Source organism: Pseudomonas sp. TE6288, assembly GCF_054062095.1.
Window position 1 is genome coordinate 1 of the sequence record NZ_JBSSEW010000004.1, and the last position, 53,556, is coordinate 53,556.

Genomic DNA, 53,556 nt, shown 5'->3' on the forward strand with positions numbered 1-53,556 from the left:
GGAGGTGACGGGCATGGATGCCCGTCAAGCGCTGCGCCCCAGGATGGGGCGTTCAGCGCGGTCCTCCCGGGAGCAAGGCCGGAGTGAGGGAACCCCGGAGCGAAGCGTAGGGGCCGTATGAATGGAGCGAGCGGCTTTGCCTACTTTGGCCAAGACCAAAGTAGGCCGCCGTAAGGGCGGAAAGGTGAATAAGCGTCGCCATCACAAATGAATGCGCATACAACTTTCAAAACCAACCACCAACTAAAACCAGAAACCAGAAACCAGAAACCAGAAACCAGAAACCAGAAATCAGGCAGGCAAAACCGGTTCTGGCATCCCCAACCGCCGCGCCACATACAAATCAATCAAATACCGCGCAATCGACCGCCCCGCCGGCAAAGGCGGCAACGCATGCACATTGAACCACTGCGCATCCTCGATCTCATCCGCCTGCATGACAATCTCCCCCCCAGCGTACTCAGCATGAAACCCGAGCATCATCGAATGCGGAAACGGCCAGCACTGGCTGCCAACGTACTGGATGTTCTTCACCTCGACCGCCACCTCCTCCCTCACCTCGCGCACCAGGCAATCCTCGGCCGACTCCCCCGGCTCGGCGAACCCGGCCAGGGTGCTGTAGACCCCGGTGACAAAGCGTGGCGAACGGGCCAGCAGCACCTCGTCGCCGCGAGTAATCAACACGATCATGCTCGGTGAAATCCGCGGATAGCTGCGCAAATCGCACGGCTGGCAATACATCGCCCGCTCCCAGTGAATCTGCGTCATCGGCTGGCCACAGCTGCCACAGAACCGGTGCTCGCGAGCCCAGGTACCGATCTGCGCGGCGTAACCGAGCACCTTGTACGTATCGAAGTCGCCTTCGAGCATGAACCGCCGCAGCCCCTGCCAGCCGCAACCCGACACTTCGCTGGCACTGCGCAGCTCCAGCAGGAACACCGGCTCGCCGTCCAGGTGTCCGATGCCATGCTCGCACAACACGTCCAGGTCCTGGCGCTTGAGCCAGTCGCGAGGGAACAACGCGCCGTTGGCGTCCATCAGGAACCCGTCCGGGCTGCGGGCGACGGCCAGTCCGCCGGAGATCTGCGGGTCGAGTACTGCGGTTGTCCAGCGTGCTGACATGGTTTCGGGTCCCTAGATGGCGCCCGCCACTGTCAGTCAGTCGGCGAACGTCGGTTGCTGTTTGCTCATGTGGGCGGCCATGGCCACGCGCAGGTCTTCGGACTGCAGCATGGCGGCGTTCCAGGTGGCGATGTACTCCAGGCCATCGTCGATGCGATGGTCGCGCATGTAGCTGATCATCTCCTTGGTGCCGGCCACGGCGATCGGAGATTTTGCGGCGATCTCGCGGGCGATGGCAAAGACCCCGTCGAGCAGCGCCGCCTGGTCATCATAGACGCGGTTGACCAGGCCGATGCGCAACGCTTCCTGGGCGTCGACCATACGGCCGGTGTAGGCCAGCTCACGCATGATGCCGTCACCGATGATCCGCGGCAAACGTTGCAGGGTGCCGACATCGGCGGCCATGCCCATGTCGATCTCCTTGATCGAGAACTGCGCATCACCGGCGCAGTAGCGCATGTCGCAAGCCGAGACCAGGTCGATGGCGCCACCGATGCAGTAGCCCTGGATCGCCGCCAGCACCGGCTTGCGGCAGTTGTCCACGGCGTTGAACGAGCCCTGCAGGCGCAGGATGGTGCGACGCATCATCCGAGCGTTGCGGCCGACGTCCTTGCCCAGTTGCTGGGCCAGCGCGGCCAGCATCATCAGGTCGATACCGGAGGAGAAATGCTTGCCGGCGCCGCTGAGTACCACCACCCTCACCGCGTCGGTGTCGTCGATCCACTGGAAGATCTGGACCAGCTCCTCCCAGAAGGCGGCGTTCATCGCGTTGATCTTTTCCGGGCGGTTGATCTGCACGTGGGCGATGTGGTCGGTCAGTTCGACCTTGAACGCGGTGTATTCGGTCACGGACGGCACTCCTGTGGGGAAAGGATTCACAACGGCGGATCTTAGCGCACCCGCAAGGCGGTGCATGTGCCAAAAGCCGGACTGGACAACTTGCACCCTGACGCACGATCCGGCACCGTGCGCCACTGCTGAATCAAAAGGATACAAATTCATGTCCCGTTCCCTGACCGGCGCCCTCGCCCACAGCTTCCTGGGCCAGTCGCCGCGTTGGTACAAGGCCGTCATCTGCCTGTTCCTGCTGCTCAATCCCTTGCTACTGGCAACCCTCGGTCCGGTGGTCACCGGCTGGGTGCTGGTGATCCAGTTCATCTTCACCCTGGGCATGGCACTCAAATGCTACCCGTTGATGCCCGGTGGCCTGCTGCTGGTCGAGGCGCTGCTGCTGCGCTTGACCACGCCCGAAGCCCTGTACGAGGAGTTGCAGCACAACTTCCCGGTGATCCTGCTGCTGATGTTCATGGTCGCCGGCATCCATTTCATGAAGGAACTGCTGCTGTACCTGTTTTCGCGGATCCTGCTCGGCGTGCGCTCCAAGGCCGTGCTGAGCCTGCTGTTCTGCGTGTTGTCGGCGTTCCTCTCGGCGTTCCTCGATGCCCTGACCGTGACCGCGGTGATCATCAGCGCCGCTGTAGGCTTCTATGCCGTCTACCACCGGGTCGCCTCGGGTGCCAATCCTCGTGAGGAATCGGCGCTGGACAGCGACCATCAGGTCGAGCAGTTGCACCGCGAAGACCTCGAGCAGTTCCGCGCCTTCCTGCGCAGCCTGCTGATGCATGGCGCGGTGGGCACGGCGCTGGGTGGCGTGTGCACCTTGGTGGGCGAACCGCAGAACCTGCTGATCGGCCATGAAATGGGCTGGCATTTCGCCGACTTCTTCCTCAAGGTCGCGCCGGTGTCGATGCCGGTGCTGGCGGCGGGCCTGGTGACCTGCGTGCTGCTGGAGAAGCTGCGGCTGTTCGGCTACGGCACGCTGATGCCCGAGCGCGTGCGCCAGGTGCTGGCCAGCTACGCCGCCGAGGACGATGCCGCCCGCACCCAGGCGCAACGGGTGGCGCTGGTGGTCCAGGGCCTGGCCGCGCTGATCCTGATCGTCTGCCTTGGCCTGCACATCGCCGAGGTGGGCCTGATCGGCCTGCTGGTCATCGTGCTGATCACCGCCTTCACCGGCATCACCGACGAGCATCGCCTGGGCCGTGCGTTCCAGGACGCCATGCCGTTCACCTCGCTGCTGGTGGTGTTCTTCGCCGTGGTCGCGGTGATCCACCAGCAGCAACTGTTCAGCCCGCTGATCGCCTGGGTGCTGGCGCTGCCCAGCGAGCAGCAGCCGGGCATGCTGTACCTGGCCAACGGCCTGCTCTCGGCAATCAGCGACAACGTGTTCGTCGCCACCATCTACATCACCGAGGTCAAGCAGGCGTTCGTCAATGGCGCGATGAGCCGCGAGCATTTCGAGACCCTGGCGGTGGCGATCAACACCGGCACCAACCTGCCCAGCGTGGCCACGCCCAATGGCCAGGCGGCTTTCCTGTTCCTGCTGACCTCGGCAATCGCACCGCTGATTCGCCTGTCGTATGGGCGCATGGTGTGGATGGCGCTGCCCTATACCGTGGTCATGGGCGGCCTGGGCTGGTGGGCGGTGACCTACTGGCTGTAACCGGACCATCTGTAGGAGCGGCTTCAGCCGCGATCACCCGCAAAGCGGGTGCCAGATACAGCGGTGCCTGCATCGCGGCTGAAGCCGCTCCTACAGATGACCGCGTATCCCGCACCTGCTTTCTCTCCTCCCGTGCCCCCATCCGTCGAACCTGACTATCGTTCAGCACTGCTGTCGATTCTCGCCAACCCCGTTCGACTATCCAGCACACACCCGAGGAGGTTCACCCCATGCGCAAGCTCATCGTCGCCGCCTTCGTCACCCTCGACGGCGTCATGCAGGCCCCCGGCGGGCCGGAGGAAGACACCAGCGGCGGCTTCACCTTTGGTGGCTGGATCCCGCCCCTGGCCGACGAGGCCTTCGGCCAAGCCATGCAGACCTTGTTCAGCCAACCGTTCGAACTGCTGCTGGGGCGACGCACCTACGATATCTTCGCCGGGTTCTGGCCAAAGGTCGGGCCCGAGGCGCCGGACCGGCCCTTGGCCGACCTGTTCAATGGCGTGGCCAAGCATGTCGCCACGCACCATCCCGAATCCATCGACTGGCAAAACAGTCACCCGTTGGGCGCTGACGTGCCGGGCGCTGTCCGCGCCCTCAAACAAAAGGATGGCCCGACGCTGCTGACCCAAGGCAGCGGCGAACTGGTACGCCAACTGCTGGCGGCCGGCCTGGTGGATGAGCTGCGGTTGCTGATCCACCCCTTGCTGCTTGGGCGTGGCAAGCGCCTGTTCGGTGACGATGCCCAGGCCGCGGCCTTCACACTGGTGGAGTCGAGCAGCACGCCCAAGGGCGTATTGCTCGCTCACTACGTGCGCAGCGGCGAGGTGCAAACGGGATCGTTCTGACCAGTCAGTCGAGCAGGCGCTTGAAGGCGCTGGCGAGGCCTGCGTCCGTTTTCCCCGGCGCCTTGTTATCATCCAGACTCAATCGGGAGGGAACCCATGCTCGCCATACGCCGCGCCAGCCGTCACGACGCGCTGGACACGTACGCCATCCGCCGCCAGGCGATCCTGTGGCAGTGCACCGAAGCCTACGATGCCACCCTGGCCCAGGCCTGGGCCGACGTACCGTTCACAGAAGGCTACGCGGCCCTGGTCGCCGAGCATTTCCACCTTGCCTGCATCGACGACACGATCGTCGCCACTGGCATGCTCGACCGGCACAGCGGTGAACTGGGTGCCCTGTTCGTACTGCCGGCATTCATGGGCCGTGGCATCGCCCGGGCGATGGTCGAACACCTCGAAGGCATCGCCAGGGCCGAAGGTCTGGAAGATGTCCACCTGGACTCGACCTTGAACGCAGCGGCGTTCTATCGCCGCTGCGGCTACATCGGCGATGCGCTGTCGATCTACCAGTCACCATTCGGCCTCGAACTGTCCTGCATCCCCATGCGCAAGGTGCTGGCCGGGGTATAAGATCAAAGCCCCTGCGCCCCGGAGACTCGCCCCATGCTACCCACCGCCACCTCCCAGCACAGTGCCCGTCGGGTCCGCTTGCAGGCCCTGCGCGGCCGGGTCGGCCTGGGGCTGGTGGCCGGATTGTCGGTGCTGGCCGGCATGACCGACGCCATCGGCCTGCTGGCGTTGGGCGACTTCGTATCATTCATGAGCGGCAACACCACGCGCCTGGCGGTGGCCATCAGCCAGGCGGACCTGGCGCTGATGCTGCGCCTGGCCCTGGCGATCCTCAGTTTCGTGCTGGGCAACACCCTGGGTGTATTGCTGGCCCGCCGCTTGCGCCGCCGCGCCGCACCCTTGCTGCTGATTACCGCCAGCCTGCTGGCGTTTGCCGCAGCGTGGCCTGCGCCCACCACATTGCCCGCGTTGATCGCGGCCACCTTGGCCATGGGCATGCTCAACGCCGTGGTCGAACAGGTGAACGGCCTGCCGATCGGCCTGACCTACGTCACAGGCGCGCTGTCGCGCTTCGGCCGTGGCCTGGGGCGTTGGTTGCTGGGTGAGCGGCGCCATGGCTGGCGGGTACAGCTGGTGCCCTGGAGCGGCATGCTGCTGGGTGCCGCGCTCGGGGCCTGGCTGCAGCAACGGCTGGGCTTGCAGGCGCTGGCGGCCAGTTGCGCCCTGGCCTGCTTGCTGGCGCTGGTGACGGTGTTCATCCCGCGTGCCTGGCAACTGGGCTACATGCCGCGCTGAGGGCCACGAGCATTACTTGAACGGCAGGCGCGCAGACGTCGATAGTCACTATCGAGCACAGCGATTTCCATCGTGCCACTGTGGCCAATAACCTGGGTTCATCGATCCGACAGCCCACGGTATCATCCCGATGAACACCACCGCCCGCCTCCTCCTCGCCACCCTGGCCATCGCCGTGCTGGGCGGTTGCGCCATCCATCCTGAGCTACGCCCCTACAGCGCCGAGGAAGCCCGTCAGCTGCAACTCGAGGCATTGCAACGCCAGGGTCTGAGCCAGGAAGAGTACGAGCGCCGCAAACTGGCCGTGTTGCGCGCCGATCACCAGCAAGCCGTGACCGACGCCGCCAGGGCCACGACCGCGATCAGCGGTTGACCTCGACCTCTTCCAGGAACGCCAGCAGGTGCTCGTTGAACGACACCGGCGCTTCCTCCATGACGAAGTGCCCGCAACCCGGCAGGATCACCCCGCGCACCGAGTCGGCATGCCCCTGCAGCGTACGCAGCGGCGCATCGCCCGTGGCGTGCTCGGCACCGATCGCCAGCACCGGCATGGGCAGCGGATGCCTGGCCCGTTCGCGGTTCTGCCTGATGGTCTCGGGAATCGCCCGGTAATAGGCGAAGCCCGCCCGCATCCCGCCCGGCGAGGCGTAGGCACGGATATAGACATCCGCCGCCACCGCATGCCGATGGATCGCCCATCGGTCGAACATGAAGTTGAGGTAGCCCTCCTCACGTCCGGCGATCAGGAACTCCGGCAGATCGCGTACCTGGTTGAACAGGAAGTGCCAAAGGAAGATGTTGTCCTGCGGCGCCACGAAGATCGACGGCGCCTCGGCAAGCCCCGGGATCACCGCCTCGGCCACCGTCAGCGAGCGCACCGCCTGTGGCCAATCACTGGCCAGGGCATAGGCCACCCACATCCCCACATCGTGACCGACCAGGTGATAGCGCTCATGCCCCAGCTGGGTCATCGCGGCATGCAGCACAGCGGCGACGTTGCCGGTGTCGTAGCCCTGCTCGGGGCGGTCCGAATCCCCCAGGCCCGGCGGATCGATGGCAATGGCACGGAACCCGCGCGCGGCCAGGATCGGCAGCACATGGCGCCAGGCGTACCAGGTCTGTGGCCAGCCCGGCACCAGCAGCACCGGTTCGCCCGCGCCGGCCACTACACAGTGGATGCGCTGTCCCTGCACTTGCACATAGACATGCTCGAAGGCATCAGCCAAAGACTCGACGGTCAGGCTCATACCCGTGCTCCTGCATCGATGCCCAGCATGCGCTGGATCTGATGGGTGTCGATCGGTGCGCCGGCGAAATCGTCGAACACCTGGTCCGTGACCCGGATGATGTGGCGGTTGATGAACTCGACGCCTTCACGGGCGCCGTCCTCCTGATGCTTCAGGCAGCATTCCCATTCCAGGGTTGCCCACCCCGCGAAGTCGTACTGCGCCAGCCGCGAGAAGATGGCCTTGAAGTCCACTTGCCCGTCACCCAGCGATCGGAAGCGCCCGGCACGTTCGGTCCAGTCGCTGTAGCCGCCATACACGCCCTGCCGACCGCTCGGATTGAACTCGGCGTCCTTGACGTGAAACATGCGGATCAATGGGTGATAGAGATCCAGATAGGCCAGGTAGTCGAGTTGCTGCAGCACGAAATGGCTGGGGTCGAAGAGGATGCGGCAACGCACGTGCTCACCCACCAGGGCATGGAAACGCTCGAAGCTGGTGCCGTCGTGCAGGTCCTCGGCCGGGTGGATCTCGAAGCACAGGTTGACGCCCTGTTCGTCACAGCAGTCGAGTATCGGCCGCCAGCGCCGCGCCAGCTCCTCGAAGGCAGCCTCCACCAGGCCCTGGGGACGCTGCGGGAACGGGAACAGGTAGGGCCAGGCCAGCGCGCCGGAAAAGGTCCCCATGTCCTCCAGGCCCAGGTTGCGGCTGGCCCGAGCCGCCAGTTTCATCTGCTCGGTCGCCCAGGCGGTGCGTTCTGCTGGCCGCCCGGCCAGCGCGGCCGGGGCGAAGGCGTCGCACATTGGATCGTAGGCCGGATGGACCGCGACCAACTGGCCGATCATGTGGGTGGTCAGCTCGCTGACCTGCAAGCCGTGCTCGGCCAGCCGCCCCTTGACCTCATCGCAGTAGCCGGTGCTCTGCGCGGCCAGTTCCAGGTCGAACAACCGGGCGTCCCAGGCCGGGACCTGCAACCCCTTGAACCCCAACTCTCCCGCCCACTCGGCGATCCTGTCGAGGCTGTCGAACGGTGGCTTGTCGGCGCTGAACTGCGCGAGGTGCAGACTGGGGCCTTTGAGTGTTCGCATGATGTCATCCAATTGTTTGTTGATCGACAAACAATAGGGTCGAATGGCGCTGCCCGTCAATCGCAAATTGGCTAGAATGCGCCTTTCACGTAATCAGGCAGGCGAGCGATGGCAGGGCGACCTCGGGAATTCGACAAGCAACAGGCGCTGCGCAAGGCGATGCGGCTGTTCTGGGAACATGGCTACGAGGGCACCTCGATGTCGGCCCTGGTGTCTGCGCTGGGCATCGCCTCCGCGCGCATCTACGCGGCCTTCGGCAGCAAGCAGCAACTGTTCGAGGAAGCCGTGGCCCTGTACGAGTCGACCGAAGGCGGCTTCGCCGACCGCGCCCTGGCCCTGCCGGATATTTACCAGGCCCTGGCACGGATGCTCGAGGACGCCATCAGCACCTACACCCGCGCCAACGAGCCCAGGGGCTGCCTGGTGGTCAGCGCCGCCAGCGGCGTGGCACCGGACAACCTGGCCGTCCAGCAGTGGTTATCCGGGCACCGCCGGCAGCGTACCGAGTCGATCATCGAGCGCCTGCGCCAAGCCCGTGACCAGGGGCAGTTGCCGGCCGACACGCAGGTCGAGGCCCTCGGCCACTTCTATGCCACCTTCCTCCACGGTATCTCCGTGCAGGCCCGCGACGGCGTGCCCGGAGAGGACCTGCGCAGCGCCAGCCGCCAGGCACTGACGCTGTTGCCGAGCCGGCAACCTTGACCTTATCGCCGCCCCGGCAAAGCTGTTAGCCTTGCCCTGTTCAGGTCACCACGGACAGCCCATGGCCAACCACAAGATCGAAATCCGCCGGCGCAACGTCGAAAAGATCCTGCAAGCCGCCGAGCAGGTGTTCGCCGACAAGGGCTTCGCCGCCACCTCCATGGGCGATATCGCCGAACGGGCGCAGTTGCCGCGCTCCAACCTGCACTACTACTTCAGTACCAAGGACGACCTGTACCGCGCCGTGCTGCAGGACCTGCTGGATGTCTGGAAGCAGGATGCCCTGTGCTTCGAGCACTTCGACGACCCGCGGGTGGTACTGACCAGCTACATCCGCGCCAAGATGGGCCATTCACGCTCGCGGCCGCTGGGCTCGAAGATCTGGGCCGAGGAGATTCTCCACGGTGCCCCGCTGCTGAGCCCCAGCCTGGACGAAATCCTGGTGCCCTGGGCGCAGCTCAAGCAGGCGAAGATCCGCAGCTGGGTCGAGGACGGACGCATCCTGCCGGTGGAGCCGTCGGCGCTGCTGTACATGATCTGGGCGGCGACCCAGCACTACGCCGACTTCGGTTTCCAGGTCACCCTGCTCAATGACGGTGAACCTCTGTCGGACATGGCGTTCGAGCAAGCGGTGCAGACGGTGACCGGCGTCATCCTGCGCGGCATCGGCCTGGAGCCCTGAGCGGCGCCCTCAGCGCCCGAGGTGCTCGCACAAAAAATCGATGAACACCCGGGTCTTGTGCGGCACATAGCTGCTGTTCGGGTACACCACGCTGATCGGCTGCCTCGGCAGGCTGAAGTCCGGCAGTACCCGCCGCAGGGTGCCGTCGGCCAGGTCCTGCTCGACCAGCCAAGCCGGCAGCACCGCTACGCCCAGGGCGGCGCAGGCCATCGCCCGGATGGCGTGGGACGCATTGGACTGGTAGGCCGCCCGGCCGACAACGCTTGCACTCCCCGCCTGCGCGCTGTGCAAGGTCCAGGCGGTCGGGCTCTGCAGGTTGCTGTTGGCAATCCAGGGTGTATCCGCCAGTTCCTCGGGCCGTTCAATGGCATGGCGAGCAAGAAAGGCCGGAGCAGCCACCAGCACAATGTCGTACTCGGCCAGCTGGCGACTGCGCAGGTTCGAGTCCGGCAACGCGCCAAGGCGCACCACCAGGTCGAGCCGCTCGGCAATCAGGTCGCTCAGCGACGAGTCGGTATCGTAGCTGAGCGACAACGCCGGGTAGCGCTCGGCGAACAGCGGGATCAGCGGCAGGATGAAACGCTCGCCGTACTCCCCGGTGGTGCTGATGCGCAGCTTGCCCGATAGGCCGTTGTGCCGGCGCAGTACATTGGCGAAGGCGCCTTCGACATCGCTGACGATCACCTTGAAATCTTCATAGAAACTTTGGCCGGTTTCGGTCGGGGCGATAGCACGGGTGCTGCGCGCCAGCAGCGTCACCCCCAGGGCCTGCTCCAGCGCCTTGACGTGCTGGCTGGCCATGGCTTTGCTGATGCCGAGAAATTCCGCCGCCTTGGTGAAGGAGCCGAAGTCGACCACCGCCAGAAACGTCTGCACCCGGTTGAGCTGGGTGTGGAGAGCCGTGCGCGGCATTGTTCACTTCCATCAAACAGAGTTTCAAGGGTAGCGACATCGACAGGGGCAGTCCACGACACCTACTCTGCGCGTCGAAAAGGAGTGGCAATGACGTACCGGTATCGCGTGGCAACGATCTTCCTGATGGGGTTCTTCATCGACTGCATCAACCTGTTCATGCCGACCGTGGCGTTGCCACGGATCGCCGCCGAGTTCGCCATCGGCAACGCCAGCAGCGCGTGGGTTGGCAATGCCTACATGCTCGGGCTGACCCTGGCCGTGCCGGTGAGCACCTGGCTGGCCAATCGCTGGGGCGCGCGGCGGCTGTTGAGCGCCGCCATGCTGGCGTTCAGCGTGGCGGTGTGGGGCTGCGGCGAGGCGCAGAGCTTTGCCGCGTTGATTGCCTGGCGCCTGGTTCAGGGCATGGCCGGTGGCTTGCTGATCCCCGTGGGGCAGGCGCTGACCTTCGAACGCTTCCAGGGCCCGGAGCGCGCCCGTGTGTCCACCCTGGTGATGGCCGTTGCGCTGCTGGCGCCGGCGCTGTCACCCACCCTTGGCGGGTTGATCGTCGACCATGGCCGCTGGCCGTGGGTCTTCCACAGCAACATTCCGCTGGCCCTGCTGACGGCGGCGCTGGCCTGGGCTTGGCTTGACCAGGCACCGGGTCCGACAGCGCCACGCCCGGACTTCAAGGGATTGCTGCTGGTCAGCGCCGCCCTCGCCTGCCTGCTGCTGGGCCTGTCGCTGTATGGTGCCGGCCATGGCGCCCTACTGGCCATCGCCTGCCTGCTGGCGGGTGTGTCCTGCGCCTTGCTGTACCGCGCCCATTACCAACGCGCTGCGGCAGGCATCGTCGAGCTGAAGCTGCTCGCCAGCCCCCGCCTGCGGGTCTCGATGCAGGTCTACCATGCGATCCCCGGGGTGTTCACCGGGGTCAACCTGTTGAACATCTTCTATCTGCAGGATGTGCTGCAGCTGAGCGCCCAGGCCACCGGCCTGTTCATGCTGCTCTACGCCGCCGGGGCCTTCGCCGCCATGTTGCTGGCCGGCCGCCTGTACAACCGCGTCGGTGCCGCCCGCCTGTTGCTGCTCGGCATGCTCCTGCACAGCCAGGGTATCTGCCTGCTGGTCATGGTCGATACCCCGACGGACAACGCCGTACTGATGGCGGCCTACGGCCTCATGGGCATCGGCGGCGGCATCGGTGCCAACACCGCCCAGACCACCGCGCTGCTCGACTTCAGCGGCGAGCGGATGCAGCAGGCCAGCGTGCTGTGGAACCTCAATCGACAGATGGCCTTCAGCGTCGGCGCCGCCTTGCTGCTGATGATCTTCAACCTGTTGCTGGTGGGCCTGAGTACGCCGGACGCCTATCACCTGACCTTCACTCTGGCCGCGCTGCTCGGGCTGGCGCCACTGATGACACTGCACACACTACCCCCGGAGACCCCTCGCCATGCCTGACCACGCGATTGCCCGCGCCGAGCGCAGCATTCATCACGTTCATGAGCTGATCCACAGCATCTTCACCCGCCCAGCGGCCGAGACCCAGGCAGTGCTCGGCGGACTGATGGCGGTGTTCGCCGATGATTTCAGCATGGTCGGCACGGCGGGCACGGTGGTGACCCGCGCACAGGTGGAGCAACTGTTCAGCCGGGCGGCCGGCGCACGGCCAGGGCTGGAGATCGTCGTCAGCGACGTCCAGGTGGTATGGCAGGCCGGGGTGAACGTAGCAGTGCGCTACAAGGAAACCCATCGGTTGCAGGGTGTGGTGCAGGCACGCTGGTCACTGGCACTGCTGGAGTGCAGCAACCGCGGCGTGGTGTGGCGCTGCCTGCACGAGACCGCAATCAGCTAGCGCGGAGCTCGAGCAGGCATCACCGCTGCCGAGGCGTGTTTATCGACCGCCTCCTCAACCCGCCTCACGATAGGGATTGCGCGGATCCTGCGTCCAGTTCATGTACGGCTTGCCGGTGTCCTGCGCCTGCATGTCGATGCAACCTTCCACCGGGCAGGTGATCTGGCACAGGTTGCAACCCACGCACTCGGCCTCGATCACACTGTAGGCGTGAGTGCCGTCAGCCTTCAGGGTGCTGGCGATGGCCTGGTGCGAGGTGTCCTCGCAGGCGATGTGGCAGCGCCCGCAGCCGATGCAGGCGTCCGGGTCGATCTGCGCCACCGACTTGTAGTTGATGTCCAGGTACTTCCAGTCGGTGGTGTGCCCAACGGCCTGGCCACGAAACGCCTCGAGGTTGCGGTGGCCATGTTGGTCCATCCAGCGCGACAGGCCGTCCTGCATGTCGTCGACAATGCGAAAGCCGTGCAGCATCGCCGCCGTGCACACCTGTACCGCGCCGCTACCCAGGGCGATGAACTCGGCGGCGTCGCGCCAGGTGCCGATACCGCCGATGCCGCAGATCGGCAGCCCGCGGGTCTCGGGGTCACGGGCGATCTCGGCGACCATGTTCAGGGCGATCGGCTTGACCGCCGACCCGCAGTAGCCGCCATGGGTGCTCTGGTCGCCGACGATGGGGTGGGCGACCATGCGGTCCAGGTCGACACTGGTGATCGAGTTGATGGTGTTGATCAACGACACCGCGTCCGCCCCGCCCCGGTGTGCAGCGCGCGCCGACTGGCGGATGTCGGTGATATTGGGGGTGAGCTTGACGATCACCGGCAGCGTGCAATGGGTCTTGCACCAGCGGGTGACCATTTCCACATACTCGGGCACCTGGCCGACGGCGGCGCCCATGCCGCGCTCGGGCATGCCGTGGGGGCAGCCGAAGTTGAGTTCGATGCCGTCGGCGCCGGTGGCTTCCACCAGCGGCAGGATGAACTTCCAGGATTCTTCGACGCACGGCACCATCAGCGACACGATCAGCGCACGGTCGGGCCAGTCCTTCTTCACCTGGGTGATCTCGCGCAGGTTGATCTCCAGCGAGCGGTCGGTGATCAGCTCGATGTTGTTGATGCCCTGCACCTGGCGGTTGGCGCCGTAGTGCGCCGAGTAGCGCGACGACACGTTGACCGCCGCCGGGTCCTCGCCCAGGGTCTTCCACACCACCCCGCCCCAGCCGGCCTCGAAGGCGCGGATTACGTTGTAGGCCTTGTCGGTGGGGGGCGCGGAAGCCAACCAGAATGGATTGGGTGCCTTGATGCCGGCGAATACGATGGACAGGTCGGCCATTTACGCAGCCTCCACGTTGAGCATGAGTTGGGCATGGATGGCTTCGGCGGCCAGCTTGCCATGTTGCACGGCCTGGACGGTGAGGTCCTGGCCCAGCGCGGTACAGTCGCCGCCGGCGTAGATGCCGGGGATGGAGGTACGCATGTGCGCGTCCACCTGTATGCGCTCGCCGTCGCGGGCCAGTTGCGCCGCCAGCGGATCGCCGAGGCTTTGCTCATCGAAGCGCTGGCCGATGGCCTTGAAGATCGCGTCGGCAGCCAGCTCGAAGGTTTCGCCGGTATCGCCCAGGCGTCCGTCGATCAATTGCGTGCGCGCGAAGCGCATGCCACGCACGCGCCCGGCATCATCCAGCAGCACGGCATCGGGCCGGGCCCAGGTGTGCAGGCGCACCTGATTGTGCTTGGCAATTTCCTGCTCATGGCCGGTGGCGCCCATGTCGGCTTCGCCGCGGCGGTACACCAGGTTGACGTCGCGGGCGCCCAGCCGGCTCATCTGCACGGCCATGTCGATGGCGGTGTTGCCGGCGCCTAGCACCAGGCAGCGGTCAGCCAACGGCAGCTGGGTGAGGTCGTCAGCCTGGCGCAGCTCACGGATATAGTCGGTGGCGGCAAGCAGGCCCGGCGCGTCTTCGTCCGCCAGGCCCAGCTGGCGCACGGCCCCCAGGCCCAGGCCGAGGAACACCGCGTCGTACTGGCCATGCAGCTCGGCCAACGACAGGTTGCCGCCCAGGCGCTGGCCATGGCGGATCTCGATTCCGCCGATGCCCAGCAGGAATTCCACTTCGCGCTGGGCGTAGTCGTCCACCAGCTTGTAGCGGGCGATGCCGTATTCGTTGAGACCACCGGCCTTCTCCCGCGCCTCGAAGATCACCACGTCGTGGCCGTGCATGGCCAGCCGGTGCGCGCACGACAATCCGGCGGGGCCGGCGCCGACCACGGCGATGCGTTTGCCACTAGCCGGTGAGCGCTGGAACGGATGCTCGGTGAAGTCGGCGTGGTCCAGGGCGTAGCGCTGCAATTGGCCGATCAGTACCGGGGCGCACTCCTGGGCGTTGTTGCGCACGCAGGCTTGCTGGCAAAGGATCTCCGTGGGGCAAACCCGGGCGCAGCTGCCGCCAAGGATGTTGGCCGAGAGAATGCGTTCGGCGGCGCCCTGCAGGTTCTCGTCGCTGATGCGGTGGATGAACGAGGGGATGTCGATCTCGCTGGGGCACGCATTGACGCACGGCGCGTCGTAGCAGTACAGGCAGCGCGCGCTCTCGACAGCGGCCTGCCGGGCGGTGAGCGGGGGCGCGAGGTCGCTGAAGGCCTCGGCCAGCTGGTCGGCGCCGGCGCGGGGGCGCGGCAAGTGGTTCAGGGCATCGATCACGGTTGTAGCCTCTCGCTTTTTTATGGGTTCAGGCGGCGGTCACTCGCCTGTCCGTTCTGGGGGATGGCAGTCAACAGGAGCATGTGTGTTGTAATCAGGGTGCGCTTTGCGCCCCTATCGCCGGCAAGCCGGCGATAGGGCTGCGCAGCAGCCCCAGCTGCTTCAGCGCTGAACCGGCGTCGGTTTCTGCCGTTCGGCACGCCGTTCCAGCACCTCGTACACCGAGGGATAGGCCGGGCGCTCCACATAACGCCCCGCGCCCGGCTCGGCACGCAGGTCGCCATCGGCCCAGAGCACCTTGCCCTGGCTGACGGTGTGGCTGGGGACGCCGCGCACTGTGCGGCCTTCGAAGATGTTGAAATCGACCCGCTGGTGGTGGGTCTGGGCGCTGATGGTACGGGTGCCCTGCGGGTCCCACAGCACCAGGTCGGCATCGGCGCCGACGCGGATCGCGCCCTTGCGCGGGAACAGGTTGAAGATCTTCGCGGTGTTGGTGGAGGTCAGCGCGACGAACTCGTGCATCGACAGGCGCCCGCTGTTCACCCCGGCGTCCCACAGCACCGCCATGCGGTCTTCGATGCCGGCGGTGCCGTTGGGGATCCGGCTGAAGTCGTTGCGGCCCATGGCCTTCTGCTCGGCGCAGAAGCAGCAATGATCAGTGGCCGTGGTGTGCAGGTTGCCCGACTGCAGGCCACCCCACAGCGCCTCCTGGTGCTCGCGCGGGCGGAACGGCGGGCTCATCACGTAGCCGGCGGCGGTGGCCCAGTCCGGATCACGGTAAACGCTGTCGTCGAGCAGCAGATGCCCCGGCAGCACCTCACCGTAAACCGGCTGGCCCTTGGCCCGGGCATAGGTGATCTCATCCAGCGCCTCGCGGCTGGAGACATGCACCAGATACAGCGGCGTGCCCAGGGTTTCGGCGATACGGATGGCGCGGCTGGCGGCCTCCCCTTCGACCTGGGACGGACGCGACAGCGGGTGTGCCTCGGGGCCGGTCAGGCCCTGGGCGAGCAATTTTTGCTGCAGGTGATAGACCAGCTCGCCGTTTTCGGCGTGCACCGTGGGTACCGCGCCCAGTTGCAGGCAGCGTTCGAAGCTGGCTACCAGGGTGTCGTCGGCGGCCATGATCGCATTCTTGTAGGCCATGAAGTGCTTGAAGCTGTTCACTCCATGCTGGGCGACCAGTTCACCCATCTCCTCGGCGACCTGCTCGCTCCACCAGGTGATGGCGACGTGGAAGCCATAGTCGCTGGCACTCTTATGCGCCCAGCCGCGCCAGGTATGGAAGGCCTCGAGCAGCGACTGCTGCGGGTTGGGGATGACGAAGTCGATGATCGAGGTGGTGCCCCCGGCCAGACCCGCGGCAGTGCCGCTGAAGAAGTCCTCGCTGGCCACCGTGCCCATGAACGGCAGCTGCATGTGGGTGTGCGGGTCGATGCCGCCGGGCATCAGGTACTGGCCACTGCCGTCGAGGATCTCACAGTCGGTGGGGGCTTCGAGGTCTTTGCCGATGGCGCGGATCAGGCCATCGGCACACAGGACATCGGCGGGGTAGCTCTCTTCATGGGTAACCACGGTGGCGCCACGGATCAACAGGGACATGCCGTTTTCCTCGCAGGCTGACCGGTCTTCTGGCCGGTTCTTGGAATTGTGTTGGCCGGGCGCTGGAGGTGATTTCATCAATCCTGTCAGGCCTGACAAGAATCGAGGCTAGTATCTGATCGGATATTCATCAAGAAAAAATATATGCAACCATCAAAAACAATAACTAATTGATTTTTAAATATTTATTCACCAGCTCACCAAAAAGTGACACCCCTTCACCATTTTGACGCACTTGACAGGAAGCCAAATTGGTCAAGATTTTCTACGCAAAATCAGGTGTTTGTTTACTGGCTGGATGGCGCAGGCCGCGCCGGTGTTTTTCCAGGTTGCACCCGTTTGAACCACGCGGGTCCTGGACCGGCCAGACAGACGGCATGCCCAGGAGCTCCCGCTTCGCCTGCCGCCTTGATGAATGCCTTTGCAGGTCAGTGAGTTACCTCCGGTCGGCGGCGGCCCGCCGGGAAGGCGCGGGCTTTCCCGGCACGTTTGTTGAAAACGCAGGCCACAACCGCCTGGCCGGGCCGGAGGTGCAGTACTGGTGGTGTGTGTACTCCGGCCATCGCGTCAGCCCGATGAGCGACAACTACAAGAAAAAAGACCTGGAGAACCCCATGCAACAGAGCAGATCGCAAGTGGTCGAGCAGCATGGCCTGTACGAGCTCGACGCCGGCAGCGACGTCCTCGACAGCCCCCGCTACAACCACGACATCGCACCGACCAAGGTGCACCAGCGCACCTGGAACAAGTGGCACATCACTGCGTTATGGGTGGGCATGTCCATCTGCGTGCCTACCTACACCCTTGGCGGCGTGCTCACCGCCTACTTCGGCCTGAGCGTGGGCGAGGCGCTGCTGGCGATCCTGCTGGCCAACCTCATCGTGCTTATCCCGCTGACCCTCAACGCCTTCCCCGGGACCAAATACGGCATCCCGTTCCCGGTGCTGCTGCGCGCCTCGTTCGGTATCTTTGGTTCCAACGTGCCGTGCCTGATCCGCGCCGTGGTGGCCTGCGGCTGGTTCGGTATCCAGACGATGTTCGGCGGTCTGGCCATCCACCTGTTCCTGGGTTCGTTGTTCCCCGAGTGGAAGGCACTGGGTGGATCCGGCGAGGTGATCGGCTTCATGCTGTTCTGGTCGCTGAACCTGTGGGTGGTGCTGCGCGGCGCCGAGTCGATCAAATGGCTGGAGACGCTGTCGGCGCCGTTGCTGGTGGCGGTCGGTGTCGGCCTGTTGTTCTGGGCGCTGCCGCACATGTCGATGAGCGAGTTGCTGGCGCAGCCGCCCAAACGCCCCGAGGGCGCCAGCGTGGTCGGCTACTTTTGCGCCGGGCTCACCGCCATGGTCGGTTTCTGGGCCACGCTGTCGCTGAACATCCCCGATTTCAGCCGTTACGCGAAAAGCCAGAAGGACCAGATTCTCGGGCAGATCTTCGGCCTGCCGCTGACCATGTTCCTGTTCGCTTCGCTGGGCGTGATCATGACCGCTGCCTCCGCCTCGCTGGTGGGTCAGACGGTGTCTGACCCGGTGAGCCTGATCGGCCATATCCAGAGCCCCGGCTGGGTGGCCCTGGCCATGGCGCTGATCATCGTCGCAACGCTGTCGACCAACACCGCGGCCAACATCGTCTCGCCCACCAACGACTTCCAGAACATCGCCCCGCGCCTGATCGGGCGCAGCCGTGCCGTCTGGCTGACCGGCTTCATCGGCCTGGCGCTGATGGGCCACGAGCTGCTCAAGAAGCTCGGCTGGATCGTCTCCGACCTGAGCCTGGAGAGCCTGTACTCCAACTGGCTGCTGGGCTATTCCAGCCTGCTAGGGCCAATCGCCGGGATCATGGTGGTGGACTACTTCCTGGTCCGCCGCCAGCAGCTGGACCTCGCCGGGCTGTACCGCGACGACGTGTACCCGGCGTGGAACTGGGCCGGGTTCATTGCCTTCGGCGTGCCGGTGGCGCTGACCGTGATGGCGATTGGCAACAGCAGTTTCAGCTGGTTCTACGACTACGGCTGGTTCACCGGTTCGCTGCTCGGCGGCGGGCTCTACTACGCCCTCGGCGGCATCGCGGTGCGCGGCCCGGCGCGGCTGGCCAAGCCGATGCCCTGATGCGCCGCATCGCGGGGCAAGCCCGCTCCCACGTGATGGTAAAAATAACAGCCTGAGGAGACACCCCATGACCACCCCCGCCAAGGAAATCCTGCAATCCAGCCAACACCACATAGACAGTAACCGCCTGTGGCAATCGCTGATGGACCTGGCCCGCCTCGGCGCCACGCCAAAGGGCGGCGTATGCCGCCTGGCGCTGACCGATCTCGATCGCCAGGCTCGCGATCTGTTCGTGCAGTGGTGCGAAGCAGCCGGTTGCACGGTGAGCATCGACGCCGTAGGCAACATCTTCGCCCGCCGCCCAGGGCGCAACGCCAAGCTGCCACCCGTGATGACCGGCAGCCATATCGACACCCAGCCCACCGGCGGCAAGTTCGACGGCTGCTTCGGCGTGATGGCCGGGCTGGAGGTGATCCGCACCCTCAATGATCTCGGCGTGGAAACCGAAGCGCCGCTGGAGGTGGTGGTGTGGACCAACGAGGAAGGCTCACGCTTCGCCCCGTGCATGATGGGTTCTGGGGTGTTCGCCAACAAGTTCACCCTCGAGCACACCCTGGCCAAGCGCGATGCCCAGGGCGTGAGCGTCGGCGAGGCATTGAACGCAATCGGCTACGCCGGCAGCCGCACCGTGTCCGGCCACCCGGTCGGCGCCTACTTCGAGGCGCATATCGAACAGGGCCCGATCCTCGAGGACCAGCACAAGACCATCGGCGTGGTGCTCGGCGCCCTCGGCCAGAAGTGGTTCGACCTGACCCTGCGCGGCGTCGAGGCCCACGCAGGCCCCACGCCGATGCACCTGCGCAAGGACGCCCTGGTCGGTGCCGCCGCCGTGGTCGAGGCGGTCAACCGCACCGCCCTCGCCCACCAGCCACATGCCTGCGGCACGGTCGGTTGCCTGCAGGCCTACCCCGGCTCGCGCAACGTGATCCCCGGCGAAGTGCGCATGACCCTGGATTTTCGCCACCTGGAAGGCCAGCAACTGGAGTCGATGATCGCCGAGGTGCGCCAGGTGATCGAGGCCACCACGGCCAAGCACGGGCTGGACTACGAGCTGGTGCCCACCGCTGACTTCCCGGCCCTGTATTTCGACAAAGGTTGCGTCGAGGCGGTACGTGATTCGGCACGCAACCTGGGCCTGGCGCACATGGACATCGTCAGCGGCGCCGGGCACGACGCGATTTTCCTTGCCGAACTGGGCCCGGCGGGGATGATCTTCGTGCCGTGCGAGGGCGGGATCAGCCACAACGAAATCGAGAACGCCGCCCCCGAGGACCTCGCCGCCGGCTGCGCGGTGCTGCTGCGGGCGATGCTGGCCGCGTCGGAGGCGATTGCCAGCGGACGATTGGCGGCGTAGCGATGATCTTCTGGAGATCGCCCACCCCTTGGGCTGCGCTGTCGCGCAGGGAATAGCGTTCAAGCATCACCTGCGTGGGAGCGGCCGTGCGCCGCTGCCACGCAGCTCCACAACAAGGCCACCAACGACGGCAAATCACACCAACCTCTTCCCGACAGACGGCTTATCGCTATATATTCCGCACCATAACGATAATCCCTCAGGAGCCGTCTTCATGCGTATTCGCTTGTCCTATCTGGCCGCCAGTACCCTCGCCAGCCTGATCTTCCTCAACAGTGCCTGGGCCGATGAAGTCCAGGTCGCTGTCGCGGCCAACTTCACAGCGCCCATCCAGGCCATCGCCAAGGATTTCGAGAAGGATACCGGCCACAAGCTGGTCGCTGCCTACGGCGCCACCGGCCAGTTCTACGCACAGATCAAGAACGGCGCGCCATTCGAAGTGTTTCTCGCCGCCGACGACAGCACTCCGGCCAAGCTGGAACAGGAAAAGGAAATTGTTGCAGGCTCGCGCTTCACCTACGCCATCGGCACCCTGGCGCTGTGGTCGGCCAAGCCAGGCTATGTCGACGCCAAGGGTGATGTGCTGAAGAAGAACGAGTACAAGCACCTGTCCATCGCCAACCCCAAGGCCGCGCCCTATGGCCTGGCCGCCACCCAGGTACTGGACAAGCTGAAGCTGACCGAAGCCACCAAGGCGAAGATCGTCGAGGGCCAGAACATCACCCAAGCCTTCCAGTTCGTTTCCACCGGCAACGCCGAGCTGGGCTTCGTCGCGCTGTCGCAGATCTACAAGGATGGCAAGGTCAGCGAAGGCTCCGCCTGGATCGTGCCCGCCGAGCTGCATGACCCGATCCGCCAGGATGCGGTGATCCTCAACAAAGGCAAGGACAACCCGGCCGCCAAGGCCCTGGTCGATTACCTCAAGGGCCCGAAAGCCGCCGCGGTGATCAAGTCCTACGGCTATGAGCTCTGATGCCTCTCGACGCCAGTGACCTGGGCGCCATCTGGCTGACCATCAAGCTGGCCAGCCTGACCACCGCCATCCTCCTGGTGCTGGGCACGCCCATCGCCTGGTGGCTGGCGCGCACCCGTTCCTGGTTGCGCGGGCCGATCGGCGCGGTAGTGGCCCTGCCCCTGGTGCTGCCGCCAACGGTAATCGGCTTCTACCTGCTGCTGGCCCTCGGCCCCCATGGCTGGATCGGCCAGGCCACACAGGCTCTGGGCCTGGGCAGCGTGGTGTTCAGCTTCACCGGGCTGGTGATCGGCTCGGTGGTGTACTCGATGCCCTTCGTGGTGCAGCCATTACAGAACGCCTTCGGCGCTATCGGCCAGCGCCCGCTGGAGGTGGCAGCGACACTGCGCGCCAGCCCCTGGGACACCTTCGTCCACGTGGTGCTGCCCCTGGCTCGCCCCGGTTTCATTACCGCCAGCATCCTCGGCTTCGCCCATACCGTCGGCGAGTTCGGCGTGGTGCTGATGATCGGTGGCAACATTCCCGACAAGACCCGTGTGGTCTCGGTGCAGATCTTCGATCACGTCGAGGCCATGGAATATAGCCAGGCCCACTGGCTGGCCGGGGCCATGCTGGTGTTCTCGTTCCTGGTGCTGCTGATGCTCTATGCCGGCCGCCGTGGCAAGGCAGGCTGGAGCTGAAATGAGCGCATCGATACAGGCGCGCCTGAAACTGGCGCGTGACGATTTCACCTTGGACGTCGACCTTGACCTGCCCGGTCGCGGCATCAGCGCCCTGTTCGGTCACTCCGGCTCAGGCAAGACCTCGTGCCTGCGCTGCCTGGCCGGCCTGGAACGGGCCGCCAGCGCCTACATCGAAATCAATGGCGAGGTGTGGGAAGACAGCGCCCGCGGGCACTTCATCCCCCCGCACCGGCGCCCGGTCGGCTACGTGTTCCAGGAGGCCAGCCTGTTCCCGCACCTGTCGGTGCAAGGCAACCTTGAGTTCGGCTGGCGCCGTATCGCACCGCAGGCCCGCAAGATCAGCCAGGAACAGGCCTGCCAGCTGCTGGGCATCGGCCACCTGCTGGCGCGCAAGCCGGCGACACTGTCCGGCGGCGAGGCACAACGCGTCGGCATCGCCCGAGCCTTGCTCAGCAGCCCGCGACTGTTGCTGATGGACGAGCCACTGGCTGCCCTCGACAGCGCGCGCAAGCGTGAAATCCTCCCGTACCTGGAGCGCCTGCACGACGAACTGGATATCCCGCTGATCTATGTCAGCCATGCCCAGGACGAAGTGGCGCGCCTGGCCGACCACCTGGTGTTGCTCGAACAGGGCAAGGCAGTGGCCAGCGGGTCGATCGGCCAGACCCTGGCCCGCCTCGACCTGTCATTGGCCCAGGGCGAGGATGCCGGGGTGGTGCTCGAAGGCGTGGTGGTGGGCCACGACCCGCATTATGAGCTGTTCGACCTGCGCCTGTCCGGCACGGAGGGGCAATTGCTGCGTATCGCCCACCCCGCCTTGCAGGTGGGCAGCAGCCTGCGCCTGAAGGTCCAGGCCCGGGACGTCAGCCTGGCATTGGCCGCCGACGGCGCGTCGAGCATTCTCAACCGCCTGCCGGTGCGGGTCCGCGAATGCCGCCCGGCGGACAACCCGGCCCATGTGCTGGTCAGCCTGGATGCCGCCGGCAGTGCGCTGCTGGCACGCATCACGCGCTATTCGGCGGACCAGCTCGACGTGCGCGCGGGCCAGTTGCTGTGGGCGCAGATCAAGTCGGTGGCACTGTTGGGCTGAGCAATGACGCGGCGGATGCTGTCCATTGCAGCATGAGTGCCCTCGATGGACTGCGCCGATGCCCGACTGCCCGTTGCCTGCCGCCCTGCATTATGTCGATGACAGCCAGCCCGGCCTGACCCGCCGGCGCTGGCGCGACCGCTTCCACTATTTCGACGCCGGCAACCAGCGGGTACGCGATAAAGAGACCCTGGCACGCATCGCCGCCCTGGTGATCCCGCCGGCCTACACCGACGTGTGGATCTGCGCCGACCCGCAAGGGCACTTGCAGGCCACCGGGCGCGACGCCCGGGGGCGCAAGCAGTACCGCTACCATACGCAATGGCGCGAGCTGCGCGACCAGCACAAGTACGCGCGCATGCTGGCCTTCGCCGAGGTGCTGCCGAAGCTGCGCAAGCAACTGGACACGCACCTGGCTTCCCCCGGACTGGGCCGGGAGAAGGTCATGGCGCTGGTGATCAGCCTGCTCGACACCACGCTGATCCGCATCGGCAACCGTCAGTACCTGCGCGACAACCGCTCCTACGGGCTGACCACCCTCGACACCCGCCATGTGCAGGTCAAGGGCAGCCGTATCCGCTTCCAGTTCCGCGGCAAACGCGGTGTCGAACACAACGTCACCCTGACCGACCGACGCCTGGCCGGCCTGGTCAAGCGCTGCATGGAACTGCCCGGCCAGGCTTTGTTCCAGTACCTGGACGAACAAGGACAGCGCCATGGCATCGGCTCGACCGAGGTCAACCAGTTCCTCCAGCAGCTGACCGGCGCCGACTTCACCGCCAAGGACTACCGCACCTGGGCCGGCAGCAGCCTGGCCCTGAGCCTGCTCAGGCCACAGGCCTGGGAGCCCGACAGCGAGGCGCGCCGGCAGGTCGCCGCCATCGTCCGCCAGGTGGCGACGCGCCTGGGCAACACTCCGGCGGTGTGCCGACGCTGCTACATCCATCCAGCCGTCCTTGAGCACTTCCACCTCGGCCGTCTTTCGGCATTGCCCCGTGTCCGTCCGCGCAAGGGATTGGAAACCGAGGAAGTAGCACTGCTACGTTTCCTGCAGATGTTGGAGCGCCAAGACGATCATTGACGGACACTATTTACTTCATCGAGCAGAGAAATTTCCCATATGGCGCCAAGCACCCTATCCTTGCCACCGAGCACCTTGCCGTGGAGTGGCCTCGCAGCCCTGCCGGCACCTGCAACTAAAGATCGACAACAGAATTTGTCTGTCGGGGAATTACTATCCGCCGAAAGCGTCTTTAATGAGAAGGAAGAGGGACAGGCTCCCACCGCAGAGCACCTGGCTCGGCGGTTTTCTACATCACCAAGGAGAACTACATGCTGATACTCACCCGCAAGGTTGGCGAAAGCATCGTCATCGACGATGACATCAAAGTCACCATTCTGGGCGTCAAGGGGATGCAAGTGAGGATCGGTATCGATGCACCGAAAGATGTCCAGGTGCACCGTGAAGAGATCTACAAGCGGATCCAGGCGGGCAGCCCGGCGCCCGAAAAAAGCAACGACGAGTAACCCGCAAGCCAACTGCATCATGCCGCACGGATGCGCCTGATCGATTGCCCGCCCATGCGGGGAGCCTCTCCTGAACCTCAGGTGCCCAGCAATTCGCGCACCGTGGCGATCATCCGGTCCATGTCGAATGGCTTGTCGAACACCGCCGCGAACCTCCCGGGGCAGGCCCGACCCTGGCTGGCCTGGGCGCCACTCATGAGAATGACCGGCAGGTCCGCCAGTTGCAGCTCTTCACGTATGGCTTGCAGCAGTTCTTCGCCATTGAGCACCGGCATCATGTAGTCGGTGATCACCAGGTCCACGCGCTTTTCCTTCAAAGCCTCCAGGGCCTTGCGCCCGTTGCTCGCCTTTTCAACCAGGTAGCCTTCGTCCTCCAGGGCAAAACCGAGGATATCGGCAATCAGGTACTCGTCGTCGACGATCAGGATGCTGTTCATCCCATCAACGATCTCCAGGCGGTGTCGCCGAGCCACTGAGCACGCCACTGGCACCGTCGAACGCCCGCGCCAGGCTGATGCCATGAGGCCCCAGATTCAGCGCCTGCAAAGCAGGGTCGTGGTCGCTGTCACGCACCTTGATCACCGACAGTGCGCGGTGCAGTTGCGCGTCGAGCTCGGCGAAGCGCATCAGTATCAGGTTGTCGACGATGCTCGACAGGTCGGGGGCCGGCGCGGTGATCTCCGCGCCGAAGATGTCACGCATCTCCCAGGTCAGCAGCACCGTCACGCCACGGGCGCGCAGCTCACCCGTCAGTGCGCGGAAGAAGGCATTCAGGCGGGCAGGCTCCAGCGCCAGGCGGCCGAAGGCTCCAAGGCTGTCGATTACCACGCGCCTGGCAGCGAGCGCCTCGACCTGTGCCAACAGCTGGGCGCCAAGTTGATCCAGCAAGCCTTCGCTGGTCGATTGCCAGCTCAGTTGCACGCTACCTTCACGCTCAAGTGCCTGCAGGTCGAAGCCCAGCGCACAGGCCTTCAACCGCAACCGCGCAGGCGTCTCGTAGAAACCGAAATGCAGACCCGGAGCAGCCTGGGTCGAAGCGGCCAGGAACGCGATGCCCAGCGCTGTCTTGCCTACGCCCGATGGCCCCATCAGCAGGGTCACCGACGCCTCGGCCAACCCGCCACCGAGCATGGCATCGAGGTCGGCAACACCCGTGGCGACCCTGCTCAGGGTTTGCGCTCCTGCCTGGCTGGGGCGACTGTACAGCGACTCCAGGCGCGGGTAGACCTGCAACCCGGCCTCCGTGATCAGGTATTCGTGGCGCCCGGACAACGCGCCACTGCCACGCGTCTTGCGCAACTGGACATGGCGCACCGCCGTGCTGCCGACCAGGTGTTCGCCGAGCTCGATCACGCCATCAACCATGGTGTGCTCGGGGCTGCCTTCATCCAATCGCGCACTGGTCAGCAACAACAGTGTGCAGCCGGCGAATGCCGCATGCCCCTGCAGCTCGGAAACGAATTTCTTGGTATCGAGGCTGGTTTCCGCCCTGGAGCGGGCGTTGAGCAGCCCGTCGACGATCAGCAAGGTGGCCTGCTGCCGGGCAATTTCCTGGCGCAACAGCCTGACCACCGCGTCCAGGCCCTCCTGCTCCAGGGTGTCGAATGCGCTGACGAACTGAATGGTGTCGCCCACCAGCGCCGGGTCGAAGAAGCTCAGGGTCGACAGGTACTGGAACAGCCGTTCATGGGACTCGCTGAGCAACGTCGCCACCAGTACCCGACCACCTTCACGCACATGGTTGCACGCCAGCTGGTTGGCCAGGATGGTCTTGCCCGAACCGGGATGCCCTTGAACGATATAGGAGGCGCCAACCACCAACCCCCCTTTGAGCAGCGCATCGAGCCCCGCGATGCCCGTGGCCAGTCGCTTTAGTTGCTCTACCATGGCTGTCTATCCGTCGGTCGAAAGCGAATCGGGGCCCGTCCGGGCTGGTAGGTACAGGCTCATGCAGGTGCCCTCGCCAAGCCGGCTGGACACCTCGATCGCACCATTGCTCTGCCGGGCGAAACCATAGGCCTGACTCAGGCCAAGGCCAGTGCCCTTGCCGAAGGCCTTGGTGGTGAAGAACGGCTCGAAGATCCGTGGCAGCACCTGCGGGTCAATGCCCTGGCCGTCATCACGTACATCAAAGCGCACGAAGTGCCCGCACAGCCCATCCACTTCGCCGGACAACTGCACGCATTCGACCACCAGACGGATCTGCCCGGTGGCGACAATGGCGTCGCGGGCATTGAACACCAGGTTCAGCAAGACCATCTGCAACTGCCCGGCGTCCACCTCGATCAGCGGCAAGTCAGGCTGTACCTGGGGTAGCAATTCGATTTCCCGGGGCAATGCGTGCTCCGCCAGCCCGCAAATGATATCGATCGCCTCGGCAGGCACGATGCGCGTGATGCTCAGTTGCCGATGCCGGGCAAAGCTCAAAAGTTGCTGGGTCAGCTGGGTGCCGCGCTGGCCAGCATCGAGGATATGCTCGAGCAAGCGCCTCACACGTGCCGGATCCTGGCTGCTGCTGGCCAGCCGGGCCGAGCTGAGGATGATGGTCAGCAGGTTGTTGAAGTCATGGGCCAGGCCTCCGGTGAGTTGCCCCAGGGCCTCGAGCTTTTGCGCCTGGAACAATTGCGCACGCATGGCATCGAGCTGCTGGGCCGACTCGCGACGATCGGTGATGTCGCGGGTGACCTTGGCCAGGCCGATGACCTCGCCTTGCGCGTCGCGAATCACATCCAGCGCGGCGAGCGCCCAGAACTGCGTGCCGTCCTTGCGCACGCGCCAGCCTTCGTCCTGCGCCTTGCCTTCTTCCAGTGCCTGGCGCAGCAAGCGTTGCGGGCGGCCGTCGGCACAATCCTGGGCGTTGAAGAACAGCGAGAAATGCCGGCCGATCACCTCGTCGGCAACGTAGCCCTTGATCCGCTGCGCGCCGGCGTTCCAGGACACCACATGGCCGGTTGGGTCGAGCATATAGATGGCGTAGTCCACCACCGCCTGGACCAACTGCTCGTAGCGTGCCTCGGGCATCACCGAATGGGTGGGGCGGTCTGTCGAAACCATGTGAGCTCCACAAGCACCGCGAAAGGACATATTGAGCGTAGTCAAAAGTCCAGCATGCACTGCACCTTATGCGACGATCGTCAGCGCTCGCGCTCCACCACGGTCGGCACCAGCCTGCGCGGCATTGCCACCTTGAGCAGCCATACCCCCACCAGCAGGATCAGCGCTGCGCCTGCGAAGGCGAGCAAGCGCCTGGGCTGCGCAGCCTCCTGGTCGAAGCCGAGCATCAGCAGGTAACCACCCAGGCTGATGAAGCCTGCGTAAAGAAACGCCGCCAGCAGGCAGACCAGAAGGAACAGCAGGCGCCAGAACAACTTTGGGCGAACACGCCGCGTTGCGTCCGGGCCAGGGGGAAGCGATGACATGGCGACAGGCCTGGTTGGATCCAATGCGCGACAGTGGCGCAATGGCGGCATCCTGTCAATTGAACTATAGTGCCCGCGCCCCGGATCCCACAGGAACCATCATGACCTCCAACCTTCGCTTGCAAGGGCTGCAGGACGACCTGATGCGCAGCGCCAGCGAACTCGATGAACTGAGCCAGGCGCTGGACGGCCATGTCCGTTACCTGCGTCATTCGATTCATCAGGCAGATGCGCACACCATGGGCGGGCACGTTGATGACCTGCGCCATAGTGCCCGCGAGATGCGCGATATCGCGCGTGCCATCGCCCCCTGAACGCCTAGGCAGGTTGACGCATCTATAACGATAGGTTATAAAGCGCGCCTGATTGTCTGGTCCAGGCTGCCCTGCGGCGCGCCAGCCAATCGTGCGAGTGTGGTGGAATTGGTATACACAGCAGACTTAAAATCTGTCGGCGTGAGCCTTGCGGGTTCGAGTCCCGCCACTCGCACCATCTTCTGTCGATGAAGGCGCCCTTGCGGCGCCTTTTTCGTACCCGCCGGAAATCCGCCGCGCAGCTGCTAGAGTGGAACCTGTCCCTGTTCACTGGAGCGCCGCCATGCGCTATAGCCTGCTCGATGGTCAACGCGACTTCATTCTGCTGCTCGCCCGCATCCTGTTGATGATCCTGTTCGTGCTCTCCGGCTGGAGCAAGCTGACCGGGTTCGAAGGCACGGTCGGCTACATGACCTCCCTGGGCGCCCCCGCCCCGATGCTGGCTGCGGCCATCGCCGTGATCATGGAACTGCTGGTCGGCATCCTGTTGATCCTGGGGTTCTACACCCGCCCCCTGGCCTTGCTGTTCGCCCTGTTTGTGCTGGGTACCGCGCTGATCGGGCATCCGTTCTGGAACATGGTCGAACCCGAGCGCAGCGCCAACATGACCCAGTTCCTGAAGAACCTCAGCATCATTGGCGGCTTGCTGCTGCTGGCCGTCAGCGGTGCCGGGCGGTTCTCCCTCGACCGCCGCTGAGCAGCCGCGTCGACATCAGTCGTCGCAGTCGTCGTGCCAGGCCGGGTGGTCCTCTTCGTCATCGAAGTCGTCGAGCGACTCTTCGTCCTCCTCGACTTCGTCAAGGGCCCCGTATGCATCCGCCTCGGGGTCGTAGCCCTCGTGGAATTCAGGGTCGAGCAGATGGTCGTGCTCAGGTTCGTGCAGATCGTCTTCTTCGTGCATCACAGGCTCCGGTAACAACGGCAGGCCTATATAGGCGCATCGACGCACAGGGTCAATCCTCATGGCGCTTAACCCCGGCTTAACCGACTAGGCGCACAGTGCAGGCTCTCCCTTCAAAAACGCTCTTTGCCCGCCGCCCTGGCGGGCTTTTTTTGCCTGGACCTCCCTTGCCCGATGAACCGAGCGCCCTTTCAAGGCTCGCATGCGGTGCAGGATCTTTATCATCAAGGAGGTATCCACCATGACCGTGAACATCGACAACCTGATCATCACCACCCCAGTGGCAAAGTCGTCCAGCAACCCAGTGGCGCTGGAATTGACCGGCGCCCAGGCCCTCGCCACCCTGCCCCAGGTTGTCAGCCGCCTGGACGATGGTGCCGTGCGCATGACCGCCCCAACCAAAGGGGCGGCGAGCAAGAGCACCCACCGCACCCGCTGTGAGTGGAAGGAAGCGGTCTACTGGACGCTGGCCAGCGCCGGCCGGCATGTCAATCACCAACGCATGGTGCTGGAGCGGGTCAACTCGGCACAGAAGGTGGTGATCGCGCAGATGCATGTGAAAGATGACGACAGCCCGGTCATCAAGGTGTTCTGGAACAAAGGGAAGGTCACCCTTGGTTTTCGCCAGGACTTCAACCAGGGGATACCGACCAGTAGCACCATCCTGGCCGAGGTGCCGCTGGGCGCGCCTTTCGACATTACCATCGAGGTCACTGCGGCGGGCGCCGCCACGGTGTCGGCCGTTTGCGCCGGCCGCACCGGCAGCAGCGCAATGCTGAACATGACGTCAAGCTGGAATGGCCATACGTTCAACTTCCACGGCGGGGTTTACAACCAGTTGGATTTCAGCTCGACCACTCCGGCCTCGGATGGCTCGACATGCGTGATCAGCCAACTGGAACTCCTGCATGGCTGAGGGGCACGGCTGCACTGAAATCGCCATTTCGGACGTCTTTGAGCAAATAGGATGACAGCAATATGGCCAGCATCAGCGCAGCATGTGATCACCTCGCGTCCTACCTTGCGCGAGTAACTGCCTCGCAAGAAAGGATACACAATGCATTACCGCCCCCTACTCATTGCCGCACTCCTCATGCTGACCAGCGGCTGCGCCTCCGGCCTGAACTCCATTCAGCAGGCCGAACTCGACCATTACCGTGCCAACAACCTGGCAGCCGAAGAAAAGAGCCCCACGGCCGCAATGCTATTAGGGCTGTTACCGGGTGGCGGATCGTTCTACGGACAAGCGTATGTTCCTGGTACGGTCAACCTGTTGCTCTGGCCAGTGTCTGTTCTATGGGACCCATTCAGTGGCTACAACGCAGCAGAGTCGATCAATTATCAGGCTACCCGGGCGCATGTCGCACGCCTGAAAAGAAACGAGATGGAGGAACTCGACAGCCAGTTACTGTTGAATGCCATCGACCAAAAGCACTACGCGGTCAAACGCCGCATGGTCAATGAAAAATTCAGTAACGGTTACTGAGCGCCTGCCAGAATGACATTCACGAAATTCTGACATTCTACAAGGCAGACTGGCCTGGCTTCGATACGTTCTGTTCAACCCGCCGATCTGGCGGGTTTTCTTTTTTCTGGGCTTTACTTCCTGCACACGCCTGGGTCGTTGACAACATTTTCACGTCTGCTGTGGCAAGTTGACGACTCATCCGTGAAACACTTGGCCCGCCCTCCCCAGCGGGCCTTTCTTTGCGCGCAGCACAAGCCCTCGCGCGGTCTATGCTTCACCTGCGTACGCAGGAGAGGCTTACGATGTGCGGAAGGCTCAGCCAGTACCGTGGAATCCATGAATTCGTAGAAACGCTCAGCATGCCGGATGCCTGGCGTAACGCCGTGGGTGACCGGGCATTGCTGCGCTACAACGTCGCCCCCGGCACGCCCGTGGCGGTACTGCACCGGGAGGCTGCCTGCAGCAGGGCCGACCTGGTGAAATGGGGCTGGCGCCCACATTGGGCCACTGACCCTGTCACGCCGATCAATGCCAGGGCCGAGAAGGTCGCCCATGGGCCCTACTTTCGCTCGATCTGGCCCCACCGCGCCGTCGTGCCCGTGGATGGCTGGTTCGAATGGGTCGATGAGGGCGCGGCGAAGAAACAGCCGTATTTCATCCGCCGCCGCGATGGCCACCCTGCCCTCTGCGCGGCCATCGGCCAATTTTCCGACAATGAACGCGACGGCTTCGTCATCATCACCGCCGACGCTCAAGGCGGCCTGGTCGATGTCCACGACCGCAGGCCAGTGGTGCTGTCAGCGCAGCTGGCCGTGGCTTGGATGGCGCCCGACCTGCCCAGCGAAGCTGCCGAGCAGATGGCCCTAGGCCTGGGCGAGCCGGCCGAGCGCTTAGAGTGGTATCGGGTCGGCATGGCAGTGGGTAATGCACGCAACCAGGGCGCCAAGCTCATCCAGCCGCTACCATGAACGACTTACCCGCGGGCTCGGGGAGCAAGACATCCGCTCGAAAACCGCCAGCGTAGTGTGCAAAATTTCGTAACACTTACCCATCACCCATTCCATGAAACCGAACGGGATCAATGCTGTCCGATTGCCATCGGTAGCTGCAGAGGTCACCTCGAGTTGTCGCCGGACAACCCGATACATCCTCGACAAAACCGGCTTACCGGCGCGCGCCCCCCACCTGCGAGGATGCCGCCCTTATTTTTCAAGGCTGAAAGAGCGAACCATGAAACAGAATATTCTCCTCGTCGCCGTCTGTGCCGCCCTGCTTCAGGCCTGCACCCCGGCTTCCACCTCCCATGAAGGATCGCCTTCCATGCCGGCCACCACCGCGTCTGCCGCAGCCCAGCCTCTGCTCTCGGCCTACTACTGGAACCTGGCATCGGCCAGCGATGCAGCCGGCAAGCCCAACGCAGCCCTGGCCTCAGGCATCGAGCGCAAGTTGCGCCTGAATTTCGGTGACCAGCGCCTGAACATCAGCGGTGGCTGCAACAACCAGTTCGGTGGCTACAGCTATCAGAACGGTGTCCTGAAGGTGCAGCAACTGGCTTCGACCATGATGGCCTGCGACAAGCGCCTGATGGACCTGGATGCCGAGATCGGACGCCTGTTGAAAGGTGATCTGCGCGCGGCCTTCAGCGGCGAAACCCACGCACCCGTGCTGCAATTGACCACCCAGGACGGCTCGGTGCTGAAGTTTCAGGGCGAAGCCACTCCAGAAACCCGCTACGGCAGCAAGGGTGAGACCAAGTTCCTGGAAGTTGCCGCCAACACGGTCAAGTGCAGCCATCCGCTGATCCCCAACTACCAGTGCCTGCAGGTGCGCGAGCGCCGTTATGACGACGCTGGTCTGCAACTGCCGACCCAGGACAACTGGCACCCGCTGTACCAGTCCATCGAGGGCTACGAGCACCATGACGGCGTGCGGACCGTGGTGCGGGTAAAGCAGTACGAATGGAAGAACCCGCCAGCCGACGCCCCGTCGCAAGTCTATGTGCTGGACCTGGTGGTCGAGCAGGACGCTTCGGGCAAGTAAATGCCAGTCGGCGCAGGCCGCCCTGCAGCGGCCTGCGCCTGGAACCGACGGCGATCGTGAAACGGCTCAGGTAAGCGCCGCGTTGACCTGCGCACTGTCGACGTATTGCTCCATGCTGACGATCTTGCCGTTGTTCAGCCGGTACAGATGGGCAAAGGTAGCAGTCATCGCTTTCCCGGTCTTGCGATAGGTGCCCGAGTAGACGCCAAAGGCGGCAACCCGGTCGTCCTCGGCCACATAGGTATGCACCTTGGCCTGGTAGCCATCCCATTCGGTGGCCAGGCGATGGAACACACCCTCCATGATCGCCTGCGGGCCGACATAGGTACCGGCATAAGGGAAGCCAGCCGCCTCGGTCCAGGTCACGTCCGCAGCCAGCGCCGCCAGCAGATTCCGGCCATTTTGTTCGGCAGAGCCTTCGTACGAGGCTCGGATGATGTCCAGGTTGCTCCTGCTCATGGTTTTACCCCCACGTTCAGCTCGCGAATGAAGGCCTGAGGATCTGAAAAGATAGCGCTGGCAGGTAACAACTGCATGGCGTCGTCCGCTTGTTGCAGAACGAATGTCGGCACGCCTTGACCGCCCACGCGACGCAACAAGGCGCGCCCCTGCCCCACACGATCATCGTTGGCCTGCAGCAAGGCCAAATCCGGACGCGTCAGCCGCTGCGCGGCGGCATCCAGCCCCAGGTCCGCCATCACTGCTGTCAACGTCTCCAGTCGAGTCACGTCCAGGCCATCGACGTAGCGCGCTGCCTGAATCGCCTTGAGCGCTTCGAACTCGTGCTCTGGCGAAGTCAGGTTCACTGCGCTGAGCGCCAGGGTAGACGGACCACTGTCGAACCCCTGAAGACGGTCGGCGAGCACCTGGTCACGATAGCGTTCACTGAAGACCTGCCCGGTCAGGCGTTCGATACGCTGGTCGTTGCTCCAGGCGTAGGCCGCAAAGTCATCATCCATGGCGCGAGCACCGCTGCCGGAAAACAGCCCCGTCGGTATCAGGCGCAACGCAAGGCCCGTGGATTGGAGAACGCGGGGCAGCGGTCCACCTGCACCGTAGCACCAGCCACAGAGTGGATCGAAGAGGTAAACCAGAGCCTTGCTCATAGTGGATCGCCTTGAATGGAATGCCTCGAATCTTATAGATCAAGCATTGACATTTAAACACGTACAAAATAAACGAACTGTATGTTATTGGCATATATTAAGGACATATCAATGACCGGCGCTTCCAGCCTGAACAGGCTTGCGTACTTCACCGCGGTGGTCGAAACCGGCTCCTTCACCGCAGCAGCAGAGCGCCTCGGCATCACCAAGGCCGTGGTCAGCCAGCAGGTGGCGCGACTGGAAAGCGACTGTCGCACCACACTGCTGGTTCGCAGCACGCGGAAAGTCCGCACCACCGAGGCGGGCCAACAGTTCTATCACCGCTGTGCATTGATCCTCAAAGAGGCTGAAGAGGCTTTCGAGGAATTGTCCGAAGCCGCCAGCGAGCCGACGGGCACCCTACGCCTGACCGCCCCTTTCGATTACGGCATTGGTGTCGTGGTGCCGGCCATCACCGCATTCTCGCAGCGATATCCGCAGTGCAAGGTCGAAGCACACTTCAGCGACCAGACCCTGGATCTGGGCGCCAACGATCTGGACCTTTCCATTCGCGTTGGCTGGATAACCGAGCAATATCTGCAGGCCCGGCGAATCGGCGAGTTTGCGCAACGATTAGTGGCCGGCCCTCAGTGGCAAGCGCGAGTGGACAAACTGCAGGCCCCGGCGGATCTGGCCGAGTTGCCAATCGTGGCGAACCTGGCGCTGCGAGAACCGACCCGATGGGTATTTGCCAAGGACGCCACGCAGCGCGAAACGGTGGAGATGAGAGCCAGCCTGTCGCTTAACGCCACCTTGGCAGTGCGCGAAGCCACGCTACTCGGGGCCGGGCTATCGGTCCTTCCGGACTATATGGCTGAACCAGACCTGCAAGCAGGCAGGCTGATCGAAGTGCTGCCGCAGTGGTCGCTGCCCCGAGGCGAGATCCATGCGGTCTTTCCAACGGCTCGCTTTCGACCGGTCAAGGTGCGGGCGTTTATCGAGCTTCTGGCAAGCCGCCTGGCTTAGGGTCTGTACGGAGTGTGTCTGCGCGAAGGCAGACAAGGCGAAACGGCGGGAGGAAGCGCAGTGTACTGGAGTACATGAGCATTCCGAGCCCCGTTTCAACGCAGTATGGGGAAGTGCAGATAACATTTCGTACAGAGCCTAAGGCAATTGCATACAGCAGGGCACTCAAAAAAAGGGATCACCGAGCGCGTTTACCGTCGCGTAGGCGCAATCGCCACACTGGCTGTGGCGAGCCTGAATCAGAAATGAAAAAGCCCAGCGCGACGGCTGGGCTCTATTACGCAAGGAGATAGAAGATCATGGGGTCCAGTAAGCAATCTTGCCGGCTGCACCAACAGCTACAAAATTGCCGTTACCGTAGGCGACGCTCCGGATATCGGTTCCTGCGAAAGTGTTGGCTTGCTGAACCCAGCCGATCCCATCCTCGGAAACGGCTGTCTTGCCGCCGTCGCCGACAGCTACATACTTGCCATTACCGTAAGCAATGTCGCGGATGATGGTTCCACCGAAACTGGTATCTTCAACAGCAGTCCAGCTAAGCCCATCGGATGAATATGCCATCTTGCCATCCGCACCAACGATAAACATTTTCTCGTTGCAAAGCTTCATGGAAAGGATGGTGCTAGTGCCGAAGGTGCTGGTTCTGGTCGCGAATGATTGCGGATTACCCGTTGGCATCTTCACAGCGCTAAGCAGCTTCCCATTCGATCCCGCAATCAATACAAAAACGCCAATGACGTTGACGCAGTACACAGTCTCGCTAGAAGTGAAGGTCGTAGTGCGCTCCACCGTGCCTGACCAATCCTCATAACGGGAAAAGACTTTACCGTTAGACCCAACCAGTATCCAGGTCGCGATGTCGCCGTAAATTGGCTGATAATACACAATGCCATGCAAGTCTACATACGCGCGAGCAGCTGCCGTAAGGTCTGTCCAATCCCTTAAAGGGCGTGCAATGCTGCCGTGGACCACATTGCCGGATTGAGAAAGGCCTTGAAGCGTTGTCCCAAGACCGTTCCAGTACAGCTCGTTGAGGACCTTTCCGCTATCAGAGGTGACGGCGCCCTTGAGCTTGGTCCACGCTGTACCAGTTGCGTCTCCGCTGATGAGCTGAGTGGTTGTGGGAAGACCGTTGCCACCAGCCGCATAAAACTTGCCTTGCGCAAAAACCACGCGCCTAAGCATGCCGGTGTTCTCCACCGGCTCTACTTGAGCCCAAAGATCTTGCAAGGTTTGAGACGCCGAGTTTGCGTTATCCATTTTAAACTCCGTTACTGAGCTGATTTAAGTTCAGGCCTCTGTATTGGGCGTATGGCGCTCATGGGCGATGGTTCGAGACTCGAGGTCTTCTGGCGAGATCAGGGGTGACGAGGTTTCAACAACCTCAGACCTGTCGCTGATGTAGGAAACTATGTCACATAAGCACTGTATATTCAACCAGTATTCTGAAGTTTTTATTCAGCGAACTTCGGTTGAGCGCTTGTATCGTCGAGTCGGAGCGATCGCCAAGCCTTCCAAGTGATCCAGTTTTGGGACTGCGCGTAATTTGTTTTGGGACTTCGGTAGTTTCCTGCGCACAAAGAAAAACCCCGCAGACCTAGATCTGCGGGGTTTCGAATAGTGGAGGCCGAGGTCGGAATCGAACCGGCGTAGACGGATTTGCAATCCGGAGCATAACCACTTTGCTACTCGGCCTCAAAGTCGGAGTCAGCTTTCGCTATCTCCTTGAAACCGCTGAGCTTTTTCAAGCCAGCTGCGTTTCGATGGACGCCATTATGTCGGCATTCGATGCACCTTGCAACCCCCTTGAAGAAAAAAATCTTCAAGGGGTTCAAGGTGTTAGCGCAGACGCCCGAGTTTGCTCCACAAGCCTACCAGGGTATTCTCCACCGCCCCGCTGGCGGCCATGCCGATGCGCTCCTGCAGGCTCTTGCGCTCGGCGAAACGCAGATGGAACACGTTGGCCTCGCGTGCGCTGCGGCTCAGGTACTCGTCGCTGGTGCCCAGTTCGTCGACCAGTTGGCGATTGAGCGCAGCGATGCCGAGCCAGACCTCGCCGGTCGCCACTTCGTCTATATGAAGCTGCGGGCGGTAGCGGGCGACGAAATCCTTGAACAGCTGGTGGGTGATGTCCAGGTCTTCCTGAAACTTCTCCCGACCCTTCTCGGTGTTCTCGCCGAACACGGTCAGGGTGCGCTTGTATTCGCCGGCGGTGAGCACTTCGAAATCGATGTCATGCTTCTTCAACAGGCGATTGAGGTTGGGCATCTGCGCCACCACGCCAATCGAACCGAGCACGGCAAACGGTGCGCTGACGATCTTCTCGCCGATACAGGCCATCATGTAGCCGCCGCTGGCGGCGACCTTGTCGATGCAGATGGTCAGCGGGATGCCGGCCTCGCGGATGCGCGCCAGCTGCGAGGCCGCCAGGCCATAGCTGTGCACCAGGCCACCGCCGCTCTCCAGGCGCAGCACCACCTCGTCACGCGGGGTGGCCAGGGTCAGCAGCGCGGTGATCTCGTTGCGCAGGCTCTCGGTGGCCGAGGCCTTGATGTCGCCGTCGAAATCAAGGACGAACACCCGGCGCTTGTCCTCAGGCTTTTTCTTCTGCTGTTTTTCCGCCTTGGCCTGCTGCTTGCGCACGGCCTTGAGCTGGGCCTTGTCGAGCAGGCCCGACTCCAGGCGCTCGCGCAGTTCCTTGTAGAACTCGTTGAGGCGGGTGACCTGCAGTTGCCCGCCCGGCTTGCGCCGCCCTTTGCCACGCAGGCCGGCGATGGCCGACAGCACCACCAGGATGGCGATCACCAGGGTGGCGGTTTTGGCGAGAAAGCTTGCGTATTCGGCAAGAAACTCCACATTGACTCCTTGATAAACCAGCGCCGCAAGGGCGCGAACTGGATGCAAGCATACCGGGGCGCCAGAGCCGCTGCCAGCGGGTGAAAATGCTGGCAACACAGTTCAAACGACCTTTTCAAACGCTTGTATGTTTTTTCGTTGACAGCCCGCCTGGGGCAACCTAACCTCGCAGCAACCTCCAACCGGGCCGGACTTCAACGTGGGCAATCTCTACCTGATCCGACATGGCCAAGCCTCCTTTGGTGCCGCCGACTACGACGTGCTGTCGCCCGTGGGCGAACGTCAGAGCCAGGCGCTGGGTGAACACCTCGCCCAACTGGGCCTGCGCCTGGACCGCTGTGTGGCCGGTACCTTGCGTCGCCAGCAGGACACCGCCCGCCTGGCCCTGGACGCGCTGCATGCCCAGGGCAACCCGGTGCCGGCCATTGAGACCGATGCGGCCTTCAACGAGTTCGACGCCGATGGCGTGATCCGCGCCCTGCTCCCGCGCCTGCTGCCTGAAGAGCCTGAAGCCCTGCATGTACTGCGCAACGGTGCCCAGCACCGCAGCGAGTTCCAGCGCCTGTTCGCCCTGATGGTGCAGCGCTGGCACGACGGCGACCACGACCACGACGATCGCCTGGAAACCTGGCAGTCTTTCAGCGGCCGGGTCGGCGATGGCCTGGGGCGCCTGCTAGACAGCGCCGCCAGCGGAGACAACATTGCCCTGTTCACTTCCGGCGGCACCATTGCCGCCCTGCTCCACCTGGTGAGCGGAATCACGCCGGCTCAGGCATTTACCCTGAACTGGCAGATCATCAACACGTCGCTAAGCCACCTGAAATTCCGGGGCCGCGACGTCACCCTGGCTTCCTTCAACAGCCAAGCCCATGTGCGGCTGTTGCGGTTGCCGGAGCTCGTCACCTACCGATGAGCCCGGTCTGTTGTGTCCTTGCGGACGCGAATATCACTTAACAAGGAATACACCATGAGCGATGTAGCTAAAGCCGTCGAGGCGATGAAGGCAAAATTCAACCCTGCAGCTGCCGCCGGCCTGGACCTGGTGTTCGGCTTCAACATCACCGACGAAGACAAGCACTACGCCCTGCTGGTCAAGGACGGTACCTGCGAGATCCAGGAAGGCGAGAACGCCGACGCCAACTGCACCCTGGTAATGGACAGCGAAACCCTAAAGGGCATCGTCAGCGGTGACACCGACGGCATGCAGGCCTTCATGGGCGGCAAGCTGCGCGTCGAAGGCGACATGATGCTGTCGATGAAGCTCAGCGAGCTGTTCCCGGCCTGATTGGCGCGGTAGATCGCGAATGAAAAAGACCGAAGCCTGATGCGCTTCGGTTTTTTTTCGCCCGCGCAAAGCCGGTCCATCAGGGCCATTGATCGGCCGGCAACACCCAGGCCAATAAGCGTCTGGCACGCTTGTACCAGCTTCGACAGGAAATTAGATTAGCCAATAGTCCTTGCTATCGATCATAAGGAAATCGCATGACGCTCACCGACCAGTCCACCCAGGTACGCCCCGGCGAAGAACTCGACGCGGCCGTCATCGATCCGTACCTCAAGGGTCATATACCTGGCCTGCAGGGCAGCCCGACCATCAGCCAGTTTCCCGGTGGCGCCTCGAACCTGACCTACCTGGTGGCCTACCCGGGCAAGGAATTCGTCCTGCGCCGCCCACCGTTCGGCCACAAAGCCAAGTCGGCCCACGACATGGGCCGCGAGTTCCGTATCCTCAACCAGCTCAACGCCGGTTTCCCCTATTGCCCCAAGGCCTTCGTGCACTGCACCGATGAAGCCCTGATCGGCGGCGAGTTCTACGTGATGGAGCGGGTCAACGGCATCATCCTGCGCTCGGACATCCCTGCCGAACTCGACCTGGACGCCGGTCGCACCGAAGCGCTGTGCAAAAGCTTCATCGATCGCCTGGTCGAGCTGCACCAGGTGGACTACCAGGCGTGCGGCCTGGCCGACCTGGGCAAACCTGAAGGTTATGTGCAGCGCCAGATCGAAGGCTGGGCCAGCCGCTATGAAAAAGCCCTGACCCCCGACGCACCTCGCTGGGAGCAAGTGATCGCCTGGCTGCGCGAGAAGATGCCCGCCGACCACCCGCGCCCAGGCATCGTGCATAACGACTACCGCTTCGACAATGTCATCCTCGACAGCACCAACCCGATGCGCATCATCGGCGTGCTGGACTGGGAAATGGCCACCATCGGCGATCCGCTGATGGACCTGGGCAACAGCCTGGCCTACTGGATCGAGGCCGGCGACCCTGCGCCAGTACAGCTGATGCGTCGCCAGCCGAGCAATGCGCCGGGCATGCTGACCCGCAAGCAGTTTGTCGACTACTACGCCGAGCGCGCCGGCATTCGCATCGACAATTTCGACTTCTATTACTGCTATGGCCTGTTCCGCCTGGCCGGCATTGTCCAGCAGATCTACTACCGCTTCTTCCACGGCCAGACCCAGGACAAACGCTTCGCCCAGTTCATCCACATGAACAAGCTGCTGGAGCACATGAGCCTGCAACTGATCGGCAAATCCAGCCTGTAACCCGGCATACAACAAGGAATACCCGAATGTCCAAGACCCACCTGTTCGACCTCGACGGCAAGATCGCCTTCGTTTCCGGTGCCAGCCGTGGCATCGGTGAAGCCATTGCCCACCTGCTAGCCCAGCAGGGCGCCCATGTGATCGTCTCCAGCCGCAAACTCGACGGCTGCCAGCAGGTCGCCGAGGCGATCGTCGCCGCTGGCGGCAAGGCCACCGCGGTGGCCTGCCATATCGGCGAGATGGAGCAAATCCAGCAGGTGTTCGCCGGCATCCGCGAGCAGTTCGGGCGCCTCGACATCCTGGTCAATAACGCCGCCACCAACCCGCAGTTCTGCAACGTGCTGGACACCGACCTGGGCGCATTTCAGAAGACCGTCGACGTCAATATCCGCGGTTACTTCTTCATGTCGGTGGAAGCCGGCAAGCTGATGCGCGAGCACGGCGGTGGCAGCATCATCAATGTGGCCTCGATCAACGGAGTTTCACCGGGGCTGTTCCAGGGCATCTATTCGGTGACCAAGGCGGCCGTGATCAACATGACCAAGGTGTTTGCCAAGGAGTGCGCGCAGTTCGGTATCCGCTGCAACGCCCTGCTGCCCGGCCTGACCGACACCAAGTTCGCCTCGGCGCTGGTGAAGAACGACAGCATCCGCAATGCCGCGTTGCAGCAGATCCCGCTCAAGCGCGTGGCCGACCCGAGCGAAATGGCCGGGGCGGTGCTGTACCTGGCCAGCGACGCCTCCAGCTATACCACCGGCACCGCGCTCAATGTAGATGGCGGATTCCTGTCCTGAGTACACAGGTCCCTGGCTGAAATGGCGCGGATTTCGTGGGAGCGGGCTTGACCCGCGATTGCAATCGCGAACCTGTCGCGGGGCAAGCCCGCTCCCACGGCTCGCGTACATGCCAAGCCCTTGACCTACCCTTTGACCGCCTGCAACGTATAGCTCAGCGGCAGCCGCCAGGGTGCCTCGACCAGGCGCCACTCGCCGTCATCACCCAACGCCATCTGCCCAGGCAAGGCCTCCCAGGGAATGCTCTGGTGCTCCTCCAGGGCGGTGATGCGCAGGCCATTGCGCAACAGCGCGGTGATCACCTCGCCAAGGCCATGGTTCCATTCATGGGTTTCGATCTGCGTCAGGGCCTGGTCGGTATCGACGTAGGTCTGGTCGCTGATCCACACGGTCGGTGCCTCGCACTCGAAGTACGGATACTCCAGTTGCAAACGGTCCTCATGGTCTTCGTTGACCGCCATCAGCATCGGGTGGCCATCGCGCAGGAACAGGCGTCCGCCCGGCTTGAGCAATGCCGCCACCGCCTGCGCCCAGCGCTCGATGCTCGGCAGCCAGCACAACGCGCCGATACCGGTGTAGACCAGATCGAAACCAGCGGCCGGTAGTACCTGAGCAGCCTGGTAGACGTCCGCCTCGACATAGGCAATGCCAGCGCCGCAACGTTCGGCCAGGTCACGCGCCTGGGCCAGCGAGGCGGCGGAGAAGTCCAGGCCACAGATATCCGCACCCAGGCGCGCCAGCGACAAGGTGTCGGTACCGATATGGCATTGCAGGTGCACCGTGCGCAGGCCATGGATATCGCCCAGGCGTGGCAGGTCGAAACGCACCACTTCGGACAGGTGGCCGGCTTCGGCAACAAAGCGTTCGACCTCGTAGTCCTTTGAAGCGGCGTGCAGCGGCGCCCGTTCATTCCAACTGGCGCGGTTGAGTTCCAATGATCGGCTCATGCGGTGCATCCCTGTCCTTTACAAGTCAGGCGCCACGTTAACCGGCGCCGCCGGGCGCGGCAACCGAGCTGTCAACCTCAAGTTGACGGCTCAGGTATACTGGCTGCCTCGCCCACGCCCAAGGATCCAGCACCCATGACGGAAAACAGCTTCGCCTTTCGCCTCAAGGAACTGCTCGAACACCACAAGCTGACCCTGCAGGCGGTGGGCACGGCCTTGGGGATCTCGCGCACGGCGGTGCACAAGTGGACCCGCGGCGGCGAGATCGACTACGCCAATCTGCGCAAGCTGGCCGACCTGCTCAAGGTCAACTGGATCTGGCTGCGCTATGGCGAAGAGGCCCTGCACAGCATGCAGCAGGCCGAGGTGGTCGAGCTGCCGATGACCGACGTGCGCCGCCGCTATACTGCCGAGATAATGGAGAGCGAGACGCGCATGAAGCTGGCCCAGGAAGGTGCGCGCATCGTCACCTGGGAATGGAACCTGGTCACCGACGAAGTGACCTACTCGCCCAACGTCGAGGCGGTATATGGCTGGCCACTACGGCGCAATGAGGACTTCTGGGAGCACATCCATCCCGAGGACGCCAGCCACATGCAGGACATGTATGCCCAGGCCGTGGCTGACGGCACCGGTTGCGAATGCGACTTTCGCATCACCCGCCCCGACGGCGACCAACGCTGGATCGCCTCGCGCGCCACGGTGCTGAGCGACAGTGCCGGGCGCCCGGTAAAGATGGTCGGCATCAGCATGGACAACACCGAGCGCAAGGTGGCCGAAGAGGAATTGCGCCAGAGCGAGGCGCGCTTTCGCACCATCTTCGAACTGGCCTGGGGCGCGCTGGCCTACATCGACCCGGATGGCAGTTGGCAACGGGTCAACGGCAGCCTCTGCGAATTGCTGGGTTACCGTGAGGACGAGCTGTACGGCACGACGTTCCAGCAGCTCACCCATCCCGACGATCTGCCGGACAACCTGGCACTGCTGCGGCGTATGCTGGCCGGCGAGATCGAGCGATACGAAGTGCAGAAGCGTGTGCGCCACAAGGACGGGCACTACCTCTGGGTGCGGGCACGCACCTCGCTGGAGCGCCGCGCCGACGGGCAGCCGGAGCATCTGATCAGCGTGTTCGAGGACATCGGCACCGAACGCGAGGCAAGCCCGCGTTCAATCTGATACCTGCCCAGCGTCCAAGCCTGGCAGGTACGGGTGAACGTCAGCGCTGGACGCCGTGCTGGATGACGATCGAGTCGGTGCCCAGCTTGGCCATCACTTCGGCCTTGCGCGCATCGGCCTCGACCTTGGCCGGGAACGGCCCCATCAGCACCACCGGCTTGCCGTCGCGGTATTCGACCCAGGACGGGATGCCCTTTTCGATCAGGCGTGCGGTCATGTCGGTCAGGGCGCCCATGTTCGGCCCCTGGATCACCTCCACGTCCCAGCCTTCCGGTGCCGGCTGGTCGGCCAGCGCCTCGGCGCGGCGCTGCAGGTCGGCGCCACCGCAGACTTCACGGATACGCAGGTTGTTGCCGGTCTCGTCGATGAGGATCTCGTACTGACCGTCGTGCTTGATCGCCACGTAGCTGCGATAAGGCTCGTACTGACCGGCGTCATCCTTGCCGCGCACCTGGCCACAGATGGAACCCTGGGTGTCGAAGCGCACGTTGGCGAACTTGGCCGTCTTGGGGTTGTGCAGGTGTTCGGCCACCTGCTTGTGCACGCCTTCGACCTCGTTGTTACAGCCCGCCAGGGCCAACACCGCCATTACCACCGCCAGTTTGCGCACGCCTGTACCTCCAGATTCGAAGGGGCGGATTCTAGCATGGCCCGGAACATCCCCTCATGGCACTTCTGTCGCAGGCTTTGTCTGTTGCCTTCGGTAATCGACCTGGCCGAAGATGTTGCCGCACCACAATGGACAGACAGCGATACAAGGACTCAGGTTGGAACCTTCAAACGCCACAGTCACCACCGCAAGCATGCCCGAACTGCCGCAGGAGTGGCCCTCGCACCTGCAACCCGAAGCCAGCATCACCCCCGACACGCGCATCTACCCGCGCACGACCTTCGTGCTTGATTACGCGATGCCGGCGGAATCCTTCGAACAGCTGTGCTGGTGGCTGCTGAGCAAGGAACAACCGCTTGGCGGCTGCCACCGCCTCGGGAAAAGCGGCACCCGGCAAGGCGGCATCGACCTGTTCGCCCAGGACGAGGAGAGCCCCGACCAGCTGAACGTCTTCGAATGCAAGGCCTGGAAGGACTTCACCGGCACCGAGCTGACGGGAGCAATCGATGCCTTCCTGAATGGCCCCTGGCCTTCGCTCACGCGCTCGTTCACCCTGATCCTCGCGCAGCGCGAGATCGGCACGCTGGCCAGTCGCTGGATCGGCGAGAAACAACGCCTGAAAGCGGCAGGTATCGAAGGGCAGCTGTGGACCGCCCACGACCTGACGCAGAGACTGCAGCAGCATCCCGACGTGCTGTCGAAGTTCTTCCCTGGCGCGCATATCGAGACGTTTGGCAACCTGTGGATGGAACGCGTGGGGTTCACCGAGCTGGTTGCCAAATCCATCTTCGACCCACGCCCCTACGTGGCACGCAAAGCCAGGGCATTCGTAGAACGCCCAGGCAGGCTGAGCGACCACCTGGCCGCCGCCAGGCATGCGCCCGACAGCGCCTGCAGCCCCGATGCCTTCACCCGCATCGGCCATCACGGCCGTCACTGGTACTACCGCGGGCCTTGGTTTTCGCTGAGCGTGTTCCTGCCGGACCTTACCGCGTCCCGCGCCACCGCCGCCTTCGACTTCCACCAGCACGACCTGCGCGGCGTGACGATCACCGTCAGCCACGAATGGCTGCTCGAGCGCTTTCTGTTCGCCAGCGGCGCGCCACTGGACAGCCAGTCGCGCCCGTTCATCGTCGGGCTGATGCCAGGCGACAAGGACCGTTACCTGATCGACCTGCCCAGCAGCCGGCTGATACTCGAAGAACCCGTGGTGCAGGCACTTGCAGATGTCGCCGACGCGCTCACCGTGGTGATGCGCGACACCTTGCAGGCACTGGAGCGCAGCCTGTCCGCCAGCGGATTTCCGTTTATCGCCCACGGTGGCTCGCACCGGGTGAAAATCGGCTCGCTGCGCAAGCGTGCCTGGAGCTACATCGCCCGCTTCTGCGAGGCGCACGACTACGCCGCAGGCACAAGCCCCTGGCACATGTTCGACGCCCACCCGAGCATGCTCAAGCCCTGCCACGCACAGGCAACCGACCGTCACGACAGCGGCTACCACGCGGTGATCACCACCCATGCGTCGACCGAGGCATTCTCCAGCGATTGGCTAGACCTGCTGTGGACGCCCCACGACCTCAGCGAACGCGAACCGTCAGCCAGAGGCTGGTGGCCTTGCCAGGACACACTGGACTGGCTCAACCAGGAACTGCTGCCACAGGTCAGGCGCTGGACCTGGGAGCGCGAATTCGGCTCACGCTGGCGTCGGTTGCGCTACGCCAGGGAAGCTCGGAGCTTCGCAGGCTATCTGGATTATCTGCTGACGATCGGGGATGTACGCGAACAAGCACTGGTAGCACAAGGCCGCTGGCAGGCGGACCTGCCGTACGCCATCAACCGACTCGAGCGTTACTATGCAAGCCGCTCGGCAGGGCACATCGACAAGGAAGATGTCGTCAACCTGTACCGCGCAGTCGCCATGATGGCAGGCCACAAGCGAGGGCTGCCCAGGTATCTTGCCCTGTCGCTGAGCCTCGAACCGACAGAGGATCACGACACGCTGATGGCATCGATTCACCACCACATCGAGACATCAAAAACAGTCGTCAACAATACAGTGGTCGAATATGCGCTAAGGGCCCTGGGCGCTCAGTTCGAGGGGGCAGACAGCCCTTTGCAGGCCAATGAACGCCAGCAGATGCTGGACTGGCTGCTGCCGTTGGCACATACGTGCGATGACGGTACGCTGGTGCGACGCCACAGCAGCAAGCGCTAAGGCCGTACCAGGGCGACCGAGGAAAAACACCGCAAGCGTCTTTTCTTGCGCAAACAAAAAGGGCGATCCTTGCGGATCGCCCCTTTCTGATTTGGTAGGCACAATTGGACTCGAACCAACGACCCCCACCATGTCAAGGTGGTGCTCTAACCAACTGAGCTATGTGCCTGTCGTGTGGTGCGCATATTAGTGATCGACTGCGCACCTGTAAAGCGTTTTTTTCAAAAAAATCAAAAACTTTGCGAAATTTATCCGAACCGCCCCAGTGACCTGCGGGCAAGGCTTTTACCGGCCGATCTCGCATACGGCTCGCCCGCTGGAAGCGACCAAAAGCAAAAAGGGCGATCCTTGCGGATCGCCCTCTTCTGATTTGGTAGGCACAATTGGACTCGAACCAACGACCCCCACCATGTCAAGGTGGTGCTCTAACCAACTGAGCTATGTGCCTGTCGTGTGGGGCGCATTCTACCCGATCCAGATACCCTGTCAACTGTTTTTTTCACGCTAAGCTACTGAATCTTAAACTATTTATAGAAAGGTCGAGGCTCAGGGGGGCGTAAAGGATTTTCACCGGACGACTAGCGGGTGTTTATTATTATTGATAGCATCGGTACATTCGTTAAAAATATAAAACACGAGGTCCCTCGAGCATGGCTAACACCCCCTACCCCCAGTCCTACTACGCCGCCTCGGCCAACCCGGTGCCGCCACGTCCGGCGCTGCAGGGTGAGGTGGAAACCGATGTATGCATCATCGGTGCCGGCTACACCGGCCTGTCCAGCGCCCTGTTCCTGCTGGAGAACGGCTTCAAGGTGAGCATCGTCGAGGCCGCCAAGGTCGGTTTCGGCGCCTCGGGCCGCAACGGTGGCCAGATCGTCAACAGCTATAGCCGCGACATCGATGTCATCGAGCGCACCGTCGGCCCTAAGCAGGCGCAACTGCTCGGTCAGATGGCCTTCGAGGGCGGGCGCATCATCCGTGAGCGCGTGGCCAAGTACAACATCCAGTGCGACCTGAAGGACGGCGGCGTGTTCGCCGCGCTGACCAGCAAGCAGATGGGCCACCTGGAATCGCAAAAACGCCTGTGGGAACGCTTCGGCCACAACCAGCTGGAGCTGATGGACCAGAAGCGCATCCGCGAAGTGGTGGCCTGCGACAGCTATATAGGCGGCATGCTCGACATGAGCGGCGGCCACATCCACCCGCTGAACCTGGCCCTGGGCGAAGCCGCCGCGGTCGAGTCGCTGGGTGGCATCATCTATGAGCAAACCCCGGCCGTGCGCATCGAGCGTGGCGCCAACCCGGTGGTACATACCCCGCAGGGCAAGGTGCGCGCCAAATTCATCATCGTCGCCGGCAACGCCTACCTGGGCAACCTGGTACCGGAGCTGGCTGCCAAGTCGATGCCCTGCGGCACACAGGTGATCACCACCGAGCCGCTGGGCGAAGAACTGGCCCGCACCCTGCTGCCGCAGGACTACTGCGTCGAGGACTGCAACTACCTGCTCGATTACTACCGCCTGACCAGCGACAAGCGCCTGATCTTCGGCGGTGGCGTGGTGTACGGTGCGCGTGACCCGGCAAATATCGAGGCGATCATCCGCCCGAAGATGCTCAAGGCCTTCCCGCAGCTCAAGGACGTCAAGATCGACTACGCCTGGACCGGCAACTTCCTGCTGACCCTGTCGCGCCTGCCGCAGGTCGGCCGCATCGGCGACAACATCTACTACTCGCAGGGTTGCTCGGGCCACGGAGTCACCTATACCCACCTGGCCGGCAAGGTCTTGGCCGAGGCCCTGCGCGGCCAGGCCGAGCGCTTCGACGCGTTCGCCGGCCTGCCGCACTACCCGTTCCCGGGTGGCCAGATGCTGCGTGTGCCGTTCAGCGCCATCGGTGCCTGGTACTACAGCCTGCGCGATCGCCTGGGCTTCTGATGTAAAGCCATCGCGGGGCAAGCCCGCTCCCACAAGGCCATCTTGTGGGAGCGGGCTTGCCCCGCGATCATTTCAGCCTCACCGTCCGAGGCTGATGACAGCCTGCTTCGCCGCGATCTCCTGCCCCGAACGGGCCAGTTCATCCGCTGCCTGCAGCCAGCGCTGGCGATCCACCTGGGCCGGCAACTGTCGCGGCGATTGCACCAGCACCGCCCAACGCCCCTCCTTGCCCCATGCCGACTCGAAATCGTCGAAAGCCATCAACTGGCGCCGGTGCATGCCCGAGCGCAGCAATACCCGCTGCTTGTAGCGGTCATAGCCAATCAGCACGGCATAACGCGGCTCGCTCCACCACGCCGAACCTTCCTGATAACGCAGCAGCACCGGGTAACCGGCCGCCACCTGGGCGAGCAAGGCATCCAGGTGTTTGTCCAGCGGGTAGACGACCCTGCTGTATTCACGGGCAACCCGAGGGATGCCGGCTTCCAACGAATCGGCGGCGGCAGGCAGGCCCAACGACTTGTCGAGCAGGCCCGGCGTGATCGGTGCGCCCTGCTGCGACAGCACGGCGGCCAGGGCCATCGAGCCACTGTGGTTGGCGTTGCCGCCGTAGAAGGGAACGCTGCTGATCTCGACCCGCTGCGGCAGGCCCTTGAGCGCGGCCGGTGGCGTGCCGGCGCAGCCGGACAGGGTCGCCGCCACCAGGCAGGCGGCCAGCAGGCGACGTGGGCCCTGGGCCCGAAACTTGGAGAGCTTTTGCAACGTGGACACTCGCTTGTTCCGCGGCCAGGCAGGCAGCGCCCGGCCAAGAAGCCGATCATAGGACGCCGGCGCCTGCGGGTATAGCCCGATGCGGGCTTGGAACGAAACGGCCCAAGGACTAGACCTTCGGTCAATGGAACGTCACAGCCGACAGGCTAGACTAAAGCAGTGTCTGGATGGCGAGCCTGGCTTGCCAGAGAGAAGGAGGCACGCATGAGCCTGACAATGGCGATTCTAATGCTGGTCGGCATGTGGCTGAGCGTCGCAGCCGCCATGCTCTGGGGCGTACTGCGCATCGTGCGCCGGCATGCACACCCACATCACCTGCCCCCTGAGGCCCTGGTCAAACCACAACCTGTGCGCCGTGCGCGTCGGCATGCCGGGGCCCATTGAGCTGAAGTTTTCCTGAAACGCATCGCGGGGCCAGCCCGCCACCACAAGATCCATGTCCTGTGGCGGCGGGCTGGCCCCGCGATGGTTCACGCCAGATCAGCCCTCGGTAGCCTCACGCTTCAAGCGCGCCCGGCGGGCCATGATGTTGAGGATCTCGATCGCGGTAGAGAACGCCATGGCAGCGTATACGTAGCCCTTCGGCACATGGGCACCGAAGCCTTCGGCTATCAGCGTCATGCCGATCATGATCAGGAAGCCCAGGGCCAGCATCACCACGGTCGGGTTGTCGTTGATGAACTTGGCCAGCGGGTCGGCGGCCACCAGCATCACGATCACGGCACTGATCACGGCGATGATCATGATTGGCAGGTGCTCGGTCATGCCCACGGCGGTGATGATGCTGTCGATCGAGAAGACGATGTCCAGCAGCAGGATCTGGAAGATCGCCGCAGTGAAGCCGATGGTCACGACGTGGCCGGCCTTGGACTCTTCCTTGGCGCCATGTGGGTCGACACTTTCATGGATCTCCTTGGTCGCCTTCCACAGCAGGAACAGGCCACCGGCAATGAGGATCATGTCCTTCCACGAGAACGTGTGGCCGAACACCTCGACCACAGGCTCGGTCAGCTGGACGATCCAGGCCACGGTGCTGAGCAGCGCCAGGCGCATGACCAGAGCCATGCTGATACCGATGCGCCGCGCCTTGGAACGATAGGCCTCGGGCAGCTTGTTGGTGAGGATGGAGATGAAGATCAGGTTGTCGATGCCCAGCACGACCTCCATGGCCACCAGGGTGGCGAGGGCTACCCAGGCGGTGGGGCTTGCGGCGAGTTCCAGCAAATATTCCATTGGTCAGTCCTGCTCTCAGATGTCCTGGGTGTCTTTCTTGTCGTCTTCGGCCTTGGCTTTCTCGCCATCGCCACCGATCGCGTCGCTCAAGGCCTGCTGGGCGGCGTCATTGGTCTTGTCGATGGCCTGCTTGGCCGTTTCAGCCGCCTGGTCAAGCATCTGCTGGGCGGATTTCTCGGCCTGGTCGCAACCGGACATGGCAAACAGGGCCAGTGCCAGTACCAGCGGTGTGCCAATGGATTTGAGTTGTAGCATGAGGTCCTCGCTTGTCGAATGCCGGGCGGCGCGTCATGCGCCTGATGGGGTGGCATTCTAGAGGGACTGAAACATCCGGAAAATTCGTATTTTCAGCGTGTATACTTCGATTTTTCCGAATCGAGGCAGGCATGCTCAACTATCGCCAGCTCCACTATTTCTGGGCTGTGGCCAAGACCGGCAGCATCGCCCGCGCCAGCGAACAGCTCAACCTGACGCCGCAGACCATCAGTGGCCAGATCAGCCTGTTCGAGCAGACCTGGAATCTGGAGCTGTTCCAGCGCGTCGGGCGCCAGCTGGAGCTGACCGAGACCGGGCGCCAGGCCCTGGCCTACGCCGAGCAGATGTTCCAGATCGGCGGCGAGCTGGAGGCCATGCTGCGCGCCGGGCCGCAGGAGCAGATCCTGTTTCGCGTGGGGGTGGCCGATGTGGTGCCCAAGTCCATCGTCTATCGCCTGCTGGCACCGACCATGGAGCTGGAGGAGGTATTGCGCATCAATTGCCGCGAGGACAAGCTCGAACGCCTGCTCGCGGACCTGGCGATCCAGCGTCTGGACCTGGTGATTTCCGACAGCCCCATGCCCAGCCACCTGGGCATCAAGGGCTACAGCCAGAAGCTCGGTGAGTGCGGCCTGAGCTTTTTTGCCACTCAGGCATTGGCCGAGCGCCTTGATCGCCCCTTCCCCGCCTGCCTGGACGACGCGCCGCTGTTGATCCCAGGCCAGGAAACCGTGCTGCGCAGCCGCCTGTTGCGCTGGCTGGCCGAGCAGCAGGTACAGCCGCGGATCGTCGGCGAATTCGACGACAGCGCGCTGATGCAGGCCTTCGGTCAATCGGGCAGCGGCATCTTCGTGGCCCCCAGCGTGATCGCCGAGGAGGTCTGCCGCCAGTACGGCGTGCGCCTGATCGGCCAGACCGAGGCGGTGAACGAGTCGTTCTACGCCATATCGGTGGAGCGCAAGGTCAAGCACCCGGGGATCCTGGCGATCACCGAAGGCGCGCGGCGGGAGTTGTTTCACTGGTAGGCCCGCGCCTACAGGAGCCAGCGCGGTCTGTGGTAAAGTCGCGCGCTTTCACGTAACTGGATTGCGCTGCACATGACCCCCATCCTCCGCCTCATCAACCGCACCGGCCTGGTGACGCAGATCTGCATCGGCCTGGTGGCCGGCATTGCCCTGGCCCTGCTCGCCCCCGCCGTGGCCCGCGACCTGGGGTTCCTCGGCAAGGTCTTCGTCAGCGCCCTGAAGGCCGTGGCGCCGATCCTGGTGTTCATCCTGGTGATGGCCTCGATCGCCAACCATCGCCATGGCCAGGAAACCCATATCCGCCCGATCCTCTGGCTGTACCTGCTGGGCACCTTCGCCGCTGCGGTAGTGGCCGTGGTGGCCAGCATGCTGTTCCCGTCGAACCTGGTGCTGAGCACCGGCGAGGCCACGCTGAGCGCGCCCGGCGGCATCACCGAGGTGCTGCAGAACCTGTTGCTCAGCGCCGTCGACAACCCGATAAACGCACTGCTCAATGCCAACTTCATCGGCGTGCTGACCTGGGCCATCGGCCTGGGCGTGGCCCTGCGCCATGCCGGTGACACCACCCGCACCGTGGTCGAGGACCTGTCCAACGGCGTGACCCTGATCGTGCGCGTGGTGATCCGCTTCACCCCGCTGGGCATCTTCGGCCTGGTCAGCGCCACCCTGGCGCAGTCAGGGCTGGATGCACTACTTGGCTACCTGCACCTGCTGGCCGTGCTGATCGGCTGCATGCTGTTCGTGGCGCTGGTGATGAACCCGCTGATCGTATTCTGGAAGATCCGCCGCAACCCCTACCCGCTGACCCTGCTGTGCCTGCGCGAGAGCGGCATCACCGCGTTCTTCACCCGCAGCTCGGCAGCCAACATCCCGGTCAACCTGGCACTGTCGGAGAAACTCGGCCTGCACGAGGACACCTATTCGGTGTCGATCCCGCTGGGCGCGACCATCAACATGGCCGGTGCGGCAACCACCATCACCGTGCTCACCCTGGCCGCCGTGCACACTCTGGGCATCCCGGTCGACCTGCCGACCGCGGTGCTGCTCAGTGTGGTGGCCGCGGTCTGCGCCTGCGGCGCCTCGGGCGTGGCCGGTGGCTCGCTGCTGCTGATCCCGCTGGCCTGCAGCCTGTTCGGTATCCCCAGCGAGATTGCCATGCAGGTAGTGGCGGTCGGCTTCATCATCGGCGTGCTGCAGGATTCGGCCGAGACCGCGCTGAACTCCTCGACCGACGTGCTGTTCACCGCCGCGGCCTGCCAGGCCATGGAGCGGCCCAGCACCTGAAGCCCCAGCCGTGCCAGCTCCCATGCCACAGGGGAGCTGGCACGGCCGGCGACGCCAGCGGTGATTGCTTAAGCCCGGCGCTTTACCTAGGCTAGTGGCCTTTTCCTCGCAATGAGACAGGGCCATGTCAGAACACGAAACCTCCCGCGAAGGCCGTTTCAACAGCATCGAGATCCGCGTGCTCGGCTCACTGATCGAGAAACAGGCCACCAGCCCGGAAACCTACCCCCTGACCCTCAATGCCCTGGTCCTGGCCTGCAACCAGAAGACCAGCCGTGAACCGGTGATGAACCTTTCCCCCGGCCAGGTCGGTCAGGCCCTGCGCGCCCTGGAGAACCAGGAAATGGCCCGCCTGCAGATGGGCAGCCGCGCCGACCGTTGGGAACAGCGGGTGGACAAGGGCCTGGAGCTGGTGCCGGCGCAGCTTGTGCTGATGGGCTTGATGTTCCTGCGTGGCCCACAGACCCTCAGCGAACTGCTGACCCGCAGCAACCGCCTGCATGAATTCGAGGATGTCGATCAGGTCCAGCACCAGCTCGAGCGCCTGGTCTCGCGGGGCCTGGCCTTGCACCTGCCGCGCCAGGCCGGCCAGCGCGAAGACCGCTACACCCACGCCCTGGGCGACCCGGCCGAGATCGAGGCGATCCTCGCTGCCCGCCAGCAGGAAGGCGGCACGCGCGCCAGCGCGGCGGACGAGCGCATCGAGGCGCTGGAAGCACGGGTGGCGGCGCTGGAGGCGCGCCTGGCCCAGCTCGAAGGCTGACTCAGGGCTTTTCGGCGTCGGGGAAGTTACGGCAACTCTTGCGTTCGGCCAGCTCCCGCTCACTGGGTCGCTGGTCGACGAACACAGTACGGCCGTCGGCGTAGATTTCCAGGTAGCCCCAGTGCAGGTCCTGCTCGGTCTGCCCGGGCTTGGGCGGGACGAGCCACCAGGGTTCGCGGCTGATCAGGGTCATGGCGGGCTCCAGCGAATGTCTGGGGTAACTATAGACAGGCGTGCCAGGCGGGATTGTTCCTCCAAGAGCAATTATGAAGTGCCCAGGGCACCGATTCTCCCCGCCAGCCGACCGGACTACTCTCGGTTCTGCAAACCAAGCCCACCGACCTTGAGGATTGACCACGATGTCCCGCCCACCACTGCCCCCGTTCACCCGTGAAACCGCCATCGAGAAAGTCCGCCTTGCCGAAGACGGCTGGAACAGCCGCGACGCCGCCAAGGTGGCCCTGGCCTACACCACCGACACCCACTGGCGCAATCGCGCCGAATTCTGCAGCAGCCGCGAAGAGGCCCAGGCCTTCCTCACCCGCAAGTGGAACCGCGAGCTCGAATACCGCCTGATCAAGGAGCTCTGGGCCTTCACCGACAACCGCATTGCCGTGCGCTACGCCTATGAGTA

Annotated in this window: 58 protein-coding genes and 4 tRNA genes (1 of these 62 only partly in view); 36 read left to right on the forward strand and 26 right to left on the reverse strand. The window is 63.7% G+C overall.

What is annotated here, in order from left to right:
• Window positions 1–291: 291 nt before the first annotated feature.
• Both nudC and ACVWY1_RS04775 read right to left on the reverse strand, forming a co-directional pair.
• Window positions 292–1,122, reverse strand: a complete 831-nt coding sequence (gene nudC, locus ACVWY1_RS04770) for an NAD(+) diphosphatase (RefSeq protein WP_457377864.1) — start codon at window positions 1,120–1,122, stop codon at window positions 292–294.
• 36 nt (window positions 1,123–1,158) lie between these two features.
• Window positions 1,159–1,971 (reverse strand): crotonase/enoyl-CoA hydratase family protein, encoded by an 813-nt coding sequence (locus tag ACVWY1_RS04775; protein ID WP_102683290.1) that lies wholly within the window; start codon window positions 1,969–1,971, stop codon window positions 1,159–1,161.
• Between the two features lie 151 nt (window positions 1,972–2,122).
• On the opposite strand from ACVWY1_RS04775, the gene nhaB reads away from it, so the two are divergent.
• The 5 genes from nhaB (at window position 2,123) to ACVWY1_RS04800 (ending at window position 6,148) form a co-directional block, all read left to right on the forward strand.
• Complete coding sequence (gene nhaB / locus ACVWY1_RS04780; RefSeq protein ID WP_139671902.1) at window positions 2,123–3,625, forward strand: sodium/proton antiporter NhaB; 1,503 nt, start codon at window positions 2,123–2,125, stop codon at window positions 3,623–3,625.
• A gap of 230 nt (window positions 3,626–3,855) precedes the next feature.
• Window positions 3,856–4,470: a dihydrofolate reductase family protein gene (locus ACVWY1_RS04785; RefSeq protein ID WP_102683293.1), complete on the forward strand. Its 615-nt coding sequence runs from the start codon at window positions 3,856–3,858 to the stop codon at window positions 4,468–4,470.
• 96 nt (window positions 4,471–4,566) lie between these two features.
• A complete protein-coding gene (locus tag ACVWY1_RS04790) occupies window positions 4,567–5,040 on the forward strand; it encodes a GNAT family N-acetyltransferase (RefSeq protein ID WP_139671911.1) in 474 nt (157 codons plus the stop codon).
• A gap of 33 nt (window positions 5,041–5,073) precedes the next feature.
• Window positions 5,074–5,775, forward strand: a complete 702-nt coding sequence (locus ACVWY1_RS04795) for a YoaK family protein (protein ID WP_139671914.1) — start codon at window positions 5,074–5,076, stop codon at window positions 5,773–5,775.
• 130 nt (window positions 5,776–5,905) lie between these two features.
• Window positions 5,906–6,148, forward strand: a complete 243-nt coding sequence (locus ACVWY1_RS04800) for a hypothetical protein (protein ID WP_277503432.1) — start codon at window positions 5,906–5,908, stop codon at window positions 6,146–6,148.
• On the opposite strand, the gene ACVWY1_RS04805 is transcribed toward ACVWY1_RS04800, so the two are convergent.
• Both ACVWY1_RS04805 and ACVWY1_RS04810 read right to left on the reverse strand, forming a co-directional pair.
• Window positions 6,138–7,022 carry an alpha/beta fold hydrolase gene (locus tag ACVWY1_RS04805; protein WP_277503431.1) on the reverse strand — a complete coding sequence of 295 codons (885 nt, stop codon included), beginning with the start codon at window positions 7,020–7,022 and terminating at the stop codon, window positions 6,138–6,140. The two genes, ACVWY1_RS04800 and ACVWY1_RS04805, sit on opposite strands and share 11 nt — an antisense overlap.
• The gene (locus ACVWY1_RS04810) at window positions 7,019–8,089 is read right to left on the reverse strand and encodes a sugar phosphate isomerase/epimerase family protein (RefSeq protein ID WP_277503430.1); all 1,071 of its coding nucleotides are present in this window, start codon (window positions 8,087–8,089) and stop codon (window positions 7,019–7,021) included. The genes ACVWY1_RS04805 and ACVWY1_RS04810 overlap by 4 nt, the downstream gene beginning before the upstream one ends.
• A 108-nt stretch (window positions 8,090–8,197) precedes the next feature.
• Between ACVWY1_RS04810 and ACVWY1_RS04815 the strand changes: the two genes are divergently transcribed.
• Both ACVWY1_RS04815 and ACVWY1_RS04820 read left to right on the forward strand, forming a co-directional pair.
• Window positions 8,198–8,791 (forward strand): TetR/AcrR family transcriptional regulator, encoded by a 594-nt coding sequence (locus ACVWY1_RS04815; protein WP_277503429.1) that lies wholly within the window; start codon window positions 8,198–8,200, stop codon window positions 8,789–8,791.
• A gap of 61 nt (window positions 8,792–8,852) precedes the next feature.
• Window positions 8,853–9,473, forward strand: a complete 621-nt coding sequence (locus tag ACVWY1_RS04820; protein ID WP_277503428.1) for a TetR/AcrR family transcriptional regulator — start codon at window positions 8,853–8,855, stop codon at window positions 9,471–9,473.
• A 9-nt stretch (window positions 9,474–9,482) separates the two neighbouring features.
• Here ACVWY1_RS04820 and ACVWY1_RS04825 read toward each other — a convergent pair whose 3' ends face one another.
• Window positions 9,483–10,385, reverse strand: a complete 903-nt coding sequence (locus tag ACVWY1_RS04825; RefSeq protein ID WP_277503427.1) for a LysR family transcriptional regulator — start codon at window positions 10,383–10,385, stop codon at window positions 9,483–9,485.
• Between the two features lie 90 nt (window positions 10,386–10,475).
• On the opposite strand from ACVWY1_RS04825, the gene ACVWY1_RS04830 reads away from it, so the two are divergent.
• Together ACVWY1_RS04830 and ACVWY1_RS04835 are read left to right on the forward strand one after the other, a co-directional pair.
• Window positions 10,476–11,831, forward strand: a complete 1,356-nt coding sequence (locus ACVWY1_RS04830; RefSeq protein ID WP_277503426.1) for an MFS transporter — start codon at window positions 10,476–10,478, stop codon at window positions 11,829–11,831.
• The gene (locus ACVWY1_RS04835) at window positions 11,824–12,225 is read left to right on the forward strand and encodes a DUF4440 domain-containing protein (protein WP_102683303.1); all 402 of its coding nucleotides are present in this window, start codon (window positions 11,824–11,826) and stop codon (window positions 12,223–12,225) included. The genes ACVWY1_RS04830 and ACVWY1_RS04835 overlap by 8 nt, the downstream gene beginning before the upstream one ends.
• A gap of 54 nt (window positions 12,226–12,279) precedes the next feature.
• On the opposite strand, the gene preA is transcribed toward ACVWY1_RS04835, so the two are convergent.
• From preA to hydA, 3 genes are all read right to left on the reverse strand, one after another.
• Window positions 12,280–13,554 (reverse strand): NAD-dependent dihydropyrimidine dehydrogenase subunit PreA, encoded by a 1,275-nt coding sequence (preA, locus tag ACVWY1_RS04840; RefSeq protein ID WP_277503425.1) that lies wholly within the window; start codon window positions 13,552–13,554, stop codon window positions 12,280–12,282.
• A complete protein-coding gene (locus tag ACVWY1_RS04845; RefSeq protein WP_111532898.1) occupies window positions 13,555–14,922 on the reverse strand; it encodes an NAD(P)-dependent oxidoreductase in 1,368 nt (455 codons plus the stop codon). It abuts the gene before it with no gap.
• 162 nt (window positions 14,923–15,084) lie between these two features.
• Window positions 15,085–16,524 (reverse strand): dihydropyrimidinase, encoded by a 1,440-nt coding sequence (hydA, locus tag ACVWY1_RS04850; protein ID WP_277503424.1) that lies wholly within the window; start codon window positions 16,522–16,524, stop codon window positions 15,085–15,087.
• Window positions 16,525–17,138: 614 nt separating this feature from the next.
• Here hydA and ACVWY1_RS04855 point away from each other — a divergent pair.
• From ACVWY1_RS04855 to csrA, 7 genes are all read left to right on the forward strand, one after another.
• Window positions 17,139–18,629 (forward strand): NCS1 family nucleobase:cation symporter-1, encoded by a 1,491-nt coding sequence (locus tag ACVWY1_RS04855; RefSeq protein WP_139673165.1) that lies wholly within the window; start codon window positions 17,139–17,141, stop codon window positions 18,627–18,629.
• Window positions 18,630–18,696: 67 nt separating this feature from the next.
• On the forward strand, window positions 18,697–19,983 hold the full coding sequence (locus ACVWY1_RS04860; RefSeq protein ID WP_277503423.1) for a Zn-dependent hydrolase: 1,287 nt from the start codon (window positions 18,697–18,699) through the stop codon (window positions 19,981–19,983).
• A gap of 214 nt (window positions 19,984–20,197) precedes the next feature.
• Window positions 20,198–20,956, forward strand: a complete 759-nt coding sequence (gene modA / locus ACVWY1_RS04865) for a molybdate ABC transporter substrate-binding protein (RefSeq protein ID WP_277503422.1) — start codon at window positions 20,198–20,200, stop codon at window positions 20,954–20,956.
• Window positions 20,956–21,636 (forward strand): molybdate ABC transporter permease subunit, encoded by a 681-nt coding sequence (modB, locus tag ACVWY1_RS04870; protein WP_102683308.1) that lies wholly within the window; start codon window positions 20,956–20,958, stop codon window positions 21,634–21,636. The genes modA and modB overlap by 1 nt, the downstream gene beginning before the upstream one ends.
• A 1-nt stretch (window position 21,637) precedes the next feature.
• Window positions 21,638–22,729 (forward strand): molybdenum ABC transporter ATP-binding protein, encoded by a 1,092-nt coding sequence (modC, locus tag ACVWY1_RS04875; RefSeq protein ID WP_457377865.1) that lies wholly within the window; start codon window positions 21,638–21,640, stop codon window positions 22,727–22,729.
• Window positions 22,730–22,787: 58 nt separating this feature from the next.
• Window positions 22,788–23,810, forward strand: a complete 1,023-nt coding sequence (locus tag ACVWY1_RS04880; protein WP_102683310.1) for a DNA topoisomerase IB — start codon at window positions 22,788–22,790, stop codon at window positions 23,808–23,810.
• Window positions 23,811–24,061: 251 nt separating this feature from the next.
• Complete coding sequence (gene csrA, locus ACVWY1_RS04885; protein ID WP_023628788.1) at window positions 24,062–24,256, forward strand: carbon storage regulator CsrA; 195 nt, start codon at window positions 24,062–24,064, stop codon at window positions 24,254–24,256.
• A gap of 77 nt (window positions 24,257–24,333) precedes the next feature.
• Here csrA and ACVWY1_RS04890 read toward each other — a convergent pair whose 3' ends face one another.
• From ACVWY1_RS04890 to ACVWY1_RS04905, 4 genes are all read right to left on the reverse strand, one after another.
• Complete coding sequence (locus ACVWY1_RS04890) at window positions 24,334–24,693, reverse strand: response regulator (RefSeq protein WP_102683311.1); 360 nt, start codon at window positions 24,691–24,693, stop codon at window positions 24,334–24,336.
• A 4-nt stretch (window positions 24,694–24,697) separates the two neighbouring features.
• A complete protein-coding gene (locus tag ACVWY1_RS04895; protein ID WP_457377866.1) occupies window positions 24,698–26,143 on the reverse strand; it encodes an ATPase domain-containing protein in 1,446 nt (481 codons plus the stop codon).
• Window positions 26,144–26,149: 6 nt separating this feature from the next.
• Window positions 26,150–27,310 (reverse strand): two-component system sensor histidine kinase NtrB, encoded by a 1,161-nt coding sequence (locus tag ACVWY1_RS04900; protein ID WP_277503419.1) that lies wholly within the window; start codon window positions 27,308–27,310, stop codon window positions 26,150–26,152.
• 80 nt (window positions 27,311–27,390) lie between these two features.
• A complete protein-coding gene (locus ACVWY1_RS04905) occupies window positions 27,391–27,675 on the reverse strand; it encodes a hypothetical protein (protein ID WP_173862438.1) in 285 nt (94 codons plus the stop codon).
• A gap of 101 nt (window positions 27,676–27,776) precedes the next feature.
• On the opposite strand from ACVWY1_RS04905, the gene ACVWY1_RS04910 reads away from it, so the two are divergent.
• The 3 genes from ACVWY1_RS04910 to ACVWY1_RS04920 all read left to right on the forward strand — a co-directional run bounded on the left by ACVWY1_RS04910 (window position 27,777) and on the right by ACVWY1_RS04920 (window position 28,686).
• The gene (locus ACVWY1_RS04910; protein WP_277503418.1) at window positions 27,777–27,989 is read left to right on the forward strand and encodes a hypothetical protein; all 213 of its coding nucleotides are present in this window, start codon (window positions 27,777–27,779) and stop codon (window positions 27,987–27,989) included.
• A gap of 93 nt (window positions 27,990–28,082) precedes the next feature.
• Window positions 28,083–28,167: transfer RNA gene (locus ACVWY1_RS04915), tRNA-Leu, on the forward strand.
• Window positions 28,168–28,272: 105 nt separating this feature from the next.
• Complete coding sequence (locus ACVWY1_RS04920; RefSeq protein ID WP_102683315.1) at window positions 28,273–28,686, forward strand: DoxX family protein; 414 nt, start codon at window positions 28,273–28,275, stop codon at window positions 28,684–28,686.
• Window positions 28,687–28,701: 15 nt separating this feature from the next.
• Here the strand turns inward: ACVWY1_RS04920 and ACVWY1_RS04925 are convergent, their stop codons facing one another.
• Entirely contained in the window at window positions 28,702–28,890 is a 189-nt protein-coding gene (locus tag ACVWY1_RS04925) for a hypothetical protein (protein ID WP_277503417.1), read from the reverse strand.
• Window positions 28,891–29,131: 241 nt separating this feature from the next.
• On the opposite strand from ACVWY1_RS04925, the gene ACVWY1_RS04930 reads away from it, so the two are divergent.
• From ACVWY1_RS04930 to ACVWY1_RS04945, 4 genes are all read left to right on the forward strand, one after another.
• Window positions 29,132–29,806, forward strand: a complete 675-nt coding sequence (locus ACVWY1_RS04930; RefSeq protein ID WP_198755381.1) for a polysaccharide lyase family 7 protein — start codon at window positions 29,132–29,134, stop codon at window positions 29,804–29,806.
• Window positions 29,807–29,947: 141 nt separating this feature from the next.
• The gene (locus ACVWY1_RS04935; RefSeq protein WP_102683317.1) at window positions 29,948–30,376 is read left to right on the forward strand and encodes a hypothetical protein; all 429 of its coding nucleotides are present in this window, start codon (window positions 29,948–29,950) and stop codon (window positions 30,374–30,376) included.
• Between the two features lie 284 nt (window positions 30,377–30,660).
• The gene (locus ACVWY1_RS04940) at window positions 30,661–31,326 is read left to right on the forward strand and encodes an SOS response-associated peptidase (protein WP_457377867.1); all 666 of its coding nucleotides are present in this window, start codon (window positions 30,661–30,663) and stop codon (window positions 31,324–31,326) included.
• 262 nt (window positions 31,327–31,588) lie between these two features.
• Complete coding sequence (locus tag ACVWY1_RS04945) at window positions 31,589–32,398, forward strand: META and DUF4377 domain-containing protein (RefSeq protein ID WP_102683319.1); 810 nt, start codon at window positions 31,589–31,591, stop codon at window positions 32,396–32,398.
• A 66-nt stretch (window positions 32,399–32,464) separates the two neighbouring features.
• Here ACVWY1_RS04945 and ACVWY1_RS04950 read toward each other — a convergent pair whose 3' ends face one another.
• Together ACVWY1_RS04950 and ACVWY1_RS04955 are read right to left on the reverse strand one after the other, a co-directional pair.
• On the reverse strand, window positions 32,465–32,857 hold the full coding sequence (locus tag ACVWY1_RS04950; RefSeq protein WP_102683320.1) for a nuclear transport factor 2 family protein: 393 nt from the start codon (window positions 32,855–32,857) through the stop codon (window positions 32,465–32,467).
• Window positions 32,854–33,504, reverse strand: a complete 651-nt coding sequence (locus ACVWY1_RS04955) for a DsbA family protein (protein ID WP_102683321.1) — start codon at window positions 33,502–33,504, stop codon at window positions 32,854–32,856. Before ACVWY1_RS04955 ends, ACVWY1_RS04950 begins: the two co-directional genes overlap by 4 nt.
• Before the next feature lie 111 nt (window positions 33,505–33,615).
• On the opposite strand from ACVWY1_RS04955, the gene ACVWY1_RS04960 reads away from it, so the two are divergent.
• Window positions 33,616–34,509 (forward strand): LysR family transcriptional regulator, encoded by an 894-nt coding sequence (locus ACVWY1_RS04960; RefSeq protein ID WP_207238316.1) that lies wholly within the window; start codon window positions 33,616–33,618, stop codon window positions 34,507–34,509.
• Between the two features lie 297 nt (window positions 34,510–34,806).
• On the opposite strand, the gene ACVWY1_RS04965 is transcribed toward ACVWY1_RS04960, so the two are convergent.
• The 3 genes from ACVWY1_RS04965 to sohB all read right to left on the reverse strand — a co-directional run bounded on the left by ACVWY1_RS04965 (window position 34,807) and on the right by sohB (window position 37,365).
• The gene (locus ACVWY1_RS04965; RefSeq protein ID WP_457377868.1) at window positions 34,807–35,769 is read right to left on the reverse strand and encodes a hypothetical protein; all 963 of its coding nucleotides are present in this window, start codon (window positions 35,767–35,769) and stop codon (window positions 34,807–34,809) included.
• Window positions 35,770–36,130: 361 nt separating this feature from the next.
• Window positions 36,131–36,204 (reverse strand) — tRNA-Cys (locus tag ACVWY1_RS04970).
• A gap of 144 nt (window positions 36,205–36,348) precedes the next feature.
• A complete protein-coding gene (sohB, locus tag ACVWY1_RS04975; protein ID WP_102683324.1) occupies window positions 36,349–37,365 on the reverse strand; it encodes a protease SohB in 1,017 nt (338 codons plus the stop codon).
• Between the two features lie 199 nt (window positions 37,366–37,564).
• Here sohB and ACVWY1_RS04980 point away from each other — a divergent pair, with 199 nt between their 5' ends.
• From ACVWY1_RS04980 to ACVWY1_RS04995, 4 genes are all read left to right on the forward strand, one after another.
• The gene (locus tag ACVWY1_RS04980; protein WP_277503413.1) at window positions 37,565–38,278 is read left to right on the forward strand and encodes a histidine phosphatase family protein; all 714 of its coding nucleotides are present in this window, start codon (window positions 37,565–37,567) and stop codon (window positions 38,276–38,278) included.
• A 54-nt stretch (window positions 38,279–38,332) separates the two neighbouring features.
• Entirely contained in the window at window positions 38,333–38,650 is a 318-nt protein-coding gene (locus tag ACVWY1_RS04985) for an SCP2 sterol-binding domain-containing protein (RefSeq protein ID WP_023630010.1), read from the forward strand.
• A 197-nt stretch (window positions 38,651–38,847) separates the two neighbouring features.
• Entirely contained in the window at window positions 38,848–39,915 is a 1,068-nt protein-coding gene (locus ACVWY1_RS04990) for a phosphotransferase family protein (RefSeq protein ID WP_457377869.1), read from the forward strand.
• Window positions 39,916–39,941: 26 nt separating this feature from the next.
• Window positions 39,942–40,709 carry an SDR family oxidoreductase gene (locus ACVWY1_RS04995; RefSeq protein WP_046856224.1) on the forward strand — a complete coding sequence of 256 codons (768 nt, stop codon included), beginning with the start codon at window positions 39,942–39,944 and terminating at the stop codon, window positions 40,707–40,709.
• A 125-nt stretch (window positions 40,710–40,834) separates the two neighbouring features.
• Here the strand turns inward: ACVWY1_RS04995 and ACVWY1_RS05000 are convergent, their stop codons facing one another.
• Complete coding sequence (locus tag ACVWY1_RS05000; protein WP_457377870.1) at window positions 40,835–41,656, reverse strand: class I SAM-dependent methyltransferase; 822 nt, start codon at window positions 41,654–41,656, stop codon at window positions 40,835–40,837.
• Between the two features lie 135 nt (window positions 41,657–41,791).
• Here ACVWY1_RS05000 and ACVWY1_RS05005 point away from each other — a divergent pair, with 135 nt between their 5' ends.
• Window positions 41,792–42,832: a PAS domain-containing protein gene (locus tag ACVWY1_RS05005; protein WP_457377871.1), complete on the forward strand. Its 1,041-nt coding sequence runs from the start codon at window positions 41,792–41,794 to the stop codon at window positions 42,830–42,832.
• A 40-nt stretch (window positions 42,833–42,872) separates the two neighbouring features.
• Here the strand turns inward: ACVWY1_RS05005 and ACVWY1_RS05010 are convergent, their stop codons facing one another.
• Complete coding sequence (locus ACVWY1_RS05010; RefSeq protein ID WP_277503409.1) at window positions 42,873–43,442, reverse strand: SPOR domain-containing protein; 570 nt, start codon at window positions 43,440–43,442, stop codon at window positions 42,873–42,875.
• Window positions 43,443–43,599: 157 nt separating this feature from the next.
• Here ACVWY1_RS05010 and ACVWY1_RS05015 point away from each other — a divergent pair, with 157 nt between their 5' ends.
• Window positions 43,600–45,657, forward strand: a complete 2,058-nt coding sequence (locus ACVWY1_RS05015) for a hypothetical protein (RefSeq protein WP_457377872.1) — start codon at window positions 43,600–43,602, stop codon at window positions 45,655–45,657.
• 92 nt (window positions 45,658–45,749) lie between these two features.
• Here ACVWY1_RS05015 and ACVWY1_RS05020 read toward each other — a convergent pair.
• Window positions 45,750–45,826 (reverse strand) — tRNA-Val (locus ACVWY1_RS05020).
• Window positions 45,827–46,028: 202 nt separating this feature from the next.
• A tRNA-Val gene (locus ACVWY1_RS05025) sits at window positions 46,029–46,105 on the reverse strand.
• A gap of 202 nt (window positions 46,106–46,307) precedes the next feature.
• On the opposite strand from ACVWY1_RS05025, the gene ACVWY1_RS05030 reads away from it, so the two are divergent.
• Window positions 46,308–47,591 carry an NAD(P)/FAD-dependent oxidoreductase gene (locus ACVWY1_RS05030; protein ID WP_102719452.1) on the forward strand — a complete coding sequence of 428 codons (1,284 nt, stop codon included), beginning with the start codon at window positions 46,308–46,310 and terminating at the stop codon, window positions 47,589–47,591.
• A 78-nt stretch (window positions 47,592–47,669) separates the two neighbouring features.
• Here ACVWY1_RS05030 and ACVWY1_RS05035 read toward each other — a convergent pair whose 3' ends face one another.
• On the reverse strand, window positions 47,670–48,362 hold the full coding sequence (locus ACVWY1_RS05035; protein ID WP_277503407.1) for a peptidase C39 family protein: 693 nt from the start codon (window positions 48,360–48,362) through the stop codon (window positions 47,670–47,672).
• Between the two features lie 204 nt (window positions 48,363–48,566).
• On the opposite strand from ACVWY1_RS05035, the gene ACVWY1_RS05040 reads away from it, so the two are divergent.
• Window positions 48,567–48,746, forward strand: coding sequence for a hypothetical protein (locus ACVWY1_RS05040; RefSeq protein ID WP_277503406.1), 180 nt, complete (start codon window positions 48,567–48,569; stop codon window positions 48,744–48,746).
• Between the two features lie 96 nt (window positions 48,747–48,842).
• On the opposite strand, the gene ACVWY1_RS05045 is transcribed toward ACVWY1_RS05040, so the two are convergent.
• Window positions 48,843–49,595, reverse strand: coding sequence for a TerC family protein (locus ACVWY1_RS05045; RefSeq protein ID WP_277503405.1), 753 nt, complete (start codon window positions 49,593–49,595; stop codon window positions 48,843–48,845).
• Window positions 49,596–49,610: 15 nt separating this feature from the next.
• A complete protein-coding gene (locus tag ACVWY1_RS05050) occupies window positions 49,611–49,850 on the reverse strand; it encodes a hypothetical protein (RefSeq protein WP_102683333.1) in 240 nt (79 codons plus the stop codon).
• 131 nt (window positions 49,851–49,981) lie between these two features.
• Between ACVWY1_RS05050 and nhaR the strand changes: the two genes are divergently transcribed.
• The 3 genes from nhaR to ACVWY1_RS05065 all read left to right on the forward strand — a co-directional run bounded on the left by nhaR (window position 49,982) and on the right by ACVWY1_RS05065 (window position 52,922).
• The gene (gene nhaR / locus ACVWY1_RS05055) at window positions 49,982–50,875 is read left to right on the forward strand and encodes a transcriptional activator NhaR (protein WP_110698522.1); all 894 of its coding nucleotides are present in this window, start codon (window positions 49,982–49,984) and stop codon (window positions 50,873–50,875) included.
• Window positions 50,876–50,947: 72 nt separating this feature from the next.
• Window positions 50,948–52,159: a serine/threonine transporter SstT gene (gene sstT, locus ACVWY1_RS05060; RefSeq protein WP_457377873.1), complete on the forward strand. Its 1,212-nt coding sequence runs from the start codon at window positions 50,948–50,950 to the stop codon at window positions 52,157–52,159.
• Between the two features lie 124 nt (window positions 52,160–52,283).
• The gene (locus ACVWY1_RS05065) at window positions 52,284–52,922 is read left to right on the forward strand and encodes a YceH family protein (protein ID WP_277503404.1); all 639 of its coding nucleotides are present in this window, start codon (window positions 52,284–52,286) and stop codon (window positions 52,920–52,922) included.
• A 1-nt stretch (window position 52,923) separates the two neighbouring features.
• On the opposite strand, the gene ACVWY1_RS05070 is transcribed toward ACVWY1_RS05065, so the two are convergent.
• Window positions 52,924–53,115, reverse strand: a complete 192-nt coding sequence (locus ACVWY1_RS05070) for a hypothetical protein (protein WP_023631521.1) — start codon at window positions 53,113–53,115, stop codon at window positions 52,924–52,926.
• 166 nt (window positions 53,116–53,281) lie between these two features.
• Here ACVWY1_RS05070 and ACVWY1_RS05075 point away from each other — a divergent pair, with 166 nt between their 5' ends.
• Window positions 53,282–53,556 carry the 5' portion of a nuclear transport factor 2 family protein gene (locus tag ACVWY1_RS05075; protein WP_046856235.1) on the forward strand. 190 nt of this gene lie beyond the right edge of the window, so only the first 275 of its 465 coding nucleotides appear in the window; it begins with the start codon at window positions 53,282–53,284; its stop codon lies beyond the right edge, outside the window.

Bases quoted from the DNA above. Each gene is read 5' to 3' on its own strand.
- nudC (WP_457377864.1), bottom strand. From the start codon at position 1,122: ATGTCAGCACGCTGGACAACCGCAGTACTCGACCCGCAGATCTCCGGC.
- nhaB (WP_139671902.1), top strand. From the start codon at position 2,123: ATGTCCCGTTCCCTGACCGGCGCCCTCGCCCACAGCTTCCTGGGCCAG.
- ACVWY1_RS04785 (WP_102683293.1), top strand. From the start codon at position 3,856: ATGCGCAAGCTCATCGTCGCCGCCTTCGTCACCCTCGACGGCGTCATG.
- ACVWY1_RS04790 (WP_139671911.1), top strand. From the start codon at position 4,567: ATGCTCGCCATACGCCGCGCCAGCCGTCACGACGCGCTGGACACGTAC.
- ACVWY1_RS04795 (WP_139671914.1), top strand. From the start codon at position 5,074: ATGCTACCCACCGCCACCTCCCAGCACAGTGCCCGTCGGGTCCGCTTG.
- ACVWY1_RS04800 (WP_277503432.1), top strand. From the start codon at position 5,906: ATGAACACCACCGCCCGCCTCCTCCTCGCCACCCTGGCCATCGCCGTG.
- ACVWY1_RS04805 (WP_277503431.1), bottom strand. From the start codon at position 7,022: ATGAGCCTGACCGTCGAGTCTTTGGCTGATGCCTTCGAGCATGTCTAT.
- ACVWY1_RS04810 (WP_277503430.1), bottom strand. From the start codon at position 8,089: ATGCGAACACTCAAAGGCCCCAGTCTGCACCTCGCGCAGTTCAGCGCC.
- ACVWY1_RS04815 (WP_277503429.1), top strand. From the start codon at position 8,198: ATGGCAGGGCGACCTCGGGAATTCGACAAGCAACAGGCGCTGCGCAAG.
- ACVWY1_RS04820 (WP_277503428.1), top strand. From the start codon at position 8,853: ATGGCCAACCACAAGATCGAAATCCGCCGGCGCAACGTCGAAAAGATC.
- ACVWY1_RS04825 (WP_277503427.1), bottom strand. From the start codon at position 10,385: ATGCCGCGCACGGCTCTCCACACCCAGCTCAACCGGGTGCAGACGTTT.
- ACVWY1_RS04830 (WP_277503426.1), top strand. From the start codon at position 10,476: ATGACGTACCGGTATCGCGTGGCAACGATCTTCCTGATGGGGTTCTTC.
- ACVWY1_RS04835 (WP_102683303.1), top strand. From the start codon at position 11,824: ATGCCTGACCACGCGATTGCCCGCGCCGAGCGCAGCATTCATCACGTT.
- preA (WP_277503425.1), bottom strand. From the start codon at position 13,554: ATGGCCGACCTGTCCATCGTATTCGCCGGCATCAAGGCACCCAATCCA.
- hydA (WP_277503424.1), bottom strand. From the start codon at position 16,524: ATGTCCCTGTTGATCCGTGGCGCCACCGTGGTTACCCATGAAGAGAGC.
- ACVWY1_RS04855 (WP_139673165.1), top strand. From the start codon at position 17,139: ATGCAACAGAGCAGATCGCAAGTGGTCGAGCAGCATGGCCTGTACGAG.
- ACVWY1_RS04860 (WP_277503423.1), top strand. From the start codon at position 18,697: ATGACCACCCCCGCCAAGGAAATCCTGCAATCCAGCCAACACCACATA.
- modA (WP_277503422.1), top strand. From the start codon at position 20,198: ATGCGTATTCGCTTGTCCTATCTGGCCGCCAGTACCCTCGCCAGCCTG.
- modB (WP_102683308.1), top strand. From the start codon at position 20,956: ATGCCTCTCGACGCCAGTGACCTGGGCGCCATCTGGCTGACCATCAAG.
- modC (WP_457377865.1), top strand. From the start codon at position 21,638: ATGAGCGCATCGATACAGGCGCGCCTGAAACTGGCGCGTGACGATTTC.
- ACVWY1_RS04880 (WP_102683310.1), top strand. From the start codon at position 22,788: ATGCCCGACTGCCCGTTGCCTGCCGCCCTGCATTATGTCGATGACAGC.
- csrA (WP_023628788.1), top strand. From the start codon at position 24,062: ATGCTGATACTCACCCGCAAGGTTGGCGAAAGCATCGTCATCGACGAT.
- ACVWY1_RS04890 (WP_102683311.1), bottom strand. From the start codon at position 24,693: ATGAACAGCATCCTGATCGTCGACGACGAGTACCTGATTGCCGATATC.
- ACVWY1_RS04895 (WP_457377866.1), bottom strand. From the start codon at position 26,143: ATGGTAGAGCAACTAAAGCGACTGGCCACGGGCATCGCGGGGCTCGAT.
- ACVWY1_RS04900 (WP_277503419.1), bottom strand. From the start codon at position 27,310: ATGGTTTCGACAGACCGCCCCACCCATTCGGTGATGCCCGAGGCACGC.
- ACVWY1_RS04905 (WP_173862438.1), bottom strand. From the start codon at position 27,675: ATGTCATCGCTTCCCCCTGGCCCGGACGCAACGCGGCGTGTTCGCCCA.
- ACVWY1_RS04910 (WP_277503418.1), top strand. From the start codon at position 27,777: ATGACCTCCAACCTTCGCTTGCAAGGGCTGCAGGACGACCTGATGCGC.
- ACVWY1_RS04920 (WP_102683315.1), top strand. From the start codon at position 28,273: ATGCGCTATAGCCTGCTCGATGGTCAACGCGACTTCATTCTGCTGCTC.
- ACVWY1_RS04925 (WP_277503417.1), bottom strand. From the start codon at position 28,890: ATGCACGAAGAAGACGATCTGCACGAACCTGAGCACGACCATCTGCTC.
- ACVWY1_RS04930 (WP_198755381.1), top strand. From the start codon at position 29,132: ATGACCGTGAACATCGACAACCTGATCATCACCACCCCAGTGGCAAAG.
- ACVWY1_RS04935 (WP_102683317.1), top strand. From the start codon at position 29,948: ATGCATTACCGCCCCCTACTCATTGCCGCACTCCTCATGCTGACCAGC.
- ACVWY1_RS04940 (WP_457377867.1), top strand. From the start codon at position 30,661: ATGTGCGGAAGGCTCAGCCAGTACCGTGGAATCCATGAATTCGTAGAA.
- ACVWY1_RS04945 (WP_102683319.1), top strand. From the start codon at position 31,589: ATGAAACAGAATATTCTCCTCGTCGCCGTCTGTGCCGCCCTGCTTCAG.
- ACVWY1_RS04950 (WP_102683320.1), bottom strand. From the start codon at position 32,857: ATGAGCAGGAGCAACCTGGACATCATCCGAGCCTCGTACGAAGGCTCT.
- ACVWY1_RS04955 (WP_102683321.1), bottom strand. From the start codon at position 33,504: ATGAGCAAGGCTCTGGTTTACCTCTTCGATCCACTCTGTGGCTGGTGC.
- ACVWY1_RS04960 (WP_207238316.1), top strand. From the start codon at position 33,616: ATGACCGGCGCTTCCAGCCTGAACAGGCTTGCGTACTTCACCGCGGTG.
- ACVWY1_RS04965 (WP_457377868.1), bottom strand. From the start codon at position 35,769: ATGGATAACGCAAACTCGGCGTCTCAAACCTTGCAAGATCTTTGGGCT.
- ACVWY1_RS04985 (WP_023630010.1), top strand. From the start codon at position 38,333: ATGAGCGATGTAGCTAAAGCCGTCGAGGCGATGAAGGCAAAATTCAAC.
- ACVWY1_RS04990 (WP_457377869.1), top strand. From the start codon at position 38,848: ATGACGCTCACCGACCAGTCCACCCAGGTACGCCCCGGCGAAGAACTC.
- ACVWY1_RS04995 (WP_046856224.1), top strand. From the start codon at position 39,942: ATGTCCAAGACCCACCTGTTCGACCTCGACGGCAAGATCGCCTTCGTT.
- ACVWY1_RS05000 (WP_457377870.1), bottom strand. From the start codon at position 41,656: ATGAGCCGATCATTGGAACTCAACCGCGCCAGTTGGAATGAACGGGCG.
- ACVWY1_RS05005 (WP_457377871.1), top strand. From the start codon at position 41,792: ATGACGGAAAACAGCTTCGCCTTTCGCCTCAAGGAACTGCTCGAACAC.
- ACVWY1_RS05030 (WP_102719452.1), top strand. From the start codon at position 46,308: ATGGCTAACACCCCCTACCCCCAGTCCTACTACGCCGCCTCGGCCAAC.
- ACVWY1_RS05040 (WP_277503406.1), top strand. From the start codon at position 48,567: ATGAGCCTGACAATGGCGATTCTAATGCTGGTCGGCATGTGGCTGAGC.
- ACVWY1_RS05045 (WP_277503405.1), bottom strand. From the start codon at position 49,595: ATGGAATATTTGCTGGAACTCGCCGCAAGCCCCACCGCCTGGGTAGCC.
- ACVWY1_RS05050 (WP_102683333.1), bottom strand. From the start codon at position 49,850: ATGCTACAACTCAAATCCATTGGCACACCGCTGGTACTGGCACTGGCC.
- nhaR (WP_110698522.1), top strand. From the start codon at position 49,982: ATGCTCAACTATCGCCAGCTCCACTATTTCTGGGCTGTGGCCAAGACC.
- sstT (WP_457377873.1), top strand. From the start codon at position 50,948: ATGACCCCCATCCTCCGCCTCATCAACCGCACCGGCCTGGTGACGCAG.
- ACVWY1_RS05065 (WP_277503404.1), top strand. From the start codon at position 52,284: ATGTCAGAACACGAAACCTCCCGCGAAGGCCGTTTCAACAGCATCGAG.
- ACVWY1_RS05070 (WP_023631521.1), bottom strand. From the start codon at position 53,115: ATGACCCTGATCAGCCGCGAACCCTGGTGGCTCGTCCCGCCCAAGCCC.